General features: G+C 66.7%; 58 protein-coding genes and 1 pseudogene (2 of these 59 cut by a window edge). 20 read left to right on the forward strand and 39 right to left on the reverse strand.

The window, feature by feature from the left end; all coding sequences use genetic code 11:
• From hflX to ACZYW1_RS02450, 6 genes are all read right to left on the reverse strand, one after another.
• A protein-coding gene (gene hflX / locus ACZYW1_RS02425) for a GTPase HflX (RefSeq protein ID WP_463782967.1) crosses the window boundary here: on the reverse strand, positions 1-1,091 show its 5' portion. The gene continues 325 nt to the left of window position 1, outside the view; 1,091 of the gene's 1,416 nt are visible here — the first part of the coding sequence; it begins with the start codon at positions 1,089-1,091; its stop codon lies off the left edge, out of view.
• A gap of 46 nt (positions 1,092-1,137) precedes the next feature.
• A complete protein-coding gene (gene dapF, locus ACZYW1_RS02430) occupies positions 1,138-2,010 on the reverse strand; it encodes a diaminopimelate epimerase (RefSeq protein WP_463787646.1) in 873 nt (290 codons plus the stop codon).
• Positions 2,011-2,023: 13 nt separating this feature from the next.
• Entirely contained in the window at positions 2,024-2,935 is a 912-nt protein-coding gene (gene miaA, locus ACZYW1_RS02435; RefSeq protein WP_463782968.1) for a tRNA (adenosine(37)-N6)-dimethylallyltransferase MiaA, read from the reverse strand.
• On the reverse strand, positions 2,932-3,618 hold the full coding sequence (locus ACZYW1_RS02440) for a class III extradiol ring-cleavage dioxygenase family protein (RefSeq protein WP_463782969.1): 687 nt from the start codon (positions 3,616-3,618) through the stop codon (positions 2,932-2,934). Before ACZYW1_RS02440 ends, miaA begins: the two co-directional genes overlap by 4 nt.
• 9 nt (positions 3,619-3,627) lie before the next feature.
• Entirely contained in the window at positions 3,628-4,527 is a 900-nt protein-coding gene (locus ACZYW1_RS02445; protein WP_463782971.1) for a DMT family transporter, read from the reverse strand.
• Positions 4,528-4,601: 74 nt separating this feature from the next.
• Complete coding sequence (locus ACZYW1_RS02450; protein WP_463782972.1) at positions 4,602-5,516, reverse strand: DMT family transporter; 915 nt, start codon at positions 5,514-5,516, stop codon at positions 4,602-4,604.
• A gap of 253 nt (positions 5,517-5,769) precedes the next feature.
• Between ACZYW1_RS02450 and ACZYW1_RS02455 the strand changes: the two genes are divergently transcribed.
• Entirely contained in the window at positions 5,770-7,092 is a 1,323-nt protein-coding gene (locus ACZYW1_RS02455) for a DUF349 domain-containing protein (protein ID WP_463782974.1), read from the forward strand.
• Here the strand turns inward: ACZYW1_RS02455 and ACZYW1_RS02460 are convergent.
• From ACZYW1_RS02460 to ACZYW1_RS02490, 7 genes are all read right to left on the reverse strand, one after another.
• The gene (locus tag ACZYW1_RS02460; protein WP_463782976.1) at positions 7,089-7,697 is read right to left on the reverse strand and encodes an Rv2732c family membrane protein; all 609 of its coding nucleotides are present in this window, start codon (positions 7,695-7,697) and stop codon (positions 7,089-7,091) included. The genes ACZYW1_RS02455 and ACZYW1_RS02460 overlap by 4 nt on opposite strands.
• The gene (gene miaB, locus ACZYW1_RS02465) at positions 7,694-9,208 is read right to left on the reverse strand and encodes a tRNA (N6-isopentenyl adenosine(37)-C2)-methylthiotransferase MiaB (RefSeq protein WP_463787647.1); all 1,515 of its coding nucleotides are present in this window, start codon (positions 9,206-9,208) and stop codon (positions 7,694-7,696) included. Before miaB ends, ACZYW1_RS02460 begins: the two co-directional genes overlap by 4 nt.
• A 122-nt stretch (positions 9,209-9,330) precedes the next feature.
• A complete protein-coding gene (recX, locus tag ACZYW1_RS02470) occupies positions 9,331-9,858 on the reverse strand; it encodes a recombination regulator RecX (protein ID WP_463782978.1) in 528 nt (175 codons plus the stop codon).
• Positions 9,824-10,876 (reverse strand): recombinase RecA, encoded by a 1,053-nt coding sequence (recA, locus tag ACZYW1_RS02475; RefSeq protein WP_292990957.1) that lies wholly within the window; start codon positions 10,874-10,876, stop codon positions 9,824-9,826. Before recA ends, recX begins: the two co-directional genes overlap by 35 nt.
• Before the next feature lie 173 nt (positions 10,877-11,049).
• Positions 11,050-11,457, reverse strand: coding sequence for a hypothetical protein (locus ACZYW1_RS02480; RefSeq protein ID WP_463782980.1), 408 nt, complete (start codon positions 11,455-11,457; stop codon positions 11,050-11,052).
• A gap of 28 nt (positions 11,458-11,485) precedes the next feature.
• The gene (locus ACZYW1_RS02485; RefSeq protein WP_463782981.1) at positions 11,486-11,680 is read right to left on the reverse strand and encodes a DUF3046 domain-containing protein; all 195 of its coding nucleotides are present in this window, start codon (positions 11,678-11,680) and stop codon (positions 11,486-11,488) included.
• Positions 11,681-11,693: 13 nt separating this feature from the next.
• The gene (locus ACZYW1_RS02490) at positions 11,694-12,866 is read right to left on the reverse strand and encodes a glycosyltransferase (RefSeq protein WP_463782983.1); all 1,173 of its coding nucleotides are present in this window, start codon (positions 12,864-12,866) and stop codon (positions 11,694-11,696) included.
• 38 nt (positions 12,867-12,904) lie between these two features.
• Here ACZYW1_RS02490 and ACZYW1_RS02495 point away from each other — a divergent pair, with 38 nt between their 5' ends.
• Together ACZYW1_RS02495 and ACZYW1_RS02500 are read left to right on the forward strand one after the other, a co-directional pair.
• Positions 12,905-13,324: a limonene-1,2-epoxide hydrolase family protein gene (locus tag ACZYW1_RS02495; RefSeq protein ID WP_463782984.1), complete on the forward strand. Its 420-nt coding sequence runs from the start codon at positions 12,905-12,907 to the stop codon at positions 13,322-13,324.
• A gap of 7 nt (positions 13,325-13,331) precedes the next feature.
• Positions 13,332-13,721 carry a DUF5313 domain-containing protein gene (locus tag ACZYW1_RS02500; protein ID WP_463782986.1) on the forward strand — a complete coding sequence of 130 codons (390 nt, stop codon included), beginning with the start codon at positions 13,332-13,334 and terminating at the stop codon, positions 13,719-13,721.
• Between the two features lie 10 nt (positions 13,722-13,731).
• Here ACZYW1_RS02500 and pspM read toward each other — a convergent pair whose 3' ends face one another.
• The 5 genes from pspM to pgsA form a co-directional block, all read right to left on the reverse strand.
• On the reverse strand, positions 13,732-14,553 hold the full coding sequence (gene pspM, locus ACZYW1_RS02505) for a phage shock envelope stress response protein PspM (protein WP_463782988.1): 822 nt from the start codon (positions 14,551-14,553) through the stop codon (positions 13,732-13,734).
• 15 nt (positions 14,554-14,568) lie between these two features.
• The gene (gene pspA, locus ACZYW1_RS02510) at positions 14,569-15,396 is read right to left on the reverse strand and encodes a phage shock protein PspA (protein WP_463782990.1); all 828 of its coding nucleotides are present in this window, start codon (positions 15,394-15,396) and stop codon (positions 14,569-14,571) included.
• An 88-nt stretch (positions 15,397-15,484) separates the two neighbouring features.
• The gene (gene clgR, locus ACZYW1_RS02515; protein ID WP_463782992.1) at positions 15,485-15,832 is read right to left on the reverse strand and encodes a transcriptional regulator ClgR; all 348 of its coding nucleotides are present in this window, start codon (positions 15,830-15,832) and stop codon (positions 15,485-15,487) included.
• Between the two features lie 78 nt (positions 15,833-15,910).
• Positions 15,911-16,399: a CinA family protein gene (locus ACZYW1_RS02520; protein WP_463782994.1), complete on the reverse strand. Its 489-nt coding sequence runs from the start codon at positions 16,397-16,399 to the stop codon at positions 15,911-15,913.
• The gene (gene pgsA, locus ACZYW1_RS02525) at positions 16,377-16,973 is read right to left on the reverse strand and encodes a CDP-diacylglycerol--glycerol-3-phosphate 3-phosphatidyltransferase (RefSeq protein WP_463782995.1); all 597 of its coding nucleotides are present in this window, start codon (positions 16,971-16,973) and stop codon (positions 16,377-16,379) included. The genes ACZYW1_RS02520 and pgsA overlap by 23 nt, the downstream gene beginning before the upstream one ends.
• A gap of 55 nt (positions 16,974-17,028) precedes the next feature.
• Here pgsA and ACZYW1_RS02530 point away from each other — a divergent pair, with 55 nt between their 5' ends.
• The gene (locus ACZYW1_RS02530) at positions 17,029-17,550 is read left to right on the forward strand and encodes an amino-acid N-acetyltransferase (protein WP_463782997.1); all 522 of its coding nucleotides are present in this window, start codon (positions 17,029-17,031) and stop codon (positions 17,548-17,550) included.
• Positions 17,551-17,552: 2 nt separating this feature from the next.
• On the forward strand, positions 17,553-18,554 hold the full coding sequence (locus ACZYW1_RS02535; protein WP_463782999.1) for a hypothetical protein: 1,002 nt from the start codon (positions 17,553-17,555) through the stop codon (positions 18,552-18,554).
• Positions 18,555-18,558: 4 nt separating this feature from the next.
• On the opposite strand, the pseudogene ACZYW1_RS02540 reads toward ACZYW1_RS02535, so the two are convergent.
• Positions 18,559-21,164 (reverse strand): annotated as a pseudogene (locus tag ACZYW1_RS02540) (DNA translocase FtsK).
• 70 nt (positions 21,165-21,234) lie between these two features.
• On the opposite strand from ACZYW1_RS02540, the gene ACZYW1_RS02545 reads away from it, so the two are divergent.
• From ACZYW1_RS02545 to ACZYW1_RS02560, 4 genes are all read left to right on the forward strand, one after another.
• Positions 21,235-21,549, forward strand: a complete 315-nt coding sequence (locus tag ACZYW1_RS02545; RefSeq protein ID WP_463783000.1) for a putative quinol monooxygenase — start codon at positions 21,235-21,237, stop codon at positions 21,547-21,549.
• Positions 21,549-22,379 carry a mycofactocin-coupled SDR family oxidoreductase gene (locus ACZYW1_RS02550; RefSeq protein ID WP_463783001.1) on the forward strand — a complete coding sequence of 277 codons (831 nt, stop codon included), beginning with the start codon at positions 21,549-21,551 and terminating at the stop codon, positions 22,377-22,379. Before ACZYW1_RS02545 ends, ACZYW1_RS02550 begins: the two co-directional genes overlap by 1 nt.
• Before the next feature lie 2 nt (positions 22,380-22,381).
• The gene (locus ACZYW1_RS02555; RefSeq protein WP_463783003.1) at positions 22,382-23,254 is read left to right on the forward strand and encodes an SAM-dependent methyltransferase; all 873 of its coding nucleotides are present in this window, start codon (positions 22,382-22,384) and stop codon (positions 23,252-23,254) included.
• Between the two features lie 73 nt (positions 23,255-23,327).
• Complete coding sequence (locus ACZYW1_RS02560; protein WP_463783005.1) at positions 23,328-23,765, forward strand: hypothetical protein; 438 nt, start codon at positions 23,328-23,330, stop codon at positions 23,763-23,765.
• On the opposite strand, the gene ACZYW1_RS02565 is transcribed toward ACZYW1_RS02560, so the two are convergent.
• From ACZYW1_RS02565 to ACZYW1_RS02585, 5 genes are all read right to left on the reverse strand, one after another.
• Positions 23,752-25,428 carry a ribonuclease J gene (locus tag ACZYW1_RS02565; protein ID WP_463783007.1) on the reverse strand — a complete coding sequence of 559 codons (1,677 nt, stop codon included), beginning with the start codon at positions 25,426-25,428 and terminating at the stop codon, positions 23,752-23,754. The genes ACZYW1_RS02560 and ACZYW1_RS02565 overlap by 14 nt on opposite strands.
• 4 nt (positions 25,429-25,432) lie before the next feature.
• Positions 25,433-26,335: a 4-hydroxy-tetrahydrodipicolinate synthase gene (dapA, locus tag ACZYW1_RS02570; RefSeq protein ID WP_463783009.1), complete on the reverse strand. Its 903-nt coding sequence runs from the start codon at positions 26,333-26,335 to the stop codon at positions 25,433-25,435.
• Between the two features lie 55 nt (positions 26,336-26,390).
• A complete protein-coding gene (thyX, locus tag ACZYW1_RS02575; RefSeq protein ID WP_463783012.1) occupies positions 26,391-27,143 on the reverse strand; it encodes an FAD-dependent thymidylate synthase in 753 nt (250 codons plus the stop codon).
• Between the two features lie 120 nt (positions 27,144-27,263).
• The gene (locus ACZYW1_RS02580; RefSeq protein ID WP_463783013.1) at positions 27,264-28,316 is read right to left on the reverse strand and encodes a polyprenyl synthetase family protein; all 1,053 of its coding nucleotides are present in this window, start codon (positions 28,314-28,316) and stop codon (positions 27,264-27,266) included.
• A complete protein-coding gene (locus ACZYW1_RS02585) occupies positions 28,313-28,990 on the reverse strand; it encodes a hypothetical protein (protein ID WP_463783014.1) in 678 nt (225 codons plus the stop codon). The genes ACZYW1_RS02580 and ACZYW1_RS02585 overlap by 4 nt, the downstream gene beginning before the upstream one ends.
• A gap of 115 nt (positions 28,991-29,105) precedes the next feature.
• On the opposite strand from ACZYW1_RS02585, the gene ACZYW1_RS02590 reads away from it, so the two are divergent.
• Genes ACZYW1_RS02590 through ACZYW1_RS02605 form a run of 4 tightly spaced genes read left to right on the forward strand, consistent with a single transcriptional unit; the run spans position 29,106 to position 36,305 of the window.
• On the forward strand, positions 29,106-30,545 hold the full coding sequence (locus tag ACZYW1_RS02590; protein WP_463783016.1) for a hypothetical protein: 1,440 nt from the start codon (positions 29,106-29,108) through the stop codon (positions 30,543-30,545).
• Positions 30,542-31,039, forward strand: coding sequence for a hypothetical protein (locus ACZYW1_RS02595; protein WP_463783017.1), 498 nt, complete (start codon positions 30,542-30,544; stop codon positions 31,037-31,039). The genes ACZYW1_RS02590 and ACZYW1_RS02595 overlap by 4 nt, the downstream gene beginning before the upstream one ends.
• Positions 31,036-34,230: an ATP-binding protein gene (locus ACZYW1_RS02600; RefSeq protein ID WP_463783018.1), complete on the forward strand. Its 3,195-nt coding sequence runs from the start codon at positions 31,036-31,038 to the stop codon at positions 34,228-34,230. Before ACZYW1_RS02595 ends, ACZYW1_RS02600 begins: the two co-directional genes overlap by 4 nt.
• Entirely contained in the window at positions 34,230-36,305 is a 2,076-nt protein-coding gene (locus ACZYW1_RS02605) for an FAD-dependent oxidoreductase (protein ID WP_463783019.1), read from the forward strand. The genes ACZYW1_RS02600 and ACZYW1_RS02605 overlap by 1 nt, the downstream gene beginning before the upstream one ends.
• Here ACZYW1_RS02605 and ACZYW1_RS02610 read toward each other — a convergent pair.
• The 4 genes from ACZYW1_RS02610 to ACZYW1_RS02625 all read right to left on the reverse strand — a co-directional run bounded on the left by ACZYW1_RS02610 (position 36,293) and on the right by ACZYW1_RS02625 (position 39,514).
• Positions 36,293-37,516 carry a winged helix-turn-helix domain-containing protein gene (locus tag ACZYW1_RS02610; protein WP_463787648.1) on the reverse strand — a complete coding sequence of 408 codons (1,224 nt, stop codon included), beginning with the start codon at positions 37,514-37,516 and terminating at the stop codon, positions 36,293-36,295. The genes ACZYW1_RS02605 and ACZYW1_RS02610 overlap by 13 nt on opposite strands.
• A gap of 19 nt (positions 37,517-37,535) precedes the next feature.
• A complete protein-coding gene (locus ACZYW1_RS02615) occupies positions 37,536-38,123 on the reverse strand; it encodes a cell division protein DivIVA (RefSeq protein ID WP_463783020.1) in 588 nt (195 codons plus the stop codon).
• A gap of 108 nt (positions 38,124-38,231) precedes the next feature.
• Positions 38,232-38,717, reverse strand: coding sequence for a dihydrofolate reductase (locus ACZYW1_RS02620; protein WP_463783022.1), 486 nt, complete (start codon positions 38,715-38,717; stop codon positions 38,232-38,234).
• Positions 38,714-39,514, reverse strand: a complete 801-nt coding sequence (locus ACZYW1_RS02625) for a thymidylate synthase (protein ID WP_463783024.1) — start codon at positions 39,512-39,514, stop codon at positions 38,714-38,716. Before ACZYW1_RS02625 ends, ACZYW1_RS02620 begins: the two co-directional genes overlap by 4 nt.
• A gap of 194 nt (positions 39,515-39,708) precedes the next feature.
• Between ACZYW1_RS02625 and ACZYW1_RS02630 the strand changes: the two genes are divergently transcribed.
• Complete coding sequence (locus ACZYW1_RS02630) at positions 39,709-40,449, forward strand: dienelactone hydrolase family protein (protein ID WP_463783025.1); 741 nt, start codon at positions 39,709-39,711, stop codon at positions 40,447-40,449.
• A 19-nt stretch (positions 40,450-40,468) separates the two neighbouring features.
• Here ACZYW1_RS02630 and ACZYW1_RS02635 read toward each other — a convergent pair whose 3' ends face one another.
• Positions 40,469-41,119: an HD domain-containing protein gene (locus ACZYW1_RS02635; protein WP_463783027.1), complete on the reverse strand. Its 651-nt coding sequence runs from the start codon at positions 41,117-41,119 to the stop codon at positions 40,469-40,471.
• Positions 41,120-41,221: 102 nt separating this feature from the next.
• Here ACZYW1_RS02635 and ACZYW1_RS02640 point away from each other — a divergent pair, with 102 nt between their 5' ends.
• Positions 41,222-42,196: a GlxA family transcriptional regulator gene (locus ACZYW1_RS02640; protein WP_463783028.1), complete on the forward strand. Its 975-nt coding sequence runs from the start codon at positions 41,222-41,224 to the stop codon at positions 42,194-42,196.
• A gap of 75 nt (positions 42,197-42,271) precedes the next feature.
• Positions 42,272-43,300, forward strand: a complete 1,029-nt coding sequence (locus ACZYW1_RS02645) for a TIGR03617 family F420-dependent LLM class oxidoreductase (protein WP_463783031.1) — start codon at positions 42,272-42,274, stop codon at positions 43,298-43,300.
• Here the strand turns inward: ACZYW1_RS02645 and ACZYW1_RS02650 are convergent.
• The 6 genes from ACZYW1_RS02650 to ACZYW1_RS02675 are packed head-to-tail and all read right to left on the reverse strand — an operon-like array spanning position 43,275 to position 51,367.
• Positions 43,275-44,264: an aldo/keto reductase gene (locus tag ACZYW1_RS02650; RefSeq protein WP_463783033.1), complete on the reverse strand. Its 990-nt coding sequence runs from the start codon at positions 44,262-44,264 to the stop codon at positions 43,275-43,277. The two genes, ACZYW1_RS02645 and ACZYW1_RS02650, sit on opposite strands and share 26 nt — an antisense overlap.
• A gap of 12 nt (positions 44,265-44,276) precedes the next feature.
• Positions 44,277-45,365: an acyl-CoA dehydrogenase family protein gene (locus tag ACZYW1_RS02655; RefSeq protein WP_463783035.1), complete on the reverse strand. Its 1,089-nt coding sequence runs from the start codon at positions 45,363-45,365 to the stop codon at positions 44,277-44,279.
• Positions 45,362-46,546, reverse strand: coding sequence for an acyl-CoA dehydrogenase family protein (locus ACZYW1_RS02660; RefSeq protein ID WP_463783036.1), 1,185 nt, complete (start codon positions 46,544-46,546; stop codon positions 45,362-45,364). Before ACZYW1_RS02660 ends, ACZYW1_RS02655 begins: the two co-directional genes overlap by 4 nt.
• A complete protein-coding gene (locus ACZYW1_RS02665; protein WP_463783038.1) occupies positions 46,543-47,304 on the reverse strand; it encodes an SDR family oxidoreductase in 762 nt (253 codons plus the stop codon). Before ACZYW1_RS02665 ends, ACZYW1_RS02660 begins: the two co-directional genes overlap by 4 nt.
• Positions 47,301-48,119 (reverse strand): SDR family oxidoreductase, encoded by an 819-nt coding sequence (locus ACZYW1_RS02670; protein ID WP_463783040.1) that lies wholly within the window; start codon positions 48,117-48,119, stop codon positions 47,301-47,303. The genes ACZYW1_RS02665 and ACZYW1_RS02670 overlap by 4 nt, the downstream gene beginning before the upstream one ends.
• Entirely contained in the window at positions 48,116-51,367 is a 3,252-nt protein-coding gene (locus tag ACZYW1_RS02675) for a carboxyl transferase domain-containing protein (protein WP_463783041.1), read from the reverse strand. Before ACZYW1_RS02675 ends, ACZYW1_RS02670 begins: the two co-directional genes overlap by 4 nt.
• A 155-nt stretch (positions 51,368-51,522) precedes the next feature.
• On the opposite strand from ACZYW1_RS02675, the gene ACZYW1_RS02680 reads away from it, so the two are divergent.
• The 3 genes from ACZYW1_RS02680 to ACZYW1_RS02690 all read left to right on the forward strand — a co-directional run bounded on the left by ACZYW1_RS02680 (position 51,523) and on the right by ACZYW1_RS02690 (position 53,129).
• Positions 51,523-51,819, forward strand: coding sequence for a CDGP domain-containing protein (locus tag ACZYW1_RS02680; RefSeq protein WP_463783043.1), 297 nt, complete (start codon positions 51,523-51,525; stop codon positions 51,817-51,819).
• Positions 51,820-51,881: 62 nt separating this feature from the next.
• Entirely contained in the window at positions 51,882-52,559 is a 678-nt protein-coding gene (locus ACZYW1_RS02685; protein WP_463783044.1) for a cupin domain-containing protein, read from the forward strand.
• Between the two features lie 9 nt (positions 52,560-52,568).
• Complete coding sequence (locus tag ACZYW1_RS02690) at positions 52,569-53,129, forward strand: cupin domain-containing protein (RefSeq protein WP_463783049.1); 561 nt, start codon at positions 52,569-52,571, stop codon at positions 53,127-53,129.
• Positions 53,130-53,135: 6 nt separating this feature from the next.
• On the opposite strand, the gene ACZYW1_RS02695 is transcribed toward ACZYW1_RS02690, so the two are convergent.
• From ACZYW1_RS02695 to dapB, 3 genes are read right to left on the reverse strand one after another with little or no spacing between them, the layout of a single operon-like run.
• Complete coding sequence (locus tag ACZYW1_RS02695; protein WP_463783051.1) at positions 53,136-53,591, reverse strand: flavodoxin family protein; 456 nt, start codon at positions 53,589-53,591, stop codon at positions 53,136-53,138.
• Complete coding sequence (locus ACZYW1_RS02700; RefSeq protein ID WP_463783052.1) at positions 53,588-54,052, reverse strand: hypothetical protein; 465 nt, start codon at positions 54,050-54,052, stop codon at positions 53,588-53,590. Before ACZYW1_RS02700 ends, ACZYW1_RS02695 begins: the two co-directional genes overlap by 4 nt.
• Positions 54,049-54,786, reverse strand: coding sequence for a 4-hydroxy-tetrahydrodipicolinate reductase (gene dapB, locus ACZYW1_RS02705; protein WP_463783053.1), 738 nt, complete (start codon positions 54,784-54,786; stop codon positions 54,049-54,051). The genes ACZYW1_RS02700 and dapB overlap by 4 nt, the downstream gene beginning before the upstream one ends.
• A 173-nt stretch (positions 54,787-54,959) precedes the next feature.
• On the opposite strand from dapB, the gene ACZYW1_RS02710 reads away from it, so the two are divergent.
• The gene (locus tag ACZYW1_RS02710) at positions 54,960-55,376 is read left to right on the forward strand and encodes a hypothetical protein (protein ID WP_463783055.1); all 417 of its coding nucleotides are present in this window, start codon (positions 54,960-54,962) and stop codon (positions 55,374-55,376) included.
• Here the strand turns inward: ACZYW1_RS02710 and ACZYW1_RS02715 are convergent.
• On the reverse strand, positions 55,373-55,482 hold the end of the coding sequence (locus tag ACZYW1_RS02715) for a PDR/VanB family oxidoreductase (protein ID WP_463783056.1). The gene runs 967 nt beyond the window's last position; the window shows 110 of its 1,077 coding nt (coding positions 968-1,077); the start codon falls outside the window, past its right edge; its stop codon occupies positions 55,373-55,375. The genes ACZYW1_RS02710 and ACZYW1_RS02715 overlap by 4 nt on opposite strands.

Below are 55,482 nucleotides of genomic sequence, written 5' to 3' on the forward strand. Positions count from 1 at the left end.
GGCGCCTCGCCGCCGGTGACCTCGTGGTCGGCGAACACTTCGGACACCACCTGGCGCACAGCACTGATCTGGGCCAGCGGGTTGACGTCGGAGCCGTCGACGACGTGCACGAGAAGATCGGCGTCGACAACTTCCTCCAACGTCGATCGGAACGCCTCGACCAGTTGGGTCGGCAGGTGGCGGACGAAGCCGACGGTGTCGCTCACGACGAATGCCCGCCCGTCGTCGAATTGTCCACGGCGGGTGGTGGGTTCCAGGGTCGCGAACAAAGCGTCCTGCACCAGGACCCCCGCGCCGGTGAGCGCGTTCAGCAAGCTGGACTTCCCCGCGTTGGTGTAGCCGACGATCGCGATGGCCGGCGCATCGCTGCTGCGGCGGCGGCTGCGCTGGGTGTCGCGGATCGTCTTCATGTCCTTGATGTCGCGCCGCAGCTTGGACATTCGCTCGCGGATACGGCGCCGATCGGTCTCGATCTTGGTTTCACCGGGTCCGCGAGTTCCGACACCACCGCCGCTGCCGCCTGCGCCACCACCCTGCCGCGACATCGACTCACCCCAGCCGCGCAGCCGCGGCAGCATGTACTCCATCTGCGCCAGCGATACCTGCGCCTTGCCTTCCCGGCTGGTGGCGTGCTGGGCGAAAATGTCCAGGATCAGGGCGGTGCGGTCGATGACCTTGACCTTCACGGCCTTTTCCAGCGCGTTCAGCTGAGCCGGCGACAGTTCGCCGTCGCAGATGACGGTGTCGGCACCGGTGGCTGTGACGACATCGCGCAATTCGGCAGCCTTGCCCGAGCCGATGTAGGTCGACGGGTCGGGCTTGGAACGCCGCTGAACCATGCCTTCGAGCACCTCGGACCCCGCCGTTTCGGCAAGCGCGGCCAACTCCGCAAGGCTGGCGTCGGCGTCGGCGGCGCTGCCGTCGGTCCAAACGCCGACCAGCACCACTCGCTCGAGTCGCAGCTGGCGGTACTCGACCTCGGAGACGTCGGTGAGCTCGGTGGACAACCCGGCGACGCGGCGCAGCGCTGCGCGGTCGTCCAGCGCGAGGTCGCCGGTGCTCGGGATATCAGGAAATTGTGGATTCGTCATAGGCAACTACAAATGGTGCCTGCCGACGCGTCGGCTCGCATCCGATTTATCGTGACGCCTCCTGCCACCATTGCTCGCTGAGTTCGCCGCGGGCCACCAACACCGACGGCCCGCGCAGATAACTGGTTGCTTCGGTGACCGTGACGACGACATCGCCGCCGGGCACCCGCACGGTCAGGGTGCCGGTGGTGGCGCCGCCGTGGGAAAGGGCGGCGACCGCCGCAGCGACGGTTCCCGTTCCACAGGAACGGGTTTCGCCAACTCCCCGCTCGTGCACCCGCATGCTGACCGCGCCGTCGACCGGGGCGGTGAGAATCTCGACGTTGACACCGTCCGGGAACTGGTCGCGGTCGAAACTCACCGGTGCGGCGACGTCCAACGTCCTGAGGGCCTCGACGGTCAGCGCCGAATCGACGCACGCCAGATGTGGGTTGCCGACGTCGACTGCCAGACCGTTGAATTTCCGGCCGCCGACCACGGCCTGCCCGGGCCCGAGTCGATTGGCCTTTCCCATGTCGACCCGAACGTCGGCGTTGGTCGCATCGAGGTGGTGGACGACGACCGGTCGAGGGCCGGCCAGCGAGCCGACAACGAACTCGTCGCGGGTCTCCAGACCGCCGGCCCGTAGATAATGCGCAAAGACCCGTACGCCATTGCCGCACATCTGCGCGATCGAGCCGTCGGCGTTGCGGTAATCCATGTACCAGTCGTCTGGGCTCACGCCGTCGGGTATCCGGTCGTAAACCCCGGCTGCGAGCGCCTTTCCGGCGGTGGTGACCCGCAGCACCCCGTCGGCCCCCAGGCCACGGTGGCGGTCGCACAATGCGGACACCACCTCCGGGGTCAACACCAGGGTTGCATCCAGGTCATCGAGCACGACGAAGTCGTTTTCAGTGCCATGGCCTTTGGCGAAGATCATGGGCATCACCTGCTCAGGATACGTGTCGCCACGCCCGCAGTGCCGCTTCGGCGATGTCACCCGCGGTCGCATCGAGCCAATGGATCCGGTGGTCGCGGCGAAACCAGGACCGCTGGCGACGCACATAGCGCCGGGTCCCGATGAAGGTCGGCTCGCGGGCGGCGGTGCCGTCACCACCGGCATCGAGGTCGTCGAGCACCTGCGCGTAGCCCAGTGCGCGCGACGCGGTGACGCCGTCGCGCAGACCGCAGTCCAGCAGCGCGGTCACCTCGCCGATCAGACCCTCGGTGAACATCGTGTCGGTCCGTTGAGCCAGTCGCCGGTCGAGAACCTCTGTATCGCAGTCCAATCCGATGATCGCGGTGTCCCATCGCGGTGTGCCGATCACCGGGGCCGACGCGGCGAACGGCCGGCCGGTGAGTTCGACGACCTCCAGCGCCCGCACGATCCGCCGCCCATCGGTCGCCAGGATCGACGCCGCGGCGGCCGGATCGCGATCGGCGAGCTCGGTGTGCAGCGCAGCGGTGCCGACCTCGGCGAGGCGTTGCTCCCATTTCGCCCGCACAGCCGGATCGGTCGCCGGAAACGACCAGTCGTCGAGCAGTGACTGGATGTAGAGCATCGAGCCGCCCACCACGACCGGGACCTTGCCCTGTGCGGCGATCGCCTCGATGTCGGCGGCGGCGTCCTGCTGGTAGCGCGCGACGGTGGCCGTGGCGGTCACGTCGAGGACGTCGAGTTGGTGGTGCGGTATGCCGCGGCGCTGTGCGACAGGCAGTTTCGCGGTGCCGATGTCCATGCCGCGGTAGAACTGCATGGCGTCCGCGTTGACGATCTCGACCTCTCGGCCGAGCAGCTCAGCGACATCGAGGGCCAACTGCGATTTGCCGGTTCCGGTTGGGCCGACGATCGCCAGTGGCCTCACGGCTGCCAGACGCCGGCGAAGTACCCGACGCCGTAGGGCGCCGCACGGCAGAGCTCCTTCGCCGACCTGGGCACCGGTTCGGCCAGCCCGGCCAGCACGGCGAACGCGACTCGCCCGCCGACCTGCGGCGGCAGCTGGGTGAGCACGGCCAGGTCTCCGCCGGCCAGCGCGTCGTCGAGGCGGTTCTGCACCTCGACGTCGTCGGGCCGGTGACCGCCCGGGGCCGCCGGTGTGAGCGTGTTGGCGCCGTCGGCGACGATCAGCACGCCGATCGGCTCGCGGGAACGGTCGATTTCGCCGCGCAGCCGCCGGCCGATGGCGACTGCGGCCTCGGTGTCGTGGTCGTCGGCGTAGACCCGAACCTGAACGCGGGCATCCGGCTGGGCCTGCGCCCGGATCCAGCCGCCGATCAGCCCGCACAGTGGCATCGGCATCGGCGGCCCGCCGGCCTGCGGTGACAGCCGCACCACCACGTCGGCGCCGAAGCCTGCGAATGTCCCGACATTGTCAGGACCGACGACCTCATCCGAGGCCCCTACCCCGACGACGATCCACCGCGGCGGCAGCGCGGCGGCGGCGGCCACCATGGCGGCCCGCAGATCCCCCACCTCGGCGGCGGCGGTGCCGGCAAGCTCGGGAACGAGCACCGGCGCCGACGGGACAATCGCGATGGCGCTCAGCACGCCTTAAAACTAACCGGTCGAGGTGACGGCGGCGAACGAGTCGGTGTGCGCCTCCACCGTCTTGGCCTCGCCGCGAGCGAGAGCGGCGGTGGCTCCCACCATCACCGTCACCGCAGCGGCGAGCACGAACACCGTCTCGTCACCGGAGCGCACCGTCTCGCCGAGCACGAAAACACCCAGCAGCGCGCCCACGGTCGGCTTGGCCACCGTCATGGTCGGCATCGACACGTTGAGCGGGCCACCCCGGTAGGCCGACTGCTGGAACACCATCCCGGCGACCGCGGCCCCGATGCAGGCGTAAAGCTCAGGGGTGGCCAACAGCGCGACGATGCCACCCCTGGCCGCGATAACGGCGCCTTTGACCAGCACGGCGAACAACGCCAGCGATGCTCCGGACACCGCGGCGAGCAGCACCGCGGCGATCGCCCCGTCCGGCCAGAGTCGCGCGCCGAGCAGGCACAGTCCCACCAGCGGGCCGGCGATCGCGGCCACCACCAGCCAGGTCTGCAGTGAGGCGCGGGAGTGTCCGGCCACCGGATTTCCGACCGTGACGACCACGGCCAGCGCGGCGGCCAGGATCGCCGCCCAGGTCCAGTCCCAGCGGCTGACCGGGGCGCCGGTCATGCGTGCGTAGAGCGGCAACGCGAACAGCAACGCCGTCACTTGCAGCCCGGTCACCAGAATCACCGACCCGAGGCTCAACGCCCCGGCCTGCAGCACGTAGTTGGCGACAGCCGCCACCGCCCCGAGTCGCCAGTCGCGATTGCGCCACGACATGAAAAACAGCGCGAGGTAGCCGACCCGCTCCTCAGTCACCGCGTGCGCGGACCGTTGACGTGCCACGTTGCCGAGCGCCGACGCGAACGCGGCGGCCAATGCCAGTACGACGGCGACATCTTCTTTGGGCATGGTCTAACCCCCCTCACGTCCTTGGCTCCCCGCCACGGTACTGACGCCGGCTATGAAAACGGGGTGCGGCGCGGCTATCGAGGCAACGGCTCGGTCTCGGTTACGACCACGTCGTGACCTTCGCCCGCCGCCATGGTCGCCGCTTCGCCGCGAGCCAGGGCGATCGTCGAGATCACCACCACCACCGCCGCTGCGATCAGGGTGAACTCCCGCGGACCGCTGGTGTCCAGCGTTTCGCCGAGCACCAGAACACCGAGCAGCGACGCGACCACCGGCTTGGCGACCGTCACCGTCGGCAACGACGCGGTCAGCGCCCCGGCCCGGAAAGCCGACTGCTGGAAGATCATCCCGACCAGCGCGGCCGGCAACAGGCCGTAGGACTCGGGCGCGCGCAAAAATGCCTCGAATCCTCCCGACGCCGCGCCGACGGCACCCTTGGTCAGCACGGCGAACAACGCCAGCGACGAACCGGCCACTACCGCGAGCAACACGGGCGCTGCGGGACTGCGGGCCCAGATCCGCGCGCCCACCGCGCACGACAACATCACCGGTGCCAGGACGGCGCCGACGATCAGCCAGTGGTCCAGCGAACCGCGCGCGATCCCGGCATCTGGATCGCCGACGGTCACCAGCACAGCCAACGAGGCGGCCAGCGTCACCGCCCACGTCCACTCCCAGCGCGTGACCCGGTGGTGGGCCAGCCGGGCGTAGATCGGCAGCGCGAACAGCAGCGAGGTGACCTGCAACGCCGTCACCAGCATCACCGATCCGAGGGCCAGCGCGCCGGCCTGCAGGCTGTAGTTGGCCACGGCACCCATGCCGCCCATCCACCACCGCGGGTCGCGCACCGACAGCCAGAACAAATGCAGGTGGCCGACCTGTTTGTCGGTGATCTCCTGGGCTGATCGCTGCCGGATCACGTCGCCGATCGCCGATGCCAGGGCGGCACACAGCGCGATCAGCGCCGCGAGATCCTCCGCTGTCGTCATCGTTCACCGCCTATTCATCTCCGGGATGCGCCCCCAGCCTAAGGGCGACCCCTCGGTGTGTCGCTGGTAACGCCTCTCCGCCGGGCGATTTCCCCCTGTCTCACCGGGCTGAGCCGGCCAACTCAGGACGCTCCGACTGGCAAGCTGCTTCAATACTGGAGGGGTGCGGAGGTGCGTACCCCGTGACGACGGCGCCGCTATGCGCGGCAGATGCGCGGACCATGACCGCGCGAAGGGTAGGTGACGGCAGGCCATGACGTCCGAAGAGTCGCAGAACGAGCCTCGGCCGATCCCTCGACCGGGACCGCGGCCCGGCCCCAAGCCGACCCCCCGTCCGCCGTCCCATCCAATCCCGTCCACGCCGGCCAGCGATCCGCACCGGTTCGGCCGCGTCGACGCCGACGGGACCGTGTGGCTGATCAGTTCCTCGGGCGAGCGGGTCATCGGGTCCTGGCAGGCGGGTGACACCGAAGCGGCATTCACCCATTTCGGACGGCGCTTCGACGACCTGAGCACCGAGATCACGCTGCTCGAGGAGCGCCTGACCGCGGGCACCGGCGACGCCCGCAAGATCAAAGCCACCGCCGCGGGGCTGGCCGAGACGCTGCCGACGGCGAACGTGATGGGCGATGTCGACGCGCTGGCGGCCCGGCTGACCGGGATCGCCGAGCACGCCGACACCGCGGCGGCGGCCGACCGGGCGCGCCGCGACGAGCACCGCGCCGCTCAGACCGCACGCAAGGACGCTCTCGCCGCCGAGGCCGAGGAGTTGGGCAACAACTCGACTCAGTGGAAGGTCGCCGGTGATCGGCTGCGCGCGATCCTCGACGAGTGGAAAACCATCACCGGCCTGGACCGAAAGACCGACGACGCCCTGTGGAAGCGCTATTCGGCGGCGCGCGAGGCGTTCAACCGGCGGCGCGGATCGCATTTCGCGGAGCTGGACCGTGATCGGGCGGGTGCCCGCGAGGCCAAGGAAAAACTCTGCGTCAAGGCCGAAGCGCTGGTCGGCTCGACGGAGTGGGGTCCGACCAGCGCCGAATTCCGCAAGCTGCTGGTCGACTGGAAAGCGGCCGGCCGCGCCGCCCGCGATGTCGACGACGCCCTGTGGGCCCGCTTCAAAGGCGCTCAGGACACGTTCTTCAAGGCCCGTAACGCCGCGACGGCCGAGCGCGACGCCGAATTCACCACCAACGCCAAAGCCAAAGAGGCGCTGCTGTCGGAGGCGGAGCGGATCGACACGGGGAATCCCGAGGCGGCCCGCGCGGCGTTGCGCACGATCGGCGACAAGTGGGACGCGATCGGGAAGGTGCCCCGCGAGAAGGCCGCCGATCTCGAGCGACGCATGCGGGCGGTCGAGAAGAAGGTGCGCGACGCGGCCGAGCCGTCCGGGCCCGACCCCGAGGTCCAAGCGCGCGCCGATCAGTTCCGCGAACGTGCCGAGCAGTATGAACGTCAAGCTCAGAAGGCCGAGGCAGCGGGACGGACCAAGGAAGCCAACGAGGCCAAGGCCAACGCCGAGCAGTGGCGGCAGTGGGCCGATGCGGCGGCCCAGGCGCTGACCCGCAAGGGCTAGCGGGCGCCTGGCGCCTCGCCGTCAGGCTTCGGCGGCGCGCCGTCGGGGTCGAGCGTTTCCAGCAACGTCCGGGCCTGGAGCTGTGCGGCGGTTTGCCGACGCTGCTGCTCGGCGGCCAGCTGGACGATCGTGCGCGACCACACCACCCGTGCCCAATGGAACGTCAGCAAGATGATCGCGATCCAGGCCACGATCAGTCCCAGGCCGGGGCCGGGATGTCCCGAGGCCACCGTCTGCCGCGACCAGATGGCCAGCAACCCGGCCGCGCTGGCCACTGCAGAACCTGCCAGCGCCACCCAGGCCAGCGCCCAGCGCCGGGTCAGCAGTGCCAGCATCGAGAAGCCAACGCCGAAAACCAGAGCCAGCCAACTGAATACACGCGACGGTAATGCTATTGCGGCCCTGGTCGCGTCGTGCGTGGTGAACAACACGTCCCATCCGCGTACAGCGCCGGTGTGCGGCAGGACAAATGACCCGATCAGCACGAACACCAGGATCGCGACCACCAAAGCCCGTGTGCCGGGCTCGATCTCGCGGGCGATTCGGCGTTCGGCCGCCTCGATGTCGTCGCGATACGCGTCGAACCCACCGACATCGCGGTTCATCGTGCGCACCCCGACGGCTCTGCTGTGACGACGGGTTGGCCGATCGCGGGCATGCCGAGCCCGATTCCACGCGGCCGCTGCCCAGCGGCGTGGTTGTCACCGGCGCGGGTGCGGCGGTAAGCGAGGATGTCCCCGTCGGCGATCAGATGATGCGGCGCAGCGCGGGTGACTGTCGTGGTGACGATGTCGCCTGGGCGCACCTGCTGCGCCCCCGGCGCGAAATGCACCAGCCGCCCGTCTCGTGCGCGCCCGCTCATCCGCGCCGTGCTGCTGTCCTTGCGCCCCTCACCGGTGGCCACCAGCAACTCGACCGTCCGGCCGATCTGGTGACGGTTCTCCTCCAGCGCGATCTGCTCCTGCACTGCGATCAACCGGTCATAGCGTTCTTGCACAACGGCTTTGGGAAGCTGCTCGTCCAGCTCGGCGGCCGGAGTGCCGGGACGTTTGGAGTACTGGAAGGTGAATGCGTTGGCGAACCGGGCCTGGCGGACCACGTCCAGGGTCGCGGCGAAGTCGTCCTCGGTTTCACCGGGGAACCCGACGATCAGGTCGGTGGTGATCGCGGCGTGCGGCATGGCCGCGCGCACCCGGTCGATGATGCCGAGATACCGCTCGGCCCGGTAGGACCTGCGCATCGCGCGCAACATCCGGTCTGAGCCGGACTGCAGCGGCATGTGCAGTGCGGGGCAGACATTCGGGGTCGTCGCCATGGCCTCGATGACGTCGTCGGTGAACTCCGCCGGGTGCGGCGAGGTGAACCGCACTCGCTCCAGGCCGTCGACACGGCCACAAGCGGTCAACAGTTCGGCGAAGGCGCCGCGGTTGCGTGGCAGCTGCGGGTCGGCGAACGACACCCCGTAAGCGTTGACGTTTTGACCCAGCAGCGTGATTTCCACTACGCCGTCGTCGACCAGGGAGCGCACCTCGGCCAGGACGTCGTCGGGGCTGCGGTCGACCTCTTTGCCCCGCAACGACGGCACGATGCAGAAGGTGCAGCTGTTGTTGCATCCGACCGAGATGGAAACCCAAGCGGCGTAAGCAGATTCGCGGGCAGCCGGCAGTGATGATGGAAATTCCTGCAATGCTTCGGCGATCTCGACCTGCGCGACGCTGTTGTGCCGTGCCCGTTCGAGCAGGGTGGGCAGCGAGCCGATGTTGTGGGTGCCGAACACGACATCGACCCACGGCGCCTTGCGCAGGACATCGTCTTTGTCTTTCTGGGCCAGACATCCGCCGACCGCGATCTGGAAGTCGGGGTTACTCCGCTTCCGCGGGGCCAGGTGGCTGATGTTTCCGTACAGCTTGTTGTCGGCGTTTTCGCGGACCGCGCAGGTGTTGAAGACCACCACGTCGGCATCGTCGCCGTCGGGCGCCCGCTGGTAACCGGCCGCCTCGAGCAGACCCGCCAGGCGTTCCGAATCGTGGACGTTCATCTGGCACCCGTAGGTGCGCACCTGGTAGGTGCGCTGCGACGGCACCGACGCCGCTGCGGGCGATACGTCCGATGCCATCGTCGAAGTCACTGGGCCATGGTACGGCGGTTGAGCGCTGCGGCGGTTGCGGCGGTCAGGGTCGAGCCGATTCGCGTGGGTTCGTCAGCGCAGAAGGAGCGGACGCAGGCAGTCACATTCCGCTAGACGCGTCGGCGTTCCCGCTCCCCCGCCAGCTCCACACTGACGACGTCGAGTGCCATGCTCTGGCTGAACCCGCGACGGGCAAGCATGGCGACGAGTCGGCGGGTCACCCGGGCATCGGCGGCCTCATCGGAGAGATTCTCGCGCCGCAACTTCTTGCGAACGAGTTCCTCGGCGCGGCTGCGCTCGGCAGCGGGGTTGATGTCGCTGAGCACCGAAGTGATCACATCTTTGTCGACGCCCTTGGTGCGTAGCTCAGCGGCCAACGCGCGCTTGCCTTTTCCGGCGTTCGCCAGCCGTGAGTGCACCCACTGCTCGGCGAAATCGACGTCGTCCAGCAAGCCGACCTCGGCGAGCCGGTCGAGCACCTGGACGCTGACATCGTCGGAGTAGCCGCGCTTGGCCAGTTGGCCGGCGAGCTCGGCGCGGCTGCGCGCCCTCGCGGTGAGCAGGCGCAGGCACAACGCCCGCGCCTGCTCTTCGCGAGCGGACTCAGAAGTCGACGGGGGCGGGCAAGACGCCGTCATTGGCCGGCTCATCCGTCACTACCGCACCGATACCGAGCTTTTCCTTGATCTTCTTCTCGATCTCGTTGCCGACCTCGGGGTTTTCCAGCAGGAAGTTTCGGGCGTTCTCTTTGCCCTGTCCCAGCTGCTCGCCTTCGTAGGTGAACCACGACCCGGACTTGCGGACGAAGCCCTGGTCCACACCCATGTCGATCAGCGAGCCTTCGCGGCTGATGCCCCGGCCGTAGAGAATGTCGAACTCGGCCTGCTTGAACGGCGGCGACACCTTGTTCTTGACGACCTTGACCCGGGTGCGGTTACCGACCGCGTCGGTGCCGTCCTTGAGTGTCTCGATCCGCCGCACGTCCAGACGCACCGACGAGTAGAACTTCAACGCCTTTCCACCCGTGGTGGTTTCGGGCGATCCGAACATCACGCCGATCTTCTCGCGCAGCTGGTTGATGAATATGGCCGTGGTGCCCGAATTGCTCAGCGCGCCGGTGATTTTACGGAGCGCCTGGCTCATCAGCCGGGCCTGTAGGCCGACGTGGCTGTCGCCCATCTCGCCCTCGATCTCAGCGCGCGGCACCAGTGCGGCCACCGAGTCGACCACCAGGATGTCCAGCGCGCCCGAGCGGATCAGCATGTCCGCGATCTCGAGGGCCTGCTCACCGGTGTCCGGCTGGCTGACCAGCAGCGAATCGGTGTCCACGCCCAGCCTGGCGGCATAGTCGGGATCCAGCGCGTGTTCGGCGTCGATGAACGCCGCAATACCGCCGGCGGCTTGGGCGTTGGCGACCGCATGCAGTGCGACGGTGGTCTTACCGGACGACTCCGGACCGTAGATCTCGACAACGCGGCCACGGGGCAGTCCACCGATGCCCAGGGCGACGTCCAGCGCGATGGATCCGGTCGGGATGACTGAGATCGGTTGACGCACTTCGTCTCCGAGGCGCATCACCGACCCTTTACCGTGACTCTTCTCGATCTGGGCCATTGCCAGTTCGAGTGCCTTTTCGCGGTCTGGGGCTTGTGCCATGGTGCTACCTCTCGGTGTAGTCGTCGTTCGGTCTGACCGGTGTTGGTCGATTGGCCGTGACGTTAAAGCAGGCCTCCGACAAGTCGGTATATGTCGAACGATCACCACAGTAGCGAACAAGTGTTCGACTGGCTTGCAAGGCGCGCCGGTGTGTCTCGGACGCGGTCGACGGCCTATCGAACGGGCCGACGGAAGTCGGCCGGCCACGCCGCGACCTTGGGCGAGCCCTCTCGCCTGACCTGATAGCCCGCTTCGGCCAATGTCCTGGTGGGGCTTCTGCCCTCCGCCTCGAACAACACCTGGCCCCACTCGACGTGCAGACCCTCACCGCCCGTCGTCCCGAACAACGTTGTCGTCACCGGATCCTCGGGAGGTGGCGGATCGGGGTCTCCCACGACGACGGCGCGCAGCGCGTACAGGGTCTGCGCAGCTGCCACTACCCGGTAGCCGCACAACGGTGGATCCACGTGATACAGCTCGAGTTCTCTGGCGTAGATCACGCTGAAAAGCTGGTGTTCGTTGGGGACTGTGCCGACGAATCGTGCGACTCCGGAGAAGTGGGCGGCCGTCACACCGTTCACGGTCGCAGACGACGTCGTTCCCGGCAATTCACCATTGCTCGCGGGGCACGTCGAAGTCGACGCACAGCGCCCGCCACACGTCGCGCGGCTCGATGCCATCCTCGATCGCCTGTGCGGCAGTGCGCCCGCCGAACCCGCTCAGCACATGATCAGCCAGCACGGAGGAGCCGTAGGTGGCGCCGAACCGCAGAGTGACCCGCTCGTTGAATTCCGTGAGTCGCACCCCGACAAGCTACCTATCGGGCAGCCGCCAGCGCCTGATGGCACACCTGCACCGGGTCGGCCACCTCGGCTGCCCCGGCCGCCGCGCGCCGCGCGGCCTCGCGGTAGCTCGGCGTCGACAGCACGTCGGCAGCGGCGTCGGCCAGGGCTTCGCCGGTCAGGGGCCGCACCAGTCGTCCACTGCCTTGACGCACCACCCGGTTGGCAATCTCCCATTGGTCCCCGCCGCCCGGGACCATCACCAGTGGCACCCCGGCCAACAGCGCCTTGGCCACCATGCCGTGCCCGCCACCGCAGATCGCCAGATCGGCCTGGGCGAGCAGCTTGTCCTGCCGACCGAGCCCCGCCACCGCCCACGGCGGCAATGCCAACTCCGCACCGCCGAGCCGCGACACCACCACCCGGGCGCCGGGCGGCAGGACGGACCCGGGCACCAGACTCTCGAGGGCTGTCTCGGCCATCCCCTTGGTCCCGGTCGTCGCCGTCGACGGCGCGACCACCACAACGGGCCCCGACCCCGACGGAATCGGGAGCACCTGCTCGGTCGGCTCGAAGTGCAATGGACCCACCACAACCGCGTCGGCCGGCCAGTCCGGTCGCGGAACCTCCAGGGCGGGCAGCGTCGCGATCAGCATCCGCAGCGGCCCGGGATCGGTTGCCGGTAAACCGATTTCAGTACGCACCTGTCCCCGCTGCCGATCACCGGCCCGCAACGACCGTGCCGTCAACGCCCGCATCGCGGAGTCGCGCAACCGGCCGCGAATCCCGGTGCCGGGCGTCAGCCCACTCCCGATCGGCGGCAGCCCGGTCGACGGTCGGTACAGCGGATGCGGATCGAGCTCGACCCACGGAATGCCGAGCAACTCCGCCGCCATGCCGCCGCAGGCGGTGATCACGTCGGAAACCACCAGGTCCAGGCCCATCGATTGCAATTGCGGAGCATTGAGGACGGCCATCCGCGCCGCGCGCTGGTGGATTTTCGCTCCGGCGTCGCTGTCGTCGTCGCCCTCAGCCGGGTCCAGACCGGCCAGCTCGTGGGCATCGATGCCCGCGGCGCGAGCGGTGTCCAGCCATTCGGTGCCGGTCAGCAATGTCGGTGTGTCACCGGCAGCCAGGAACAGGCGGCACAACGCGATCGCAGGAAAGGAGTGCCCGGGATCCGGCCCGGCCACGACCGCAACGCGCATCGGCCTACCCTGCCACAGCGACTGGTTAGGCTGTGGTCATGACCGAGCAGACTCTCGAGAACACCCGCGTGGTGGAGACCCTCTTGCATGCGCTGCAGGACGCCGACTTCGACACCGTCGGCGGCGCACTCGCCGAAAATCTGGTGTACCAGAACGTCGGTCTGCCGACGATTCGCGGGCGCCGCCGGGCCATGAAACTGTTCACGTCGATGGGCCCGGGCAGCTTCGAAGTGAAGATCCACCGCACCGCCGCCGACGGCGCGGCCGTGCTCAACGAACGCACTGATGCCATAGTGCTGGGCCCGCTGCGGCTGCAGTTCTGGGTGTGCGGTGTCTTCGAGGTGCACGACGGGCAGATCACGTTGTGGCGCGACTACTTCGACTTCTTCAACATGTTCAAGGCGACCCTGCGTGGCCTCGCCGGCGTAGTTGTCCCCGCCTTGCGGCCTTCGCTCTGACCCCGCCATGAGCGACAGCGGCGCGCGCCCCAACACTCTTCAGTTCCTGCGGTACTGCTGCGGCAGGCGGCTGCCCGACTCGATGCGCGACTGGGTGCGCAATGACCTGGCCGGTCAAGGCGCGACCGGCCGGATGATGCGACGCGTCGCGGTGCCCGCCGTGCTGGTGCTGGCACCGTTCTGGCTGATCCCGACGACGCTCGACGTGCATCTGAGCATGACGCTGCCGATTCTGATTCCGTTCGTGTACTTCTCGCATGCGCTCAACAAGGTGTGGCGCCGGCACATGCTGCAGGTACACGGCCTCGACCCGAATCTGGTTGATGCACAACGCAGTAAGCGCGACGAGCAGATGCGGCGGTCGTACATCGAGCGTTACGGCCCCAGGGACGAGTGAGTCGGCGCGGCTAGGCCCGCCGCGGTGCCCTGCCGAGCTCGTCGAACGCCTGCGCCCAGCCGATCAGACGGTCGGTGGCTCCCGTCAGTTCGTCGCGGTACCGCTGTCGCGAGGTCGCCGGTGTGACGTTGCGATCCGCGTTCGCGGATGACACCAATTGGGCTGCCGCGGTGACCATTTCGTTGTACTGCCGTACCCCTGCGCTCAACTGGGAGGTCAAGGCATTGATCGTGGGCGCGAGGTAGGTCCGCGACTGCGGAGTTCCGTGCGCCGCCCTCTCCATCGACACCACTTCGGCGGCGGTCGCGGCCATGGCGGCCGAACTTTGCCTGGCCGCGGTGGTCAGCTCGCCGATTTCGGTGTCGGGCAACATGCTGCCGCGCTCGATCACCCCGAGCAATGAGAAGAACCCCCGCTCGGAGGCGCCGAGTGCGTACATCGCCGGCCGCGCCGCCGAACTCGGCGGCGGAAGGCGCCGGATGCTGGTGGGTCGCTGGGCGGGCAACGGATCGGCCTTCAGCCAGCGGTAGCGAATCAGCAACAGGGTGGCGATCATCGCCTGCACGACGGCAACACCACCGGTGATCTCCAGCAGCAGAGCAAACCAGCCCCAGGCGGCCAGGATCGCCGTCACCGCACCCCAGAACACGGTCCCGGCGGTGAAGATCAAACCCCAGCGCAGTGCGCGGCGACGGCGACGCAGCTGCCGTTCCCGCGGATCGGTTGCGGCACTGATCTTTTGGAACACCAGCTCCGAGACGTCGCCGACGGTGTCGAGACCGCGCAGCAGCAACGTCCGCCACACGCCATTGCGGCCGGACTGAACTGCCATGCGCTTGATCGTCCCCTACTGACCGAGCGGCTTCTCGGTGGGCGTCGCCTGCGGTGCCGCCGCGGGGGCACCGGGTGCGGCCGCTGAATCGGCGGTCGTCGCGCCGCCGGCGGGCAACGCGTCGCCGCGCATCGATGCCCGGATCTGCTCCAACCGCGAGTGGCCGGCCATCTGCACGCCGGCCTGCTCGACCTCGATCATCCGGCCCTGCACCGAGTTCTGGGCGAGCTCGGCCTGGCCCAGCGCATTGGCGTACCGGCGTTCGATCTTGTCGCGCACCTCGTCGAGGTTCGGCGTGGTGCCCGGCGCGGCGATCTCACTCATCGACCGCAGCGACTTGCTCACCTGCTCTTGCATCTTGGCCTGCTCGAGCTGGCTGAGCAGCTTGGTCCGCTCGGCGATCTTCTGTTGCAGCACCATCGAGTTCTGCTCGACGGCCTTCTTGGCCTGACCGGCGGCCCCGAGTGCCTGGTCGTGCAGCGCCTTGAGGTCCTCCACGCTCTGCTCGGACGTCACCAGCTGGGCGGCGAATGCTTCGGCAGCGTTGTTGTACTCGGTGGCTTTCGCCGCGTCGCCCGCCGCGGTCGCCTGGTCAGCCAGTGTGACTGCCTGACGAACGTTGACCTGCAGCTTCTCGATGTCGGCGAGCTGGCGGTTGAGCCGCATCTCGAGCTGACGCTGATTGCCGATCACCTGCGCGGCCTGCTGGGTCAGCGCCTGGTGCTGGCGCTGCGCTTCCTCGATGGCCTGCTGGATCTGAACCTTCGGGTCGGCGTGCTCGTCGATCTTCGAGTTGAACAGCGCCATGACGTACTTCCACGCCTTGACGAACGGATTGGCCATCAGTTAGCTCCGCCTTCGTGTGTCGATGTCTGCCGTCAGGCTCAACTTATCGTCTCCACCACAATTGCTACACCCTTGCTTCTCGGGTCTAGCCGCTCGCCGACATGGCCAGGGCGGCGACCGCCGGGATGACGACTTTGGTGCTGACGTCGATGTTGGCCGCGCTGGGCGAGGCGGCCTCGGCCGTCGGCTGCGTCTCCTGCCGGCCGCCCAACTGCTCGCTGGCGTCGGTGAGCAGCTGAGACAGCGGCACGTCCAGCGCGTCGCAGATGGCACTGAGCAACTCGCTGGAGGCCTCTTTGCGGCCGCGCTCGACCTCCGAGAGGTATCCCAGGCTGACCCGCGCGGAGTCGGACACCTGCCGCAGCGTGCGGCCCTGGGTGATGCGGGCCTGGCGTAGTACGTCGCCGAGAACCTCGCGCAGCAATGACGGCATCGCGCTCTCCTTACGTCCGGTCAGCTCGATTCTTCATCACATCAACGCCCGCGGCTCGGCCGATGGTTCCCGGGCTGGTCAGTGCGCCGCCACCAGCGCTCGCAACCGGCTGATCGACTCACGGACCGCGCCGAGGCGGATGTCCCAGCGGGTTCCCGGCAGCCGCAATTCCACTACTTCGGTGTCGACCGGACCGGCCAGTCCCACGAACACCGTCCCCACCTCGTGCCCACCGTGCGGTTCGGGTCCGGCGACTCCGGTCAACCCGACCCCCCAGGTCGCGTCGCAGCGTTGACGTGCACCGACGGCCAGCGCCCGCGCGGTCGGAGCCGCAACCGGCCCGACCTCGTCGAGAATCTCCGGGGCGACGCCGGCCAGCAGGGTCTTGGTTTGTTCGGTGTAGGTGACCAGGCCGCCGCGCAACACCTCGCTGGCACCCGGGACCCCGGCCAACGTCGCCGCCAGCAGACCTGCGGTGAGCGATTCGGCAGTGGCGATGCTCTGGTTGCGAACGGTCAGGTCGGCGACGAGGCCGCGCGCGTCGTCAGTGAGCAGCGGGTCGTCCACGGCTGTCCCTGACGGCCGACACCACGTAATCCAGCCCGGTGAGGATGGTCAGGACGATCGCAGCGGCCATCATCACCCAGGCAGTCATCAGCCAGGCCCCGGACACCGGGAGCACGAACAATCCGATCGCCACGGCCTGGACCAGGGTCTTGAGCTTGCCGCCGCGACTCGCCGGAATGACGCCGTGGCGCAGCATCACAAAGCGCAGCACGGTGATCCCGACCTCGCGGGCCAAGATGACCACCGTCACCCACCAGTGCAGGTCGCCGAGCATCGACAACCCGATCAGCGCGGCGCCGACCAAGGTCTTGTCCGCGATCGGATCGGCCATCGTGCCGAATTCGGTGACCATGCCGTAGTTGCGCGCCAGCGCGCCGTCGAGGCGGTCGGTGATGACCGCGACCGCGAACACGACGAAAGCGATGATGCGACTGGCGGTTTCGTGTCCATTCCCGGCGAAAAGGGCCAACAGGAAGACCGGCACCAACACCAGTCGCAGCAGTGTGAGCACATTGGCCAGGTTGGTCACCCGCACGCGCGGGACCACTGGACCTGACTGAGGCTGCCCCGACACGGCATCAGAATATCCGTTACCAGCCAGAGTGGCTCAGACCGATACTCTGCAACTCGTGAGCGCACCCAGCGAAGCACCGGCCGACGGGCCCACGATTCGGCGCGCACACACCTCTGACGTGCCGTTGATCAAGCAACTCGTGGACACCTACGCCGGCAAGATCCTGCTGGAAAAGAACCTGGTGACGCTGTATGAGGCGGTCCAGGAGTTCTGGGTGGCCGAGTACGACGGCAAGGTGATCGGCTGCGGCGCGCTGCATGTGTTGTGGGCCGATCTCGGCGAGGTTCGCACGGTCGCCGTCGATCCCTCGATGACCGGTCGCGGCATCGGTCACGCGATCGTCGATCAGCTTCTGCGCGTCGCACGCGAGCTCCAACTCCAGCGACTGTTCGTGCTGACGTTCGAGACCGAGTTCTTCGGTCGGCACGGTTTCACCGAGATCGAGGGCACCCCGGTGACCACCGAGGTCTACGAGGAGATGCAGCGCTCCTACGACATCGGTGTCGCCGAGTTCCTGGACCTCAGCTACGTCAAGCCGAACACGTTGGGCAACTCGCGGATGCTGTTGGTGCTCTAGCGATGCGCAGGTCGGCGGTGATCGCATTGACCGCGGTGATGGTGTGTCCAGCATCAGGGTGTCTTTCCGACAACCGAGACGACGCCGACCGGGTGGATCAGCTGATCAAGACCATGCCTGGCGTCACAGCCACTGAAACGCGCTACGAGTCGAGCTTCGAGAACGGCCAGAATTTCCACCTGACCGCACGACTCGACGATCGAGTCACCGAGCAGCAGGCCGCCGACGTGGGCCGCACCTTCGTCGAACAGATCCAAAACCATCGCCTCGGCGGCCACCGGGTGGAACTCGACATCCGTTACCCCGCAACACCGCAGCGGAAAAGCAACTACCTCGCCGATTACTCGCAGGCGACGTTCAAGCTCGGCGACAACGCCTCGCCGCCGCAGAGCCTCAGCGCGGCCGACGTGGGCTCCAGCACCGCCGTCTGGCTGCGCGCCGTCCACTCTCCGATAGCTGAGTATGTCGACCTGCGCCAGCCGATCTGGGGTGAACCGGCGCAAGCTCGCCACATCTTCATCACTCTCAAGCCCGGCACGTCCGAGGCTTCCGCGCGGGCCTTGCAGCGGAGCGACCCGGCGTTGGCCAACGCCACCTGGCGCATCATGAACGTGGTCGACCAAACTTTTCGGCCGCAGGAGTACACCTCTCAGCCGAACCCGCCCAGCGACGCGGACACCGCCGTGTGGCGGCAGATCACCGAACTCCTGGGTTCACGCGCCAACGTCAGCGGGTCGACGCACATCCCGGCTGCACGCGGTAGCCAAGCCGAAACCCAGATCGACGCCGGCTTGCCCACCGGGCCGAACGCTGACTCCGAGGGTCGCCGGATCGCGTTGTCGACCGCCGATCTGGTCCGACACTTCAATCGCCCCGTGGAACTGATTCTTCGCAGTGGCGATGGGCCCGTGCAACTCATCGTGGGCGGCTGTGAGCGTCACGATGCGAATTATCGGCGACTGCCCCTGGAAATCGAGATGTCCCGCATCTACGAGAACTGCTGACTAGCTAGTCGTCCCCGTCGTCGGAGCCGTCGGCGTTGGCGCCACCGCGGATCAGCATCAGCGTGCCGGCCAGATCTTCGGGCTTGACCAGCACGTCGCGCGCTTTGGAACCCTCACTGGGGCCGACGATTTCGCGGGTTTCCATCAAATCCATCAGCCGGCCGGCCTTCGCGAATCCGACGCGCAACTTGCGCTGCAGCATCGACGTCGAACCGAACTGACTCGAGACCACCAACTCGACCGCTTGCAGGAACACGTCCATGTCGTCGCCGATGTCAGGGTCGACGTCCTTGCGCTCGCCGGTGGACTTCGCCGCGGTGACGCCCTCGGTGTATTCGGGCTCGGCCTGCTCTTTGCACGCGGCGACGACGGCCTGGATCTCCTCGTCGGAGATGTAGGCGCCCTGCAGGCGGACGGGCTTGCTCGCCCCCATCGGCAGGAACAATCCGTCGCCCATGCCGATCAACTTCTCCGCACCGGCCTGGTCCAGGATCACCCGGCTGTCGGTCAGCGACGACGTCGCGAACGCCAGCCGTGACGGCACGTTGGTCTTGATCAAGCCGGTGACCACGTCGACCGACGGCCGCTGGGTGGCCAGCACCAGGTGAATGCCTGCGGCGCGGGCCTTTTGGGTGATGCGGACGATGGCGTCCTCGACGTCGCGTGGGGCGGTCATCATCAGGTCGGCCAACTCGTCGACGATCGCGAGCACGTACGGGTACGGCCGGTACACCCGCTGACTGCCCAGCGGCGCAGTGATCTCCCCGCTGCGCACCTTGGTGTTGAAGTCGTCGATATGACGGACCCGGGACGCCTGCATGTCCTGGTAACGCTGCTCCATCTCCTCGACCAGCCACGCCAGCGCCGCCGCGGCTTTCTTCGGCTGGGTGATGATCGGGGTGATCAGGTGCGGAATGCCTTCGTAGGGCGTCAATTCCACCATCTTCGGGTCGATCAGGATCATCCTGACCTCTTCCGGTGTGGCCCGGGCCAGCAGCGACACCAGCATCGAGTTGACGAAGCTGGACTTACCGGACCCAGTCGAGCCGGCGACCAGCAGGTGCGGCATCTTCGCCAGGTTGGCCGAGATGAAGTCGCCCTCGATGTCTTTGCCCAGCCCGATCACCAGCGGGTGGTGGTCTCGGCGGGTCGACGGCGCGGTGAGAACGTCTGCCAGGCGCACCATTTCGCGGTCGGTGTTGGGCACCTCGATGCCGACCGCGGACTTGCCCGGGATCGGCGCCAGCATGCGAACACTCTCGGTGGCCACCGCGTAGGCGATGTTCTTCTGCAGCGCGGTGATCTTCTCGACCTTGACGCCGGGACCGAGTTCGACCTCGTAGCGCGTCACCGTCGGCCCGCGGGTGCAGCCGGTGACGGCGGCGTCCACCTTGAACTGCTGCAGCACCGAGGTGATCGAGTCGGCCATCTGGTCGTTGGCCGCACTTCGCTTCTTTGGCGGATCGCCGACCACCAGCAGGTTCAGCGACGGCAGGTGGTACGGGCCCTCGACGACCCGGTCGAGCACCAAGGTGTCTTGCTTCGCAGCAGTTTTCGGAGTTTTCACCGCCGGCTTGCGACTGGGCGCCGCTGCCGGCTCGGGCACCGTCGGGTTCTCGTCGGGCACCACCGGCTCGGCACTCGACGGCCACGCCTGGGCCTCGTCGGTGCCGTAGGCCGAGCTCTCGTCGTAGTAGCCGTCGGAGAAGTCATCGGCGACGTCGTCATCGACAGCGTCATCGTCGTCGTAGTAATCGTCGTCGTCGTCGTTGTAGCCGAACATCCGAGTGCCGAACATGGACCGCAGCGTCTCGGGCACCTCACGAATCGTGGTGCCGGTCAACAGCAACAAGCCGAACAGCGCGCCGATGAACAGCAGCGGCGCACAGATCCACGGCGTCAGGCCCTCGGACAGCGGTCCCCCGATGGCGAAGCCGACGAATCCCGCCGCATGAGCGCGTCCGGCCGGCGAATCCGGCGAGCCGGCCCACAAATGCCACAGCCCCAGCACCGGCAGCGCGACCATCGTCGAACCCAGCACCAGCCGGGGCCGGGCCTCCGGGTTCGGCTCGGTGCGCATCAACAGCACTGCCACGACGCCGAGCACAACCGGCAGCACCCCGACGGCGGAGCCGATGAAGATCCGCACCATCGAATCGATCCACGCACCGACCGGACGGGCGGCGTGGAACCACGATCCGGCGGCGATCACGACCGCGACACCGAGCATTGCCAGGGCAATGCCGTCGCGACGGTGACCCGGATCGATCTCGCGGGCCCGGCCCACCGACCGCGCGGTACTCCCGGTGCCCTTGGCCAGCATCAGCCAAGTCGCGCGCACGGCGCGTCCCGCGGTCAGCCCGGCGCCGGCTACCAGACCGTGGCCCTGGCGCCTGGCCGGGCGACGCGCCGACGCGGCAGGTCGGCGGGCCGTTTTCTTCCGCGCCGGTGCCGATCGCGAACCCCGCGCCGCACCCTTTGACCTGCTCGTTCGAGCCCCGGACCGCGCGACAGTCTTGCTTGCCATGCGCCAAGCCTAAACGCAAATGCATCATCCGCACCATCCGCCACACTGGTTACCGGAGCGTGACCATCCAACCGGTGCGTCAGCGGCCGAAATGGCTGGGTAGGGTGACACCCGTCACGTAGCAACACACAGCTCAGACCCCCAGGAGCCGGTATGCCCGTCGTCGTCGTCGCCACCCTGACTGTCAAACCCGAGTCGGTGGACACCGTGCGTGAAATCCTCACCACCGCCGTCGAGGAGGTCCAGCAGGAGCCGGGCTGTCAGTTGTATTCACTGCACCAGTCGGGCGAGACGTTTGTCTTCGTCGAGCAATGGGCCGACGAGGAGGCGCTGAAGACCCACAGCACAGCCCCTGCGGTCGGCAAGATGTTCGGCGCGGCAGGCGAGCACCTGGTCGGCGCGCCGGACATCAAGATGCTCCAGCCTGTTCCGGCGGGCACGCCGGAACAGGGAGTCCTGCGCCACTGATGGTTGCGGCACCAGACGGCCCGCTGCGGGGCAAGGTCGCGCTGATCACCGGCGTAGCCCGCGGCCAGGGCCGCGCACACGCGGTGCGACTGGCTTCCGAGGGCGCCGACATCATCGGCGTCGACATCTGCGCCCCCATCGCCAGCGTTCCCTACGCGCTGGCCAGCCCCGACGATTTGGCCGCCACGGTCAAACTCGTCGAGGACACCGGCGCACGAATAGTGGCCAAGGAGGCCGATGTCCGTGACCGGGCGTCGCTGACCGAAGCGGTTCACGCAGGTGTCGATGCGCTCGGGCGGCTCGACATCGTGATTGCCAACGCCGGTATCGCCCCGATGCAATCGGGTGATGACGGCTGGCGCGACGTCATCGACGTGAACTTGAGCGGGGTGTACAACACCATCAAGGCTGCGATACCGACGATGGTCAAACAGGGCGCGGGCGGATCGATCGTGCTGATCAGTTCGGCAGCCGGGCTTGCCGGTGTGGGTAGCGCGGACGCGGGATCGGTGGGTTACGCCGCCGCCAAGCACGGCGTGGTCGGACTGATGCGGGTATATGCCAATCTGCTTGCCCGAGAGAACATTCGGGTCAACTCCGTCCATCCGACCGGTGTCGATACTCCGATGATCGACAACGACTTCACCCGGGGATGGCTGGCTCAGATGGCCTCGGCCACGGGTGGACCGGGCGGCATGGGCAATGCGTTACCGGTGGAGGTGCTGCAACCCGAGGACATCGCCAACGCGGTGGCCTGGCTGGTGTCCGAACAGGCCCGCTACATCACCGGCATCACCCTGCCGGTGGATGCAGGCTTTCTGAACAAGTAGACGTGGCACCAAACCCCGCGGCGCAAACGGCTTTTGCCCCGATGCTGCTGGTCGCCGTCGAGCAGAGCGAATTACCGCGACGGCGTTTGGTCGACGACGACCTCGCGGCGAAGTTTCTGCCGACCCCGCTTCGATGGCTCGTCAACGTGGCACCCCCGAACCTGTTGCGAAGGTTGACCATTGCCGCAATGGAGCGGGAGGGCCCTGGCTTGTGGGCCGCCGTGAACTGCCGTAAGCGCTACATCGCCGACGTGGTCACCGCCTCCCTCGAGGACATCGATGCAGTAGTGGTACTGGGATCCGGATTCGACACGCTCGCGTACCGGTTGGCGAGCGCGACCAGCATCCCGATCTTCGAAGTCGACCAACCGGTCAACATCACCCGCAAGGCGGCGGCGGTGCGGCAGGCGCTGGGAGCACAGCCCAGCTCAGTTCGACTGGTGCCATTGGATTTCGAGCGTGACGACGTCATGACCACGCTGGCCGACCACGGATATCACCGCGACGCCAAGACCTTGTTCGTCTGGGAGGCCGTCACCCAGTACCTGAGCCCCGAGGCTGTCCACGCCACGCTGGCCGGGCTGCGGTCGACGGCGGCCGGCAGTCGGCTGGTGTTCACCTACGTCCGGAAAGATTTCATCGACGGCATCAACCTCTACGGCGCGGAAGCCCTGTACCGCAGGTTCGTCCAGCGTCGGCAGCTGTGGCATTTCGGTTTGCCGCCGAACGAAGTTGCCACGTTTCTGGCCGGCCACGGCTGGCAACTCCGGGAGCAGGCCGGTCCGGATCTGATCATGCAGCGCTATATCGAACCGACCGGCCGCCACCTCACCGTGTCACCGATCGAATGGACGGCATATGCCGAGAAGACGTAAACCCGACACGGCTCGACACGCCGTGACGTGGGCATTCCCGCGCCCCGACCATCGCCGGGGCCATACTCGACACGTGGCCAGCGACGAGGCTGTCCCGCTCACGGGCATCGTGCCGGTTGCTTGTGCCGAACCGGCGTACCGCTACCTGTCACCCCACCAGGCGGCAGTTCTCGACGCCGCAACGCGCCGTTTGGATCTCGGCCCCCAAGACGATCCGGACGAGCGCCGGGTCATCATCTATGTCGACCGTCTGCTGTCGGTGCTGAATGTCGCACCCGGAGGTCTGCACGTGGTCGGATCCCTGCGCCAGCGGGTGGCGGAGTTGCGCCGTCAGTACACCGGCGGGATAGCTCTCCTCGATCAGATGGCCGGCGGCGATTTCACCACGGCGACACCGCTGCGCCAACAGCTCATCCTGCGGCGCACTCCGTTGGCGAATTTCGTCGGGATGTTGTTCGGCCACATCATCGAAGCGATGGGCTTACTCGATCCCGAGGTCAGATTTCTATGACGGTCGGCACGATCATCGGCTGGCGGCGGTAGGTCTCCCCCACCCATTTGCCCACCGTTCGCCGGACCGCTTGCGCGATCCGGGTCGGATCGTTGACTTTCTGCGCCACAAGCGATTTTAGCTCTGCTTCGACCTTGCGGACCACAGGCTCCAACGCCTTGGGGTCTTCGGAGAAGCCCCGCGAATGCAGTTGCGGGGGCGCCGCGGGGCGTCCCGTCTCACGTTGTACGACGACCGTCACCGCGATGAAGCCGGACGACAGGATGAGTCGCTCGCCCAACGTCGTGTCGCCGACGTCCCCGGTGATCAACCCGTCGACGAACATCTTGCCGACCGGAACCGAACCGGCGATGCTCACCGCGCCGCCCACCAGGTCGACGCTGACTCCGTTCTCAGCCAACACGATCGACTCTTCCGGCACACCGGTGCTCGCGGCGAGCTTTGCGTTGGCCCGCATCATCCGCCAGGTGCCGTGCACCGGCATGACGTTGCGCGGCCGGATTCCGTTGTAGAGAAACAGCAGCTCGCCGGAGTACGCGTGGCCGGAAACATGAACGCGCACTTGCTGGTTGGTGATCACCCTGGCGCCGATCTTGGCAAGTTCGTCGATGACCCCGTACACCGCTTCTTCGTTACCCGGGATCAGCGACGAGGACAAGATGATCAGGTCGCCGGCGGTGAGCGTGATGCTGCGGTGTTCGCCGCGCGACATCCGCGACAGCGCCGCCATCGGTTCGCCCTGCGTGCCTGTGGTGATCAGCACCACCTGTTCGGGCGACATCATCTCCGCGGCGCCGATGTCGACGATGTCCGACTCGTCCACCGTCAAGAAGCCGAGGTCCCGCGCGATTCCCATGTTGCGGACCATCGAGCGGCCGACGAACGAGACTCGCCGGCCCAGCGCGACGGAGGCGTCGATGATCTGTTGCACGCGATCGACATTCGAGGCGAAGCACGCGACGATGACACGTCCCTGCGCGCCGCGGATCAGCCGGTGCAGCGACGGACCGACTTCGCTCTCCGAGGGACCGACGCCCGGAATCTCCGCATTGGTCGAGTCGCACAGGAACAGATCCACACCGGAGTCACCGAGCCTGGACATGCCGGGCAGATCGGTGGGCCGACCGTCGAGCGGAAGCTGGTCGAGTTTGATGTCACCGGTGTGCAACACGGTTCCGGCGCCCGAGCGCACCGCGATGGCCAGGGCGTCGGGGATGGAGTGGTTGACCGCGAAGTATTCACATTCGAATACGCCGTGCGTGGTGCGCATGCCTTCGGCCACCTGGACGAAGACCGGCTTGACCCGGTGCTCGCGACATTTCGCGGCAACCAGGGCCAGGGTGAACTTCGAGCCGACGACCGGAATGTCAGGACGCAGCTTGAGCAGGAACGGAATCGCGCCGATATGGTCTTCGTGTGCGTGGGTCAGCACCAGCGCCTCGACGTCGTCGAGACGGTGTTCGATGTGACGCAGGTCGGGCAGGATCAGGTCGACGCCGGGTTCGTCGTGGGTGGGAAACATCACCCCGCAGTCGATGATCAGCAGACGACCCAGATGCTCGAAAACGGTCATATTGCGGCCGATTTCGCTGATTCCCCCCAGCGCCGTCACCCGCAGGCCACCTTTGGCCAACGGACCCGGGGGCAGCAGATCTACCTCCACCGGCTCACCTGAGCACCGAAGCCGCGCGCATGTCGGCGGCGAGCGCATCGATCTGTTCGGGCGTCGCGGCCACCTGCGGCAGCCTCGGGTCGCCGACTTCGATGCCTTGGAGTCGCAGGCCGGCCTTGGACAGGGTGACGCCGCCGAGGCGGCTCATCGCATTCGACAACGGGGCGATCGCCACATTGATCTTGCGGGCGGTGGCGTGATCACCAGACGCGAAGGCGGTCAACAAGTCTCGCAGTTGGCCGGGAGCCAGATGTGAGATCACGCTGATGAAACCTGTCGCACCCACCGCCAGCCACGGCAGGTTCAGCGCGTCGTCGCCGGAATAGTAGGCCAGGCCTGACTCGGCCATCAGCTGCGTTCCGGCGTGCAAGTCGCCCTTGGCGTCTTTGACCCCGACGATGTTGGGGTGCGCCGAAAGCGCACGCAGCGTGTCGTATTCGATCGGCACCACCGAGCGGGGCGGAATGTCGTAGAGCAGCACCGGCAATGGTGTCGCGTCGGCGACCGCAGTGAAGTGCGCCAGCAACCCGGCCTGCGGAGGCCGCGAGTAGTACGGCGTGACGACGAGCAGACCGTGCGCACCCTCGGCGGCGCTGGCCTTGGCCAGATGGACGCTGTGCGCGGTGTCGTAGCTGCCGGCGCCGGCGATGACGCGGGCCCGATCGCCGACGGCTTCCAGTACGGCCCGCAGCAGCGCCAGCTTCTCGGCGTCGGTGGTGGTGGGCGATTCGCCCGTGGTCCCCGACACCACCAGACCGTCACAGCCGGAGTCGACCAGGTGGATCGCCAATCGGGCGGCGGCCGCCAGGTCCAGGGAGCCGTCCGGAGCGAACGGCGTCACCATGGCGGTCAGCAGCGTGCCCAGGCGTGTGTAAACGTCGAATCCGCCGGTGCTCACGGACCCAAGGTTACCTGGCGGTACCAAACCGATTTGCCGGTGCGGCGCAGTTTGCTCAGGCCTCGGTGGCCAGCGGACTGGTCGCCACCTCGGTGCCATCGGCCAGCGTCGCGATCTCGAAGTCGCCGAACACTGCCGGCGCGACGTCGACCAGCAATCGCAGGCATGCGATGGCCAATCGGCGAATCTCGATGTCGGCGTGTTCGCTGGCCCGCATCGCGATGAAATGCCGCCACGCACGATAGTTGCCGGTGACCACGATGCGGGTCTCGGTGGCGTTGGGCAGTACCGCCCGGGCGGCCTGACGGGCCTGCTTGCGGCGCAGCACCGCGTTGGGTTGATCGGCGAATTTGGCCTCGAGCTTGTCCAACAGCTCGGTGTAGGCCACGCGGCCGGCGTCGGCGGCTTCGGTGAGGATCTGCTGCAGCTCGTCGTCGCCGGCCACGCCGGGCGGTACGACAATCCGTGAGTCGTTTTCGGGGACGTAACGCTGCGACAGCTGTGAGTAGGAGAAGTGGCGGTGACGGATCAGCTCGTGGGTACACGAGCGCGATACGCCGGTGATGTATACCGAGACGCTGGCGTGTTCGAGCACCGAAAAGTGTCCGACGTCGATGATGTGTCGGAGATAGCCGGCATTCGTCGCGGTCTTGGGGTTGGGCTTCGACCAGCTCTGGTAGCACGCCCGGCCGGCGAACTCGGTCAGCGCCTCACCGCCGTCGGCGTCGGTGTCCCAGTCCACGTCGGGCGGGGCGAGGAAGTCGGTCTTGGCGATCAATTGCACGTGCAACGGCGCGGTCTCAGCCACGGCGAATACCCTAGCCGGGCGACGATGCAGAGCGCGCAGCGCGATGAGGAGGAGCCCGGCAATCATGGCTAGCCGGGCGACGATGCAGAGCGCGCAGCGCGATGAGGAGGAGCCCGGCAATCATCGCCAGCGGGCCCAGACGTAGGGCACCAGCGCCCGCAAGAAATCCAGGTCCGGCCCGGGCTCGGCGTCGGCGAAGGCGTCCTGGAAATACTCCTCGGCGACGAGCAGAATGCCCTCGGCGTATTCGCTGGTGAAAGTGATGCTGCCGTAGTCGTCCATCAGCGCGCGCACACGCTGCACGAGTTCCGCCGATCGCTCGGGCCTGCTCCGCTGCAGGTAATCCCTGACGACATCGCGATCGTGCCCGTGCGCCGCGGATGCGAGATGCACCAGCGGCAGCGTCCGCTTGCCTTCGTAGAGGTCGCCCAGAATCTCTTTGCCGTAAAGCTGTTCATCGCCCACCAGGTTCAGCAGGTCATCGCGAATCTGAAACGCGGCGCCGAAGTGGAAGCCGAACCGAACCAACGGTCCGAGGTCGGCGGTGCCGCGGGAGCCGACGATGGCGCCGACCCGCAGCGGATGAATCGTGGTGTACCAGCATGTCTTGTGCATGATCAGGTGTAGGTAGTCGTCAGGCTGGACGTCCTCGACGTTGTCGAGCTGCCACCCCACCTCGGTGGCTTGCCCCTCGAGGGTGCGCATCGCCATGGTGTCGAATTCGGCCCACACCAGATCCGCGAGATCACGGTCCAGGCGACGGGTGGCCCGGCGCAACACCTGCCCGGCGACCACTGCCAGCGCATCACCCGCGTTCAGTGCCGCGGCCATGCCGTGTGAGGTTGCCAAAGTTGGCCTGCCGCGACGCATTTCGCTGCCGTCCGCGATGTCGTCGTGGATCAGAAACGCGTTGTGCAACAGTTCGATCGCGACGGACAGACCCAGCAGCTCATTCGCCTCGGCGCCGAATGCCCGCCCCGCAGACAAACACAGGGCCGGCCGGAGCGCCTTGCCCGGCCGTGACGGGTATTCCCGCATCGGCGCGTAGAGCCATTGGGTCGGTTCACCGTCGGGTATTGCGTCGAGCATGGATCGGCGAACCAGCTTGGCGACCTCCCGCAGACGCTCGTCGACCACGCTCACCAGGGCTGCGCGGTCGGCGGTGCTGGTCATGCGCTCGGCAGCCGCACTGTCAGCGTCACCGGCAGCCACAGATCGGGGTTGCCGCCGGCCAGCACGTTACCCCGGTAGATGCCAGGCCGGACGTCGGTCGCGACCGTGATGACGATGCTCACTCCCCGGCTGGACCGGGCCGGCATCGGTACCGCCTCGGTATCGAATCGTACTGCGGCGGCCGGGATTACATGGCCGTCGTGGCTGAGCAGATCACTGACGTGCAGCCGCACCACGCCATGGTCGTCGGTTCCCCGGTTGTGCAGCCAGATCTCGCTGCCGACCGACTCTCCGACCGCCACATCGACGTTGACACCCCGCCCGACTTTCGGGTCGTCGACATCCAAACTCACCGACTCGGGGCCGTTTTTCGCCGTCGCCGGTAGTGAACGCAGCAGAAACTGCCCGGTCATCGACCACCATGCCCGCGTGAGGCGCTCGAACTCATGGAGGCCGTCGCCGGTTGTGGCGCTCTCGCCGACGACGGCGTCGTCCGCTCCCCCATCACCTTTGGGCTCGACGGCGCGAACGAACCGGTCGACGATGCGGCTCGCGGCGCGAAAACCTTCGGCCTGAATCGCACTGAGCGCTCTGGCATTTGCGGCCGGATCGAACACCGAGGCCCACGGCAGGTCGTCGATTGTGCCGTCGTCGTCGAACCCTTGTCTGGTCAAGAATCCTCCCATCGAGCCGGCCGTATCCGGGCAAACAATATTTCATCTGAGTTAACGCTGTAAATCGACCCGTGCGACGGTATGCTACCTGGGCAAACCGGTACCGGAGGCCTCAATGACTGCGCCTGATGTCGCAACCGTCAACCAAGCCCTTCTGGCGCTCTACGGCGCCCTCGATCGCGCCGTGACCGATAACCATGGCGCGGTGGTCGAGGAGGTCGTCGAGCGCTACCTGCCCGGCAGTACCGGGGCCAACGCCGGCTGGTACGACGAACTGCTGGGTTTTCTGGCGGATCCCCTCGACGCGGGTCCACGTGATGCCCACGCATCTGCACCAGCTCCGGAGTTGAGCGACGCGCTGACTGTGCTGCAGCTACGCACGTCCTCACCCGACCACCAGGACGACGCCGACTCACCGAGCCCCGTGCAGCTGTCCCGGATGGTCTATGCCATCGGGGCGCTCAGCCAGCTCCCGATCTACCAGGGTCGCGAAGAGTGGGACGAGCAGTTCTCGCGAACCCTGCAGATTGTCACCCCACTGCGTTCCTCTTCCGCGCGAGTATCGGACGCCGCTGCCGACGACGGTCTGCTCACCCTGTTGCGCAACGCTTTCCGTCAGCGCAGCGACTGGCCTGGTGTCATGCGGTCCGCCGCGGACCAGAATTTGATCGATGACCAGGTGGCCACCGTGCCGCTGTGCGATCTGAAAGCCAAGTGGGTCCGCGGCCACGTGAGTGCGGTTCTGACAACGGAATTCGAGAGTGCGGACGTCTCGCTCGCCGAACTCAAGAACGTCATCGACCCGCTGAACTGGAACAGGTGCCTGTCGTTCTTTTGCGCGATGATCCCCAAACCGGCAAGAACCGACGGCTGGAGCAGGGTCCTCGAGCATGTGAGCACGACCTGTCCGATCACGGGCACACCGCAGATGGTGACGCCGCTGAAATACTGGAAAGGACCACCTGCCGACGAATCCGCGGTGACGGCGTATCTGAACTACGCGCTCGACGAGCAACCGGCCGACGACGGCAAGGGCGACGGCCGGGTGGTCGTCGACGAAGGCTTCATCAGGATGACGGCGACGAACGACAATCCCGCATCCCGCGGTGTCCGGGTGCGAACCCGCAAAGTCGTGGCATTTCACAACCTGTCATGGATCGCCGGCGCGATCTTCGCGTGCTCCATGGGATACGGCTACGAGGGTATGGACATGCTGATCGGCGGCGTCAAGCAGCGCGCGAAAAACCCTCAGGGATGGACGGATTGGGCTCCATCGACAGCACCACCGCAGAAGGGATCACCGGGGAGTCCGGGGCAGCCTGACCAACCGAGCGATCCGAGCCGCCGCGCCATCGAGATTGCCATCGCGATGGCCAACGAGTGCATCGACGACATGTCGACCAAAAGTGCCGCCATCGCAGCCAAGTGGGCAGCGGGCCAGGTGCCCCTCGAAGAGAGCATCGCCTATGGAACGGACCTGGCGGTGCGTCTGGCCGTCGACCCGTGGCGTTATCTCGAGCGACTACGCGAACCGACGCAGGGGAACGATCAATGACCACAGCCTCGCTCATCACCCAGTGGGCAGAGTCCGCGCGCCGTTTCGTCAAGCAGGCCGGTGACATCGTGCTGCAAGCCAATACCGCGATCAACGACGAAAAATTCGGCACGGAGAAGTGGGCCAAGTCGTCGCAGCAACTGATCAATCTTGCCTTGACCACCAGCCTCGAAATGAACCCGGTTCCGTGCCTGCCGCACAAGCCCGATGCGCATGACCTCTCGGACTTCATCAGAGTCGAGCCGGACGGCGAGTTCCAGCGATCACTATCAGTCGCCCGACCATTCGTGCAGGACGGGTCGCCGTCATGCGTCATCCCCGGCCCGTCGATCTATTTTCTGCCCGCGGCCATCCGAGTTCACGCGACGTCGTTTCGGGTCGGCGTCAAGTGGCCGAATCTCCGCAGCGGCACTTATCGGGGGCGGATTCGGTTGACTCAGATCGGTTCCCCCGCAGCCCAATCCGTCGAGATAGACGTCATCATCGACCTGTGAGCACGACCGGACCGCCGCGCACGATCGACGAGCTGCTCGACCGTGCCGTCCAAGCCCTCAACAGCGGCGACCGCGCGACCGCGAGCGCACTGGCGCAGCAGGTGCTGGCCGTCGACAGCGGCAACCGCGAAGCCGAAGACCTCCTGGCGACCCCCGCCGCCGGAACCGGCGAATTACGAAGATTGACAATTCTTTTCGCCGACGTCGTCGATTCGACCGCACTGTCCACCCGAATCGAACCCGAGATCTACCGCACTGTGATCGGACGATACCGCCAACAAGTCAACGACACCGTCAATCGTTACGAGGGGCATGTTTTCTCCACCAAGGGCGACGGACTGCTGGCGGTGTTCGGTCACCCGAAGGCACACGAAAACGACGTGCGAAGGGCGGTGCAGGCCGGCCTCGACATCACTCGGGAAGTCGCGCGGCTCAGCACGCATGTCCAGGCGCGCTTCGGGTTCGAGATCTCGGTGCGCGCCGGGATACACCGTGGCCTGGTCTACCTGGATGTCGCGCAAGACGATGTCTACGGACTCGGCGCGAACCTGGCATCCCGGGTGTCTGGACTGGCGCCGCCGAACGGCGTCGTAGTCTCCGGTGCGATCGCACCGATGGCCCGCGCCTACTTCGAACTCGAGGCCAGGACGGCGCAAACCGTCAAAGGGATCGACGAGCCCGTCGAGCATTTCCAGGTCGTCGGTGAACGCGTCAGCTGGACTCGGATACCGCTCGGCCCGCTCGTCGGCCGCTCCGATGAACTGCGCCATCTGCAATCCAGTTGGATTGAGGCACAGCGGGGTTCGCTGACCAAGCCGGGCGTGGGTTTCACCGGCGAAGCCGGCGTCGGCAAGAGTCGTCTGGCCACCGTGGCCGCCGACATCGCCGAGCAATCGGGCAATCCGGTTTTGGCGTTGATCGGGTCTCCATTTCACGGCGATGTAGGGCTGTACCCGATTCGGACCCTGATCGAGCAGCAATGCGGAATCGAGCGGACCACCGAACAATCCGACCGGCTGCGACTGCTGGAGCAGCAAGTCCGTTCGCACGGGTTCGCACCGGAATCCACTGTCCCACTGTTGGCTTTGGCGTTGGGCATATCCGCCGAACACGGTTACGAGCCCGTTCGCGCCGACGGCGTCAAGCTGTCACGCCTGATCGCGAAGGCGATTCAGCGGTATCTGATCGCGATCGTCGCCGACGGACCAGCGGTGATCCTCGCCGAAGATGTGCAGTGGTTCGACTCGTCGACGCTGAGCGTCATCGAGTCGCTGCTGCGCGCAGACACGGGCCGGCTGCTTGTGGTGATCACGGCGCGAGAACCCGGATCGCTGCCGAAGATTCCTGAAATCACAACGTTCGATCTCGCGCCGTTGACGGCTGCCGAGACCGACGAATTGATCACCGCACTCGACCCGACGTTGCCCGCCGAAGCGCGTGCCGAGGTCCAACACCGCTGCGACGGGGTGCCGCTCTACATCGAGGAAATCGTCACCAAATTGCACGACCAGCCGGCTGACGGCGCAAGGTGGGCGCGGGTGCCGGACGCGCTTTACGAACCGCTGTTCGCGCGCCTTCGTGCCAGTGACACGACCATTCAGGTGGTCGAAGCCGCGGCGACGATCGGCCGAGGATTCGACCGCGAAATACTGCGCGGCGTGGTGGATATGACCGAATCCGAACTGCAGGAATCCATTCGCGACCTGGAGACGGCACGCGTATTCGAGCCGACCGGCGCCGACAGCTGGCGTTTCCGGCACGAGCTGCTCCGCGAAGTCGCCTACGAGCTGCCACCGCCCAGCGTGGGCCGGATCTTGCACAGCCGGGTGGCTGACGCGTTGGTACGCGGTTCGGAGACTCCCGACTGGCATCTCGTCGCGGTGCACTACGAACACGCGGACCGGTTCGACGAGGCAGCGGACGCTTACCGGCTGGCGGCACACGACGCCCGACGTCGGGGTGGCCTCGACGAGGCACGAGCTCATCTCACCCGAGCCATTGAGCAGATCGAGCGAGCGGCACCGGGGCCCGCGCGCGATCGCCGCGAGACCAGACTTCGTCTGCGGCGCGGCTTTCTTGCATCGGCCGCCGAAGGAACCGCCAGCCCCCAGGCCGCCGTCGACTTCGAACGCTGCCTGCAACTCGCGGGCACGAACATGCGTGAGACCGAGCTGTTCGCCACCCTGACTGCCTTGTGGGCGTATTACCTGCCTCGCGGAGACCTCCGACGGACGCTGCAGCTGTCGCAATCCATGCGCGCCAAATGGTCGAACCGCCAGCACTGGTTTCATCCCGCAAACGATGTGGCAGTCGGCATCGTGGCCTGGTACAGCGGGGATTTCACCGCATCGCGACCGGTGCTCGAGGAGGCGACGGCGGCGCTGGTGGCCGTTGGCATTCCGAATTTCGACAACGCGTGGTTTGTTCCCAACGAGCCCACCGTGTCCGCACAGACGCACCTTTCACTTGCGCGGTGTGTCGAGGGCGACCTGGCGGGTTGCGAGGAGTTATTCGCCGACGCGGTGCACCGCTCGGCGCTGCTCGACTTTCCGCAGGGTCCGTTCAGCCATGCCTTCCAGCGCTGCTACGAGATCTGGGTGCGCATCGAGGCCGGCCAACTCGGTGCCGCCGCGGCCGTGGCCGAGGACCTGAGGGCGGAGGCCCAGCGGCACGGCTTCGACTACTGGGTCGCGATGGGCACCGCTCAGTTGGCGACGGTCAATGCGCTGGCCGCGCTGTCCGCCGGTGAGGTCGACCAGCTGTCTACCCACATCGAGATGCTGACCTTCATCGTCCAAAGCTGGCGCGAGGCGGAAGCGATCTTGTTCGTGTCGTTCTACGACGCAGTCCTCGCCCAACTCCTGGCCGCTTCAGGCCAGCTGGACGCGGCGCGTGAACGGCTCGACATCGCACTGGAACTGGCCCGCGAGAACGGGCTCGACTTCTACCGAGCCGAATTGCTGCGGTTGCGCGCCCACACCGCCGATGACGTCGACGCCCGCGACGAAGACCTGCGGACGGCCATCGCGACTGCTCGCCAACAAGGAGCATTCATCTTCGAACTACGGTCCGCCATCGATGATTTCGAGATACGCGGTGAGCCCGCCCGGGGTGTACTGGCGGATGCGATCAGCCGATTCCCGGCCGATAGCGCGTGGCCGGAACTGACTCGAGCACGGGCCCTGCTGTAGTGGGCCGGCCCGGAGGCAAGGTCGCCATCATCGGGGGCGGTATGGCCGGACTCAGCACAGCATGGCGGCTCAGCGAACCGGGATGGCGTGACCGCTTCGACTCCATCACCGTCTACCAGCGCGGCTGGCGACTCGGCGGTAAAGGTGCCTCCAGTCGCGGTCCGCACGGCCGCATCGAAGAGCACGGACTGCACATCTGGCTGGGCTACTACGAGAATGCATTCGGCATGCTCCGCGAGTGCTACAGCGAAATCGACCGTTCGACAACCGATCCGGCAGCGCCGATCAAGACGTGGGATCAAGCCTTCATTCCCGGGGACAACCTGGGGTTGGCAGACAGATTCGGCAATGACTGGCTGATGTGGCTGGGGACGTTCGCCCGTAACGAGGGCCTTCCGGGCGAACCGGATGCTACCGGGCGAGAGATGACGGTGTTCGAGTTCACCCGCCGTGCGGTGCAACTGGTGCGCGACTTCGCCGAATCCCAGCGAAGTGCAGCACCTCTCGGTGTGGAGCTGTCCACGTCGGCCGAACCCGCGCCCACCTCACGCTGGCTCGATGCAGTCCAGTGCGCCGCGATGGCCGCCATGATGGCACTTGCCGACCCGGACACGGCAATGCCCTCGTTGGCCACAATCATCGACAGTGCGGTGCAGGCGACTCGCGAGGCGCTCGATTGCGAACGTAGGCCGGACCACCGGCGGTCATGGCAACTGTTGTCCATGATGGTCGCGGTGATCCGAGGCATCCTCACCGACAATCTCGTGACCGACCCCCGCGGTTTTCGAGCGATCAACGACGAGGACTACAACGCATGGCTTCTGCGCCATGGGGCGCATCCCGACGTCCTCGATTTCGCCCTGGTGCGGGGCCTGTACGACTTGGTGTTCGCCTACGAGGACGCCGATCCAGAGCGACCGGCATTCGGCGCGGGACAGGCGATATTCCTGACCGCGCTGGCATTGTTTCAGTACAAGGGCGCCATCTTCTGGAAGATGACCGCCGGGATGGGCGACATCGTGGTCGCCCCGCTGTACCAGGCACTGCGGCAGCGCGGCGTGCACTTCGAATTCTTCCACCGCCTCGACGCTCTACACCTCGATGACCGGCGTCTGGCCATCGACTCGATCACGATGGGCCGCCAGGTCCGCCTTGCCGATGGATGTGGAACCTATGATCCGCTGACCAAAGTCCATGGGCTGCCGGTGTTTCCGAGTATCCCGTTGACCGAGCAACTGGCTGAGAACCAGATGCCCGACGCGGGCTGGCATGCACTCGAGACGCACTGGTCCGACCGTAGCGACGCGGAGTCGCGAATCCTGCGCCGCGATGTCGATTTCGACCACGTGGTACTCGCGGTCTCGGTGGGGATGCTCCCGATCGTCGCCGAGGAACTGATCGCGGATCGTATCGACTGGCAGGAGATGACCTCCCGGGTAAGGACTGTCGCGACGCAAGCGTTCCAACTCTGGCTTCGCCCTGACGAACCCACTTTGGGTTGGCATGAGCCGGCCGTCACGATCAGCGCCTACCTGCGGCCGTTCGAAACCTGGGCTTCGATGCCGCAGACGCTGTGGAGCGAGGACTGGCCGGAAAGTGATCGTCCGGGAACCGTCGCCTATTTCTGCGGCACGATGAACGCGACCTGGCCGACCACCGACTCGGGCGCTCACTACCTGGATCGCTACCAGCAGCAAGTGCGTGACCAGGCGGCCGATTTCATCAATGACAATCTACGACCATTCTTCCCGAATGCGTTCAACGACAACGGTTTCGACTGGCACCTGCTCAGCGGGGTCAACGGCGAGCGTGGCAGCGCCGCGCTGAACACTCAGCACCTGAGCGTCAACGTCGACCCGTCGGACCGCTATGTGCAATCGGCTCCCGGCACCGAGCGTTATCGCCTACGGCCCGACGAGAGCGGTTATGACAACCTGATTCTGGCCGGCGACTGGACAGACTGCGCCATGAACGCGGGCTGCATCGAAGCGGCGGTGATGTCGGGGCTGATCGCGGCCAACGCACTGCAGCGGCGGCACCGCTTTCACCGCCTTCGCGGTATCTATCTGCCCTGAGCCGTGCGCAGGGCCGCCGCCAGGTCGCCGCGTCGGCCAATCGTCACGCCGGCCAATCCCAACCAACCTGCCATCGCGTGTAACTCGGTGACCAGCGACTCAGCCACCCGCGCGGGCGGCTGCCCGTCTTCGACGAAGGCGCCCACCACGTGCAACGCGTCGGCCGTGCGATCGGCCTTGAGGTCGACCCGTCCCACCAATTCACCGTCGAGCAGAAACGGCCACACGTAGTAGCCGTACTGACGCTTGCTGGCCGGCGTGTAGATCTCGATGCGGTAGTGGAATCCGAACATTCGCTCCACCCGCGGACGAAAGAAAATCAGCGGGTCGAACGGACACAACAGCGCGGTCCCTTGGTCTCGCCGCGGAATAGTCTGTCCCGCAGCAAGATACGCGGGTGCCGACCATCCGTCGACCTGAACCTGCTCCAACTCGCCGGCGGCGACCAGCTGCGCGAGCGCCGGTTTGGCCTGCGTGGGGGCCAGCCGGAAGTAGTCGCGGATGTCGGGCTCGGTGGCCACTCCCAGCGCGCCGGCGGCCCGCCGCACCAACTCGCGGACCGCTTCGTCTTCGTCGACTTCACGGTTCACCACCTCGGCCGGCAACACTCTTTCGACCAAGTCGTAGTGCCGGGCGAACCCGACCCGGGTCGCGGTGGTCAGCCTGCCCGCAGCGAAGAGCGCCTCGGCCACCCACTTGGTGTCGCTTCGACTCCCCCACCAGTCGCCGCGGGGACCGCGCGGCGCGGTGGCCAGGTGGGCCTCGATCTGTCCGGCGGTGCTGGGACCGAGTTCCTCGACGGCGGCCAGGATTCTGTCGGCAAGCGTCGGGTTGGCCTTGACAATGTGCGTGCCCCAGCGGCCATGCCGATACTGGCCCATCCGCCAGCGCATCAGCGGCCAGTCGTCGACGGCCATCAATGCGGCCTCGTGCGCCCAGTATTCGACCAACAGCCGGGGTGAGCGCGCACTGTGCGCCCAGGCCGCGCGGTCGAGTACATCCCGGTCGTAGGGTCCGAGCCGGCTGAACACCGGCGCGTAGTGGGCCCGTACCGCGACCGACACCGAGTCCAGTTGCAAGACCTGGATGCGTGAGATCAACCGGCGCAGGTGCGCCCGGGTGACCGCCCCGCCGGGGTGTGGTTCGTTAAATCCTTGTGCCGCAACGGCTACTCGCCGGGCTTGGGTGGCACTGAGCTTCGAGGTCCGGATGGACACCGCGCCGAGGATACTAGTTCGCCGGCACCTTCAGCTCCCGATACGCCGATTCGAGCGTGGCTGGAACGTCGTCGAGGTCGCGGTAGACACCCATCAGTTGCTCGAGGATGTCGATCCGCTGGCGACTGGCCTGGGCCACGGCCCGCTCGGCCTGCTCGCGGTACTCGTCGGCTTCCCGCTTGGCGTCGGCGAGAAGACGCTCTCGCGCTTGGTGAGCGTCGGCGCTCAGCTCGGCCAGCTCGCGGTCGAGCAACCCTTTGGCCTCCGCATACTCGGCCTCCATGGCTCCGCGTCGCGCGGTGACTGCCTCCGCCTCGACCTCGGCCTGTGCGACGATGGCGTCGGCCTCGGCCTGTGCTTCGACTCGCATCTCCGATACTTCGTCGACCGCTCGCCGGAGCATCTGCGCCATGCGCTGTTGCACCGCATGAGGCGACGGTGAAGTGTCGGCCAGTAGCGAGACTTCCTTACGTAGCGAAGCGGCTTCGTCGCCGAGCTCTCCCAACTTCACCCTCAGGCTCTCGACATCGGCGAGCAGCATTTGCTGCTTGGTAGTCAGCATCTCCACGTGCGCATCGACCGCAGCCGGCCGATATCCCATAAAAGTACGACTGAACACTTCGGTCTCGGGTTCCACGACGGTTCCCCCCTCTGCAGAGCTGACGGGCATAACCAGTCCGATTGTGTCAGGCCTGCCCTTTGGCGCAGGTCACGCGCGTTGGTAGCTGTGAAACCGGTATCGCACCCCGGCGCGGCTGGTGTGCCACTCACCGGGCGTGCCGACCCAGTGCTCGTCGAGCACCGGTGCCACCGCATCGCCGTCATCACGGGGCAGGTCGATGTCGATTTCGGTGACCTCACACCGACGTGCCTGGGGCAATGCCAGGGCATAGATCTGTCCGCCGCCGATCACCCACGCCTCCGGGTCGGTCAGCGCATCGTCGAGGCGGTGCACCACCGCTGCACCCTCTGCCACGAAGTCATCCTGGTGAGTCAGGACGACATTTCGGCGTCCCGGAAGCGGCCGGAATCTCGGCGGAAGCGAATCCCAGGTCAGACGACCCATCACCACCGTGTGTCCCAGCGTGACCTCTTTGAAGCGGATCAGGTCCTCGGGGACTTTCCAGGGGATGTCGCCGTCCCGCCCGATCACTCCCGAGGTCGACTGCGCCCAGATCAGGCCGAGTCCACTCATACAGCGACCGGCGCTTTGATCGCCGGATGCGGATGGTAGTCCTCCACCACGACGTCGTCGTAGGTGTAGTCGAATATCGAGTTACGCGGTGCAAGAACCAGTTTCGGATATGGGCGGGCGTCGCGGGTCAGCTGCTCGGTGACCTGTTCGACGTGGTTGTCATAGATGTGGCAGTCGCCGCCGGTCCAGACGAAGTCGCCGACATCCAGGCCGGCTTGCGCGGCCATCATGTGGGTCAGCAGCGCGTAGCTGGCGATGTTGAAGGGCACGCCGAGAAACAGGTCGGCGCTGCGCTGATAGAGCTGGCAGCTGAGCCGACCGTCGGCGACGTAGAACTGGAACAGCGCGTGGCACGGAGCCAGCGCCATCTGTGGGATCTCTCCGACGTTCCACGCCGAGACGATGATGCGCCGTGAGTCCGGGTCGGTCTTGAGCAAATCCAGCGCCGCGGTGATCTGGTCGACGTGATCACCGGACGGTGTCGGCCACGATCTCCACTGCACTCCGTACACAGGGCCGAGATCGCCTGTGTCGCTGGCCCATTCATCCCAGATCGATACACCGTGGTCGTGCAACCAGCTCACATTGGAGTCGCCGCGCAAGAACCACAACAGTTCGTAGACCACCGATTTCAGATGCACCTTTTTGGTGGTGATCAGAGGGAAACCCTCGGCCAGGTCGAAGCGCATCTGATGGCCGAACAGGCTGCGGGTACCGGTGCCAGTGCGGTCGGACTTCGGTGTGCCCTGCTCGAGTACCAGCCGCAGAAGGTCCTCGTACGGGGTGGGAATCGGCACGCGTTTACCTTAGCGGCGATCGCAAGGCCGGCGAAGCCGGACGCGGCGGGTCGACGCCACAAACCCGGCGGCGATCGCAAGGCCGGCGAAGCCGGACGCGGCGGGTCGACGTCAAAAAACCCCGCGGCGATTACACGCGTCAACGGGTTGACGCCGTTGACCAGCGCCCAGTTCCAGGGAGTAGAACGGACGTCATGCCCAACATCACCGACACCATCACCACCGCCGATGGCTCCGTTCCCGTGCGACTGTTCACCCCTGACGGCCAGGGCCCCTGGCCTGGCGTTGTCATGATTCCCGACGCCGGCGGGGTCCGGCCGACCTTCAATGACATGGCCGCCACACTGGCCGATTCCGGCTACGCGGTGCTGCTGCCCGACGTGTATTACCGCCAGGGCGATTGGGCCCCGTTCGACATGAAGACCGTGTTCAGCGACGAGAGCGAGCGCAAGCGGCTGTATTCGTTCATCAGCGGCATCAGCGCTGAGAATTGGGCGTCCGACGCGAACGCGTACTTCGACTATCTGGCGGCCCGGCCCGACGTCAGCGGCACCACGTTCGGCTTCACCGGATACTGCATGGGCGGCCGGGCGGCGCTGACGGTCGCCGGGCTGGTCCCGGACCGGGTGGGCGCGGCGGCCTCGTTCCACGGCGGTGGACTGGTCACCGAGGGCGCCGACAGCCCGCATCTGCGGGCCGACCGGATTCAGGCGGCGATTTATGTGGGCGGCGCGGAGAATGACGCGTCATTCACCGCCGACCACGCCGAACAGCTGGAAAAGGCGCTCACCGCGGCGGGGGTGCGGCACACCATCGAGACCTATGCCGCCGGGCACGGTTACGCGGTGCCAGACAACCCGACCTATGACGCTGACGCGGCCGAGCGGCACTGGTCGGCGACGCGCGACTTTTTCGGGGCAAACCTCGGCGCCTAGACACCGACCGGCCTGACCGTTATTCGGGCCAGCTGTTGTGCAAGATCCGGTCGACGAAGTCGACACCTTCGAACGCGGGATCGAAATGCGCCAGCACGTCGGCGTTCATGGTGCCGAAGGTGGTCTGTGGCCGGCGCTTCATTCCGTCGTTGAAGGCCGCCAGGATGCGCTGCTTGAATTCCGGGCGCGGGTGGGCGGCGGTCACCGCGGCCAGCGCTTCGGGCGCCAACTCCGCGCGCCCCACCCCGACCACGTCGACCTCCACGCCGGCCTGCAGTAAGGCGACTTCCGGCGCCAGGAATTCGGGCACACCGGGAGTGGTGTGCAGCGCGATACCGAGCCACACCGTCGCGGCGCCGGATTCGTCAAAGCCACGGGCCGTCAAGAAGTCCCGGGCCGCATTGGCACCGTCGACCTCGAAGCGGATGCTGGACGAGCGGTAACGCTCGGTCAAGCCCAGGTCGTGGAACATTGCTGCGGCGTAGAGCAATTCGAGATCCGGCCGCAGCCCGCGCCGCTGCCCCTGCAGGGCCCCGAAGAAGTACACCCGGCGGGAATGGTTGAACAGCAACTCATCTTCGGCATCGCGGACGAACTCGGTGACTTCGTGCGCCAGCGCGCTGTCGGGCACGCGGATACCCGCGACGGTGTCGATGGACTCAACGGCCATGATCGTTCCTTTCGTCTGGTGCACTCAGTGTGGAACGGCTGGCGGTCACGGCGCATGAGGCGTAACAGCCGTCTTTCCCACGGATTGCGACACAATGAGTCGGTGGCGGAAGCCCAGGCGCAGTCGCGAGTGGTGGTCATCGTCGTGTTCGACGACGTGACGATGCTCGACGTGGCGGGAGCGGGTGAGGTTTTCGCCGAGGCCAATCGGTTCGGCGCCGACTACCGGCTTCTTTTCGCATCGGTGGACGGCCGTGACGTGACCACGTCGATCGGGACGCGACTAGGCGTTACGACAGCGATCGGATCGATCGAGTCGGCCGACACCGTCATGGTGGCCGGCAGCGACAATCTGCCCCGGCGCCCCATCGATCCCGGGCTTGTCGACGCGATCAAGACCGTCGCCGCAAGGACCCGGCGATTGGCGTCGATCTGCACGGGATCGTTCATCCTCGCGCAGGCCGGCCTCCTCGACGGTCGGCGAGCCACCACCCATTGGCACGATGTCCGATTGTTCGCGCGGGCGTTCCCCGCTGTCACGGTCGAGCCGGATGCGATCTTCGTCCGCGACGGAGATGTCTACACCTCGGCGGGAATCTCATCGGGCATCGACCTGGCCCTGGCCCTGGTCGAAATGGACTACGGCGTCGAACTGGTCCGCTCCGTGGCTCGATGGTTGGTCGTGTACCTCAAGCGAGCGGGTGGCCAGTCGCAATTCTCGGTGCTGGTCGAGTCGGCCGTCCCGCCGCAATCCCCACTGCGTAAGGTCACCGATGCCATTTCGGCCACTCCCGCAGCCGATCACAGCGTGAACAGCCTTGCCGCGCTGGCGTCCCTGAGTACACGGCAGCTCACTCGCTTGTTTCAGTCCGAGCTCGGGACGACACCGGCCCGCTACGTCGAAACGGTGCGCATCGATGCCGCCCGCGCCGCGCTGGATGCCGGCCACAGCGTCGCCGACACCGCGCGTATGGCGGGATTCGGCAGCACCGAGAGTCTTCGGCGCGTGTTCGTGGATCATCTCGGCGTGTCACCGAAGGCCTACCGCGAACGTTTTCGCACCGCGGCCCGCAGCTGACACCTCTCGGTCATCGACCGCTGCTCCAACGAGTTTGGTGGGAATTCGCAGCCATTGCGCGCATACTGATCCGCCATGCACGTCGATGCGATGACGGTCCCGCAACCGCTCGGTCAGATCGGTGAGCTGGCCAGGCGGACCCAGGCCGTCGGCTTCTCCGGCTTGCTGTTCACCGAGACCGGGCGCACCGCCTACCTGAATGCCGCGGTGGCATCGCAGTCCGCGCCGGGTCTCGAACTCTCGACCGGAGTCGCGGTGGCGTTTCCGCGAAGCCCGTTCGTCACCGCGGCCGCGGCGTGGGAACTGCAGGAGGCGTCGGGCGGCAACTTCCGCCTGGGCCTCGGCACGCAAGTACGCACCCACGTTGTTCGGCGCTACGGCGTGGATTTCGAGCGGCCGGGTCCGCGGCTACGCGACTATCTGCTGTCGGTCAAGGCGTGCTTCTCGGCATTTCGGTCCGGCAAGCTCGACCACCACGGCGAGTTCTACGATCTGGACTTCATCACCCCCCAGTGGAGTGCGGGGCCCATCGATGCGCCCGACCCCAAAGTCGACATCGCCGCGGTGAACCCGTGGATGCTCCGCATGGCCGGCGAAGTCGCCGACGGAGTGCACGTCCATCCGATCGGAGAGCCCGGCTACATCGCGCGCCACGTGTTGCCGAAAGTCGCTGAGGGAGCACATAACCTGGGCCGGTCTCCATCCGACATCGCGATCATCGTCCCGGTCTTGACGATCGTCGGGGACACCGATGAGGAACGCGACAGGCAACGCGAATCGGTTCGCGCCAGCATGGCGTTCTACGGCAGCACCCCCAACTACGCGTTCATCTGGGATGAAGCCGGCTTCGAGGGCACCACCGCCCGGATCCGGGAAAAGCAGAAAGCCGGCGATTTCGCCGGGATGGCCGCCCAGGTCAGCGATGACCACATCGCGGTGTTCGCCACCGAATCGACGTGGGACACGTTGGCCGACAAGCTGATCGAGAAGTATTCCGCAACGGCCACCCGGCTGGTGCTGTACAACGCCGTCGGCGATCCGGACCGTTTCGAGCGCTACGGCGAGATCGCCCGTCGGGTCAGCGCCCGATCAATTTCTGCATGAAGTCCGGATAGCGCGCGCCCTGCACCTCGATACCCGCCGAGGCGGTGCTGATCTCGCGGAGGTCTTCGTCGCTGAGCTCGATGTCGGCCGACCCGAGGTTCTCTTCCAAACGCTCCAGACGCCGGGTGCCGGGGATCGGCACGATCCACGGTTGCTGAGCCAGGAGCCAGGCCAGCGCGATCTGACCGGGCGTGGCGCCCTTCCGGTCGGCGATCGTCTGCAGCAAGTCGACGACGGCGCGATTGGCCTCGCGGACGTCGGCGGCAAAACGCGGGATGCTGTTGCGGATGTCGGCACTGTCGAATTGCGTGCTCTGGCTGATGTTTCCGGTGAGAAAGCCCTTACCGAGCGGGCTGTAGGGCACGAAGCCGATGCCGAGTTCGGACAGCGTCGACAGCACGCCGGTCTCCGGACTCTCCGGCTCACGCCACCACAACGAATATTCGCTCTGTAGTGCCGTCACCGGTTGCACGCCGTGAGCGCGCCGAATGTTCTGCGCCGATGCCTCCGACAACCCGAAGTGCTTCACCTTTCCGCTGTCGATCAGCTCCTTGACCGTCCCGGCGACATCCTCGATCGGGACATCGGGGTCGACCCGGTGTTGGTAGAGCAGGTCGATCGTCTCCACTTTCAGGCGCCGCAAAGAGTTTTCAGTTAACTCTTTGATGTGCTCGGGTCGGCTGTTCAGCCCGCCGATATTGCCGTCGGCTCCGAAGGCAAAGCCGAATTTGGTCGCGATCACCACCTGGCCGGCGAACGGAGCCAGCGCCTCACCGACCAGCTCCTCGTTGTCGCCGTACGCTTCTGCGGTGTCGAAGAACGTGACACCGCGCTCGACCGCACCGCGCAACACCCCGATCATCTCGGTCCTGGGCCCTGACGGGCCGAAGCCGCGACTCATTCCCATGCAGCCCAACCCAATTGCCGAAACCTCGAGATCGCGGCCCAGAATGCGGGTGTCCATGCGCTACTGCTCCTACGACGCCGGTAAATCCACCAACCCGGCCAACCGGGCGCGGTGACGGTAGGCGGTGCCGAGCGCCAACTGGTCGCTCTTGGCCCGCTTCAGATACAGATGCGCGGGATACTCCCACGTCATGCCCAGCCCACCGTGCAGTTGGACGCACTCCTCAGCAGCGTGCACGGCGGCGCCGCTGCAATAGGCCTGTGCGACCGCCGCCGCGATGGACGCGTCGCCGTCTTGACGGGCGCAGGTGTCGGCGGCGTAGCGGGCTGCCGCCGCAGCCGAGTTGACCTCGATCCACAGATCCGCCAGCCGATGCTTGATGGCCTGGTACGAGCCGATCGCCCGGCCGAACTGCTTGCGCTGCTTGGCATACGCCAACGTGGTCTCGAAACACCACTGCGCGATGCCCAGTTGCTCCGAAGCGAGCAGCGCCGCACCGGTTTCCAGCGCAACGGAGATCGCGACGTCGGCCGTTGCCGCGCCGACAGGTGTCGAGGCGGCATCGGAGAACTCGACATCGGCAAGGGGCCTCGTCATGTCCAGGCTCAGGACTGGTGACACGCTCACCCCTGCCGCGTCGCGGGCGACAGAGTGCAACTGCACGCCGTCGGGTTCGTCGACCGGAACCAGCAGTACGTCGGCATCGAGGGCGCCGGCGACGCTGGTGACGCGACCGGTGATACCCGGGCTCACCCCGGTGATCGCATCACCGGGTGCGGTGGAGATCGGCACGGCCAGCGCGGCGGTGAGCGCACCGGACGCAAGGTCTTTGACAGTCGCGGTGTCTCCGGACTGAAGCAGTGCCACGGTGGCCACCACCGCGCTGGTCAGGTACGGCACCGGCGCGACGGCACGGCCGATCTCCTCCATCACGACGGCGGCCTCACGGGCGGTCGCGCCCGCTCCGCCCAATTCTTCGGGCACCAGGAGACCGGACAGACCGAGGTCGACGGTCAGTGCCCGCCACAGGCCGGAAAAGTTTTGTGGCGCATCGTCGTACACCGATGCGATGGCCTCGGGTGAACACCGGTCGGCGAACAGCCGTCGCACGCTGTCCCGCAATGCTTCTTCGGTGTCGGAGTACAGCAGATCGCTCATCGTTCCAGATCCTTGTAGGCGACATCCTTGTCGACCCGGTGTTCCGGTGGAAGGCCGAGAATGCGCTCGGCGATGGTGTTGCGCAGGATCTCCGAGGTACCGCCTTCGATCGAGTTGCCTTTGGCGCGTAGGTAGCGGTATCCGGGTTCGCGGCCGATGAAGTCGACCGCATCGGGTTGCCGCATGGTCCAGTCGTCGTACCGCAGTCCCTGCTCCGGGTGGAGTTCAATCTCGAACCCCGACACCGCCTGCGCCAGTTTGGCGAACGTCACTTTCATTCCGGCGCCCTCGGGGCCGGGCTGACCGACCGCCAGTCGCTGCCGCAGCCGCAGACCGGTCAGGCGAGTGACCTCGGCGTCCACCCATAGCCGCATCAACTCGTCGTGCATTGCGGCGTTGCGCAATTCCGGTCGGGCGCGCCAGGCCTCGGTGACCTTGCCGATGATTCCGCTTTCGCGAGTTCCGCCGGCCATCGAGCCGATCGCCACCCGCTCGTTGTTCAGTGTCGTGGTGGCGACCTTCCAGCCACCGCCCTCGGCGCCCAGGCGATGGGCGTCGGGCACTCGTACGTCGGTCAGGAACACTTCGTTGAACTCGGCCTCGCCGGTGATCTGTCGAAGCGGCCGCACGTCGACACCCGGGTCGGTCATGTCGAGGACGAAATAGGTCAGGCCTTGGTGTTTGGGGACGCTCGGATCGGTTCGGGCCACCAGGATCGCCCGCTGCGCGTTCTGCGCGCTCGACGTCCAGACCTTCTGCCCGTTGACGATCCAGCCGTCACCGTCACGCACTGCACGGGTTGCCACCCCGGCCAGGTCAGACCCCGCCCCCGGCTCGCTGAACAGCTGACAGTAGATGTGTTCGCCGGTGAACAACGGCCGCAGGAAGTTTCGCCGCTGCTCTTCGGTGCCGAACGCGGCGATGGTCGGCGCCGCCATACCCATCCCGATTCCGTTGCGGGCGCCGCCGCCACCGGGCGGCGCACCCGCGGCGGTCAGTTCTTCTTCGACCGCTGCCTGGAAATTGCGCGACAGATCCAGGCCGCCCGACCCGACCGGAAAATGCACCCAGGCCAGTCCGGCGTCGAAGCGCGCGCCGAGGAATTCGTGCGGGTCGGTTCCTTTGGGGTCATGTTGCTCGAGCAGCACCCGCACCCGGGCCCGCACGTCCGCGGCGCTCATCGGAAGCCCGCCGGGTCGCCGAGTAACCGGCCGCCGTCCAGCACCAGGGTCTCGCCGGTGATCCAGCTCGACTCATCGGAGACCAGGAATGCCACCGCCGCCGCCACGTCGGGTGGTTCACCGATGCGTCCCAGCGCGGTACCTCCCGACACCAGATCCTCGTGGTCTTTCCACAGCGCCTCGGCCAGCTTGGTCCGAACCACACCCGGGGCGATCGCGTTCACTCTCACCTTTGGTGAAAGTTCAAGTGCCAGTTGCTTTGTCACGTGGATCAATGCGGCCTTGGTCGCGTTGTACATGCCCATGTTCGGCGCCTGGTGCATGCCGCCGATCGAGGCGGTGTTGACGATCGCGCCGCCGTGCTCTCGCATCCAGGCCTTGGCGGCCAGCGAGGTCCACAACAGCGGAGCCCACAGATTGACGTCGAAGGTCTTCGAGAAGCGGGCATGGTCCTGGTCGATCAGCGGACCGTAAGCCGGGTTGGTGCCGGCGTTGTTGACCAGGATGTCGATGCTGCCGAACCGGTCGAGCGTCAGATCGACGCAATGCCGGGCGGCGTCCTCGTCGACCGCGTGGGCCGCGACGCCGACCGCATTGCCGCCGACTTGCTCGGCCGCGGCATCAGCACTCTCCTGTTTGCGGGACGTCAGCACGATGTTCGCACCACCGAGCGCCAGCCGTTGCGCGACGGCCAGCCCGATCCCGCGGGATCCGCCGGTGATGATCGCGGTGCGGCCGTTGAAGTTCGGTGTGGTCATAGTGCCTCCATCAGGCTGTGTTGGTAGCGACGCATGCCGCGCAGCCAGCGGTCATAGTCGGCGCCCTTGTGCCGGTACATTTCCAGCACGGCGGGGTGCGGCAGGATCAGGAAGTGCTCGTCGTCGACCGCGGCGAGCACGATCTCGGCGACGTCGGCCGGCTCGATCACGTCACCCGCGGAGGTGACGGCACGAGTCGCGAGCCGGGCCAACGGGTCGTCGGACTCCCCTGGGGAATACAGCAATTTGGTGTTGACGCCCATCGGGCACAGGCAACTGACCCGCACGCCCTGGTCGCCGAAGGTGATGTTCAACCACTCGGCGAAGCCGACCGCAGCGTGCTTGGTCACCGAGTAGGTGGCCGACCCGAGTTGGGTGAGCAGCCCGGCAGCCGAGGCGGTGCTGATGAAATATCCCTCGCCACGTTCGACCCACGCGGGCACCAGCAATTGCGCCGCCCGGATGTGGGCCCGCAGGTTGACGTCCAGGGACTGATCCCACTCCGCGTCGCTCACCTCGAGGCCGGACACCCCGGTGATGCCGGCGTTCGCGAAATACAAGTCGACGGGCCCGAATGTCGTGTTTGCCAACGCGATCAAGCGCTGGATATGTGCACTGTCGGAGACGTCACCACCGGAGGCGACGGCCACACCGGGCCGCTCGGCATTGATCCCGTCGGCCACCGCCTGCGCGGCGGCGCCGTCCAGGTCGGCGACAACCACCCGGGCATCCTGCTGCGCCAGCTTTGCCGCCAGCGCCGCGCCGATACCGTTGCCACCGCCGGTGACGATGGCGACCTTGTCGGCAACTTTCACGAGCGACTCCCTTCTTCTTTGTGCAGCAGCCTGATGATCCATCCCCGGGTATCCGCCGGGTCTATCACGTCGTCGAGTTCGAACGTCGTCGCCGAGGTCAGCGCCTTCCCATGCTGGTACGCGGCCGCGACCAACGTGTCGAACAGTGCCTGACGTTCGGTGGGGTCCTCGACGGCGGCCAGTTCCTTGCTGAATCCCAGCCGGACCGCACCCTCGAGGCCCATGCCGCCGATCTCCCCGGTCGGCCAGGCGACGGTGAACAGCGGGGCACGAAAAGACCCGCCCGCCATCGCCATTGCGCCCAGCCCATAGCCTTTGCGCAGGATCACCATGCCGAACGGCACGGTCAGCCGCGCGCCGACGATGAACAGTCTGCTGAACCGCCGCACCGCGGCATCGACCTCGGCGTCCGGGCCGACCATGAAGCCCGGTGTGTCGCACAACGAAATGATCGGCAGCCCAGCCGATTCGCAGAGCGTCAGGAAATCGCCCATCTTGTCGGCGGCCTCGGCGTCGATGGCGCCACCGAGGTGATGACTGCTGTTGGCGACCACGCCGAACGGCACGCCCTCCACCCGTACGAGTGCGGTGAATATGCCGACGCCGTAATCGGCCCGCAACTCGAGAACAGATCCGACGTCGGCCACCGTCTCGACAGCGTGGTGGACGTCGTAGGCCCGTAACCGATTCTCCGGCACCACATGTCGGGCGCGTCGCGGGTCAGGCGCCTCCCAGTCGACCTGTCGGCCTTGGAAATACGACAGGTAGCGCTTGGCCAGCGCAACGGCGTGCGCCTCGTCGCGGGCGGCCAGCCCGACGACACCGTTGCGCCGCTGCACATCGATCGGCCCGATGTCTTCCGGCCGGTACCGGCCGAGTCCCCCACCCTCGATCATCGCGGGGCCGCCCATGCCGATGTTCGCCTCCGGCGTCGCGATGATCACGTCACAGGTGCCGGCCAGCGCGGCGTTGCCGGCGAAGCAGCGACCGGAGACGATCGAGACCAGCGGGACCCGGCCGCTCAACGCGCCGAGCGCACGGAAGGTCGGCACGTCGAGACCGGCGATGGTCGCGACGTCGGTGTCGCCGGGGCGCCCTCCCCCGCCCTCGGCGAACAGCACGACGGGCAGCCGCTTGCGCGCGGCCAGGTCGAAGACCCGATCGGTCTTGGCGTGGTTGCGCATGCCCTGGGTGCCCGCGAGCACCGTGTAGTCGTAGGACAGCACCGCAACCTCGGCGCCGCCGATCCGGGCTACCCCGGCAACCAGTCCGTCGGCCGGCGTGTTGGCGATCAGGTCCTCTTCCGAACGTCGGCTGCGCTGCGCGGCGACGGCCAGCGCGCCGTATTCGATGAAACTCCCCGGGTCGACGAGGTCGTCGATGTTCTCGCGCGCGCTGCGTCGATTCTGGTTGTGCCGCTTGGTGATCGCCGCCGGCCGACCCTCGTCGAGAGTGAGCAGGTGTCGGCGCCGGACCTCATCGAGATCGCCGCGATCGTGGTCGAGGTCCAACGCGTCCACGTCGTCGGCGCCGCTGCCGTCGCCGGTTCGGGTGAACACCACCAGCGGGTCACCGGTCCCGATCACCTGACCGGGCGTCACCAGTATCCGCACCGCGCGCAGCGCTTCGGGAGCGGTCAGCACGTGGTGCATCTTCATCGCTTCCACAACCGCAAGTTGCCGGCCCGCCGCCAGCTCACTGCCCTCGGTCGCAACCTCGATCACCGTGCCGGCCAACTGCGCGCGCAGCACTTCCTCACCGGGATACAGCTCCGGTGCCGCGAGCCGGGTCTCGTGACTCCAGGTCTGTGTGCCCCTCAGCAATGCGGGAAGGTTGTCGTCGACAAAGCTCGTGGTGAGCGGACCGGCGTGCGTGTCACTGTGCGACAGGATCGCCCGGAGAAGGCTGATGTTGGTCCGGATGCCCTCGACGCCGAATTCGTCGAGCGCGGTCTGCGCCTTGCGCAGCGCGGCGGAAAACGACGATCCGCGCACCCGGGTGATCACCTTGGCCAGCAACGAGTCATATCGCGGGCTCGGTGTCAGCCCGGCACGACCGAAGGTGTCCACCCGCACTCCGGGTCCGCTCGGCGGCGAGAACGCCGCGAGGGTGCCCGCCGCCGGCGTCACCGTCCCGTCGGCGTCCATCGTCTCCATGTTGACCCGGGTCTGGATCGCGATACCGCGCACCGCGGCCAGCGCGCCGACCACGTCGTCGCCGTCGGCTGTCACTCCGGCCGGCAACCTCAACTGGTGAAATGGCGCACCCAGGGCGATCCGAAGCTGCACGGCCACCAGGTCGACGCCGGTGACTTCTTCGGTGACCGTGTGCTCGACCTGGATCCGCGGGTTGACCTCGAGGAAAACGAATTGTTCACCGCTGACCAGGAATTCGACTGTGGCGATGCCACGGTAGTCGGCCCGCGCGCACAGCCGTACCGCTGCCCGGTGCAGATCGCGCCGCAGAGTCGGGGAAAGACCCTGTGCCGGTGCGATTTCGATGAGCTTCTGGTGTCGTCGCTGAATGCTGCAGTCGCGGTCGCCCAGTGCCAGCGCACGAGCGGCGGTGGCGACGACCTGCACCTCGATGTGTCGGGCGTCGGACAGGTGCGCTTCGGCGAACACCGCCGGGTCGCCGAAACCGTGTTCGGCTTCGGCGGCGCACTGGCGGTAGGCGTCGTCGATCTGTTCGGCGTTGCGGACGATCCGCATTCCGCGACCGCCGCCACCGGACAGCGCTTTGATCACGATCGGGCTGCCCTGCGTGGCCGCGAACGCGTGGACCTCGTCGAGGCTGCTCGGCCCGTCGGTGGCGGCCAGCACCGGCACCCCGGCCGCGGTCGCCGCCGTGCGGGCCGAGGACTTGTTACCGAACAACTGCAGTGCGGCGGCGTCCGGTCCGACGAAGGTCAACCCTGCGCTCCGGCATGCCGTCGCAAATTCGGATTGCTCGCTGAGGAACCCGTAGCCGGGATGCACCAGCTCCGCGCCTGCGTTCTTGGCCGCCGCCAGGATCGCGCCATGGTCCAGATAAGCGGCCGGTCCCGCGCCCGGCAGCGCGATCGCCTCGTCCGCCGCATGCACATGCGGGCTGTCGGCGTCGTCCTCGGCGTAGACGGCGACCGTGCCGATCTCCATTTCGGTTGCGGTGCGGATGATTCGGAGCGCGATCTCACCGCGGTTGGCGATCAACAGACGCGTCAACGGCGGTCCTTGTCCGGATCGGCTCTGATCAAATTCGGCATCCATCCCGATCACATCATGCCGCTGCCGCTATTGCCCCACGATTGGCCCCCACGTCCGGCTGGAACGAGTAGTTTCATGCCGGGGTGCCGACCCGCGGGGTGTGGTCTCTCACAGACCCCGCCGCGCACCGAGGATCCAGCAGCGAGTCGAAGGACGAGATGACGAAGCCTTTCCTGATTGCAGCCGTCGGCGGCGTGCTCGCGGCGGCCGGATTGACCGCCACGGCGGCCCCCGCCGGCGCCGGGTGCCTGAACCCCGCATGGCCGGGCCACCCACTGGCACAGATGTGTGACAGTCCCGTCGACTCCGACGGCATGTGGGAACGGTGTGTCACGTACTTTCCCGGCGGCCCGCTGAACCCGGCCGAGGTCGATTGCAACACGATGAGTGTGGGCGACCCTCCGAAGCTGGCCGACCCCGTCTTCGCGACACCGTTGTCCCACATCGACCCGTAGCGTCACAACCAGAACGAGGTTAACCGGTGGCCGGGGTCTCCTTGCTGGGGTAATTTCGGCGGATGTCGATCAACCGTCGCAAAGTCCTTGGCGGAGCGGGCTTGGCGGGCGCGGCCGCCGCGGCCGGTGTGGGCGTCGATCACCTGGTCTCCGGTCAGCACACCGACGGCGAGGTGTCGCTGGCCGATGACGCGGCACGCTTCGGCGATCCACGTTTGCCTGCCGAGACCATCACCTCGCACTCGCATCTGTTCCACCTCGGCGCCTCACCGGTCAGCAGCTTCGACGGCGGACACTTCCAACAGGCGGACGAGGAGAGCTTCCCGATCCTCAAAGGTCAAGCGGCCAGCATCGTCTCGCTGACCTTGCAGCCCGGCGGTATTCGTGAACCACACTGGCATCCCAGCGCCTGGGAGATCAACATCGTCACGAGAGGCGTCGCCAGCTGGTCCCTGGTCGACGGCAACGGCAACCACGAGCACTTCGACCAGAAGGTCGGCGATGTTGTCTTCGCCCCGCAGGGCTCCTTCCACTACTTCGAGAACCGCGGTTCAGACGACATGAAGATCGTGATTGTTCAGAACACCAGCGCGCCTGAGGCCAAAGACAATATCGGCATCGGCGAGTCGATCAGCAAACTGCCGCCCCGGGTGCTCTCGGCTCTGTTCGGCGTTCCCGCGAAGACCTTCGACTCCTTCACCAAGCACGACAAAGCGATCCTGATCCTGAGACGGCAGTAGGGACAACCGATGACTGATGACGCCGAACGCTTCGGCAACCCCCGCATACCCGCCGAGACCATCGCCGCACGGTCGCACCTGTTCGGACTGAGCGCCGTGGCCCCGGCGACATACGACGGTGGCTCACAAAGGCAGGCGCACGAACAGAACTTCCCGATACTCACCGGCCAAGAGGCCAGCATTCAACTGATCACGTTGCAGCCCGGCGGTATTCGTGAACCACACTGGCATCCCAGCGCCTGGGAGATCAACCTGGTCACGAAAGGCGTCGCGAGCTGGGTTCTGATCGACGGTAACGGCAATCACGAGAGCTTCGAGGCCCGCGTCGACGACCTGGTGTTCGCCCCCCAGGGTTCACTGCACTATTTCGAAAACCTGGGCACCGAGGATCTGGACGTGCTGATCATCCAGAACTCCAGTGCGTCCGAGGACAAGGACAACATCGGCATCGCCGAGTCGCTGAGTCAGATTCCGCCACAGGTGTTGTCGGCCATCTTCGGTGTTCCGGCGGACACCTTCAACTCGTTCAAGAAGTTCGACAACGCCGTCACCATCTTGCGCCCGCACTGACCGCGATCACTCCATCAGCGTCGCCGCGAGCGTTGCACCCAACTCGTAGGCACGCTCGCGGACGCCGGCGTCGATCGCGCCGGTGATCTCCAGCGCGTCAGCGGCTTTGGCCAGCGACAGCCCCGTCGCCACCTTGTCGACCGACGACACGGCGCCGACGGTGTCATTGTTGCCGTGCACCCAGAGACCGTACGGCCGGCCCATCACATGGTCCAGCCCCGGGTAGTAGACGGTGTCGAAGAAGTGCTTCAGCGCGCCGGACATGTAACCGAGGTTCGCCGGCGTGCCGAACAGATAACCGTCCGCGTCGAGCAGATCGGGAACCGTCGCCGCCAGCGCCGGACGTGCTATCACGTCCACGCCGTCGATGTCGGGATCGTTGGCGCCGGACAGCACCGCCTCGAGAAGCTCACGAGTGGCCGGAGACGGGGTGTGGTGAACGACCAACAGCGTCTTGCTCATTCGCGCCCCTGCAGCTCGACAGCTTTCTTCATGGCTTCCCGTGCACGGCCGCGGTCGCCCGCATAGTCGTAAGCGCGGGCCAGTCGGTACCAGCGACGCCAGTCGCCCGGATGAGTTTCCACTTCGGTACGTACGTCAGCGAACAACGCGTCCGCGGCGGCACGCTCGATGCGACCCGACGGACGGCGCGGCAGCGCGCTCACGTCGAGCTCCATCCCGTCGGCAGCGGCAAGGCGGGCCAGTTTTTGATGCGCGAATCCCGCGCGCAGCGTGGCGACCATCGCCCACAACCCGATCGCGGGCAGGATCAGCAGCGCGGCCCCCAGTGCGACCGCGACGCCACCCCCGGAGCCGATCATCAGGATCGCGGTCCTGCCCAGCAGCACGATGTAGGCCAGCAGCGCCGCGCACATCAGCGCGATCATCAACTGGACGGGCACACCACGCCGCGTGGGGGTCATTGCAGATCGAGCAACGATTCGATTCCTAGTGTCAGGCCCGGATGTTCGGCCACCCGACGGACCGCCAGCAGGACGCCGGGCACGAAAGAGGTGCGGTCGATGCTGTCGTGCCGGATGGTCAGGGTCTCGCCCAACGTGCCGAACAACACTTCCTGGTGCGCGACGAGTCCGGCCAGCCGCACCGAATGCACCGGGACACCGTCGACGTCGGCGCCGCGGGCGCCCGGCAGACCCGTGCTGGTGGCATCCGGGTTGGGCGGCAGGTCTTTTCGCGCCTCGGCGATCAACGCGGCGGTTCGAGCCGCCGTCCCCGAGGGCGCATCGGCCTTCTGCGGGTGATGCAACTCGATCACTTCGACCGACTCGAAGAACGGCGCGGCCTGCTTGGCGAAATGCATGGACAGCACCGCCCCGATGGCGAAATTGGGTGCGATCAGCACCGAGACACCGGGCTTGGCCGCCAACCACGCCCGCACCTGCTGCAGCCGCTCTTCGGTGAACCCGGTGGTACCCACCACGGCGTGAATGCCGTTGTCGATCAAGAACTCGAGATTAGGCATGACGACGTCGGGGTGGGTGAAGTCGATGACGACCTCGGTCTTGTTGTCCGTCAATAGGCTCAACGCATCACCGGCGTCGACCTCGGCCGACAGCGCGAGATCGTCGGCGGCCTGCACCGCCTGCACCATCGTCGCACCGACCTTGCCCCTGGACCCCAACACCGCTACCCGCATGTCAGACACCCTAGAGCGTGTCTCTCACGTCGACTCGAGGTGCTACGGCGACACCGCTCGTCGAGTCGTCACCGTGCGTTCACCGGTCTGTCCACGAAACGCACGCGAGCAGCGAAGCCGCTGTGGTACCCACCAACGGACGCACCGACCAGCTCGATGAAAGGAACCGGATCATGACGATCACACGTGGCTTCGCCGCCGGCGCGATGTTGGCCGGTCTCGCCGTGGTACTCACGGCTCCGGTGGCTGCGGCCGACCAGCTCGACGGCCACTACATCGAGACGGAAACCTTCCCGGACGGTCACCAGAACCCGCCGTCAGACTGGTACATCACCCCCTGCGGCGACGGATGCGCGACGGTCAAACACATCGGGACCGCGCACCTGGCCGACGGTCAATGGACGCTGGAGGGCAGGGGTGGTGCCACTTGCGAGGACGGCGGCGACGTGCGCGACGCGATCGCGTTCCACTACACCTGGGATCCAGCAACGCTCGACGGCGACGTCAAGATCACCAACAAAGTCGCGGCCTGCGGTAACCCCCAGGGGTACCAGGAGACCAACAAGCTGCACTTGGCGCTGGCGCCCTAAGCGTCGATCACCACGCGTCCACCGGTCGCTCGCGAGACGCACACCAGCATCTCGCCGGCGGATTCGGCGGTACGACCACGATGGTCGACCTGCCCGCTGAGCACCG

The organism is Mycobacterium sp. IDUB_36, from assembly GCF_055419225.1.

What these genes read in the sequence shown, in the direction of transcription:
- ACZYW1_RS02700 (WP_463783052.1), bottom strand. Translation starts at nt 54,052, where the DNA reads ATGACCCCCACGCGGCGTGGTGTGCCCGTCCAGTTGATGATCGCGCTG.
- ACZYW1_RS02450 (WP_463782972.1), bottom strand. Translation starts at nt 5,516, where the DNA reads ATGACGACAGCGGAGGATCTCGCGGCGCTGATCGCGCTGTGTGCCGCC.
- ACZYW1_RS02665 (WP_463783038.1), bottom strand. Translation starts at nt 47,304, where the DNA reads ATGACCACACCGAACTTCAACGGCCGCACCGCGATCATCACCGGCGGA.
- ACZYW1_RS02455 (WP_463782974.1), top strand. Translation starts at nt 5,770, where the DNA reads ATGACGTCCGAAGAGTCGCAGAACGAGCCTCGGCCGATCCCTCGACCG.
- ACZYW1_RS02650 (WP_463783033.1), bottom strand. Translation starts at nt 44,264, where the DNA reads ATGGACACCCGCATTCTGGGCCGCGATCTCGAGGTTTCGGCAATTGGG.
- ACZYW1_RS02490 (WP_463782983.1), bottom strand. Translation starts at nt 12,866, where the DNA reads ATGCGCGTTGCGGTCGTGGCCGGGCCGGATCCCGGGCACTCCTTTCCT.
- ACZYW1_RS02620 (WP_463783022.1), bottom strand. Translation starts at nt 38,717, where the DNA reads ATGAGTGGACTCGGCCTGATCTGGGCGCAGTCGACCTCGGGAGTGATC.
- pspM (WP_463782988.1), bottom strand. Translation starts at nt 14,553, where the DNA reads ATGGCAGTTCAGTCCGGCCGCAATGGCGTGTGGCGGACGTTGCTGCTG.
- ACZYW1_RS02685 (WP_463783044.1), top strand. Translation starts at nt 51,882, where the DNA reads ATGTCGATCAACCGTCGCAAAGTCCTTGGCGGAGCGGGCTTGGCGGGC.
- recX (WP_463782978.1), bottom strand. Translation starts at nt 9,858, where the DNA reads ATGACGGCGTCTTGCCCGCCCCCGTCGACTTCTGAGTCCGCTCGCGAA.
- ACZYW1_RS02710 (WP_463783055.1), top strand. Translation starts at nt 54,960, where the DNA reads ATGACGATCACACGTGGCTTCGCCGCCGGCGCGATGTTGGCCGGTCTC.
- dapB (WP_463783053.1), bottom strand. Translation starts at nt 54,786, where the DNA reads ATGCGGGTAGCGGTGTTGGGGTCCAGGGGCAAGGTCGGTGCGACGATG.
- ACZYW1_RS02535 (WP_463782999.1), top strand. Translation starts at nt 17,553, where the DNA reads ATGCGCAGGTCGGCGGTGATCGCATTGACCGCGGTGATGGTGTGTCCA.
- ACZYW1_RS02645 (WP_463783031.1), top strand. Translation starts at nt 42,272, where the DNA reads ATGCACGTCGATGCGATGACGGTCCCGCAACCGCTCGGTCAGATCGGT.
- miaB (WP_463787647.1), bottom strand. Translation starts at nt 9,208, where the DNA reads ATGGCATCGGACGTATCGCCCGCAGCGGCGTCGGTGCCGTCGCAGCGC.
- ACZYW1_RS02680 (WP_463783043.1), top strand. Translation starts at nt 51,523, where the DNA reads ATGACGAAGCCTTTCCTGATTGCAGCCGTCGGCGGCGTGCTCGCGGCG.
- dapF (WP_463787646.1), bottom strand. Translation starts at nt 2,010, where the DNA reads ATGATCTTCGCCAAAGGCCATGGCACTGAAAACGACTTCGTCGTGCTC.
- ACZYW1_RS02500 (WP_463782986.1), top strand. Translation starts at nt 13,332, where the DNA reads ATGAGCGACAGCGGCGCGCGCCCCAACACTCTTCAGTTCCTGCGGTAC.
- ACZYW1_RS02630 (WP_463783025.1), top strand. Translation starts at nt 39,709, where the DNA reads ATGCCCAACATCACCGACACCATCACCACCGCCGATGGCTCCGTTCCC.
- recA (WP_292990957.1), bottom strand. Translation starts at nt 10,876, where the DNA reads ATGGCACAAGCCCCAGACCGCGAAAAGGCACTCGAACTGGCAATGGCC.
- ACZYW1_RS02580 (WP_463783013.1), bottom strand. Translation starts at nt 28,316, where the DNA reads ATGACCAGCACCGCCGACCGCGCAGCCCTGGTGAGCGTGGTCGACGAG.
- ACZYW1_RS02660 (WP_463783036.1), bottom strand. Translation starts at nt 46,546, where the DNA reads ATGAGCGCCGCGGACGTGCGGGCCCGGGTGCGGGTGCTGCTCGAGCAA.
- ACZYW1_RS02690 (WP_463783049.1), top strand. Translation starts at nt 52,569, where the DNA reads ATGACTGATGACGCCGAACGCTTCGGCAACCCCCGCATACCCGCCGAG.
- ACZYW1_RS02590 (WP_463783016.1), top strand. Translation starts at nt 29,106, where the DNA reads ATGACTGCGCCTGATGTCGCAACCGTCAACCAAGCCCTTCTGGCGCTC.
- clgR (WP_463782992.1), bottom strand. Translation starts at nt 15,832, where the DNA reads ATGCCGTCATTGCTGCGCGAGGTTCTCGGCGACGTACTACGCCAGGCC.
- ACZYW1_RS02615 (WP_463783020.1), bottom strand. Translation starts at nt 38,123, where the DNA reads ATGGGATATCGGCCGGCTGCGGTCGATGCGCACGTGGAGATGCTGACT.
- ACZYW1_RS02495 (WP_463782984.1), top strand. Translation starts at nt 12,905, where the DNA reads ATGACCGAGCAGACTCTCGAGAACACCCGCGTGGTGGAGACCCTCTTG.
- pspA (WP_463782990.1), bottom strand. Translation starts at nt 15,396, where the DNA reads ATGGCCAATCCGTTCGTCAAGGCGTGGAAGTACGTCATGGCGCTGTTC.
- ACZYW1_RS02695 (WP_463783051.1), bottom strand. Translation starts at nt 53,591, where the DNA reads ATGAGCAAGACGCTGTTGGTCGTTCACCACACCCCGTCTCCGGCCACT.
- ACZYW1_RS02445 (WP_463782971.1), bottom strand. Translation starts at nt 4,527, where the DNA reads ATGCCCAAAGAAGATGTCGCCGTCGTACTGGCATTGGCCGCCGCGTTC.
- ACZYW1_RS02460 (WP_463782976.1), bottom strand. Translation starts at nt 7,697, where the DNA reads ATGAACCGCGATGTCGGTGGGTTCGACGCGTATCGCGACGACATCGAG.
- ACZYW1_RS02550 (WP_463783001.1), top strand. Translation starts at nt 21,549, where the DNA reads ATGGTTGCGGCACCAGACGGCCCGCTGCGGGGCAAGGTCGCGCTGATC.
- ACZYW1_RS02545 (WP_463783000.1), top strand. Translation starts at nt 21,235, where the DNA reads ATGCCCGTCGTCGTCGTCGCCACCCTGACTGTCAAACCCGAGTCGGTG.
- ACZYW1_RS02635 (WP_463783027.1), bottom strand. Translation starts at nt 41,119, where the DNA reads ATGGCCGTTGAGTCCATCGACACCGTCGCGGGTATCCGCGTGCCCGAC.
- ACZYW1_RS02595 (WP_463783017.1), top strand. Translation starts at nt 30,542, where the DNA reads ATGACCACAGCCTCGCTCATCACCCAGTGGGCAGAGTCCGCGCGCCGT.
- ACZYW1_RS02655 (WP_463783035.1), bottom strand. Translation starts at nt 45,365, where the DNA reads ATGAGCGATCTGCTGTACTCCGACACCGAAGAAGCATTGCGGGACAGC.
- ACZYW1_RS02675 (WP_463783041.1), bottom strand. Translation starts at nt 51,367, where the DNA reads ATGGATGCCGAATTTGATCAGAGCCGATCCGGACAAGGACCGCCGTTG.